The organism is Glycomyces algeriensis (assembly GCF_027622855.1).
In the GTDB taxonomy this organism is placed as follows: domain Bacteria; phylum Actinomycetota; class Actinomycetes; order Mycobacteriales; family Micromonosporaceae; genus Glycomyces; species Glycomyces algeriensis.
In genome coordinates this window covers 168,335-226,005 of sequence record NZ_JAPZVR010000001.1, presented here as the reverse complement: position 1 = coordinate 226,005, position 57,671 = coordinate 168,335, and the positions used below count along the sequence as shown (strand labels likewise).

Sequence of the window (57,671 nt, the reverse complement as noted above, 5' to 3'; positions counted from 1 at the left end):
CGCGCCAGGCGGCCGCTCGCGAGCTCCTCGGCGGTGAAGGCCGCGACGGGCCGCGAGAGCTGGTCGAAGGGCTGGAGGATCTCGTAGTCGGCGAGGATCTCGGCCCACGTGCCGACCCGGTCGCCGAGGAGCGCCGGGTGGGCGAGGCGGACCGCGGCGCCCTCGGGCAGGTCGAACGCGTCGTCGTCCGCGTCGCTGAAGGTGCCGTCCTCGGCGATGCGGAACGCGGTCGCGACGCCGTCGTGGACGCACAGCCAGACGAGGCGGCGGGCGAGGAGGCCGGTGAGGGCGTGTTCGACGTGGAAGCGGCGGAACTCCCCCGGTTCCCAGGTGCGGCCGGTGACCATGGCGGTCTCCAGGCGGGCGACCTGCTCGGCGGCGACGGTCTTGAGTTCCTTTCGGAGCGCCTGGAAGCGCTGGTAGGCGTCCTCGGCGATCACCGCGTCGTCCTTGACGCCGGGCTTGGGGAGGCTCTTGCGGACCTTCCCGTCCTCGTCGACGAGGTGGGGCTTCAGCTGCTCGTCGAAGCCGACGGTGAACTTGCGGGGCCCGTAGTCGATCACGCGCGCGCCCTCGTCGCCGAGCCCGAAGTCGGGGACGAGGCGGTCGGCGAGCTGGTCGCGGGAGAGGCCCAGTTCGCTTGCGACGCGGGCGATCTGGACGTCGGCCTCCTCGCGGAGGGCCGGGAACTTGACCTTCTCGGCGGTGGCCTGGATGGCCCGCAGGGCCTCCTCGGTCCCGATCGCACCGAGCACGCCGAGGCCGGCGACCGCGCGCTTGTGCTGGCCGTCCCCGGGCCATTCGCGCAGGCGCGGGGCGAGCTGCCACACCGTCTCGTCCTCCGCGAAATGGGCGAGCTGGGTGAGGGCCCACTGGTCCTTCGCGGGCGCGCCGACGGCGAGCCACTGCTCGAAGACGGCACGGCCGAAGCGGGCGAGCGAGGCCCGGTCGCAGGTCTCGGCGACGGTGTCGAGACCGGGGTAGGCGTAGTCGGGCGTCGCCAGTGCGAGGACGGTGATCAGGTGCCGCACCGAGTCCGCGGGCAGGGCGCGGTCGCCGCCTTTGAGGAGGACCTGCGGGAACATGGCGGGCACGGCCCAGGGGCCGGGCCTGGGGATCTTCACGCCGCGCGGTTCGAGCGGGTCGGCGCCGAAGAGCGCCGTGACGCCTGCGACCGCTTCGGGCCCATAGGGTTCGGCCGCCGCGAGAACGGCGGTGTCGCCGAGCCGCCGGGCCAGGTGGAACAGCGCGGCCTCGGCGTACTTGCGGCGGTCGCGGTCGGCGCCGAGCGCGTCCGGGACGAGCGCGGTGGCGGCGGACCGACCGTGGCGTTCGAACCATGCGGCGGCGGCGGCCCGCTCGGTCTTGCGCCGGGCGTACCGCTCGGCGACGAAGCGGGCGGCCTCGACGCTGAAGACCGACACCGGCAGATCCTCGACCTGCCAGCGCTTGGCGACGTTCAGCGCGCCTTCGATCGCGGCGGTGCCGAAGCGGGCGACGATCGCCTCGGAGTAGCCCGGGTACGACCGGTCGGCCGGGTCGGACCAGGCGGCGAGCATCGGCTCGGCGAGGTCGTCGGGTCCGTAGGCGGCGATCGTCCCGACCCGGTAGTCGACGGCGCTCCAGGCGCGGTCGCGCACGAGCCGGCGCCACTTCGCGACCTGCTCGGTGTCCGACTGGTAGTGCTCTCGGGCTTCACGCCATCGGTCGTCGCCATCTTGGTCCACAGTGGGCTCGCCGATGGGTTCGAGGTCGAGGACGGGGGGTTTCACCTTGCGGCGCTTGACGGTCCACGGCGGAGCGGTGAGCAGGGGCGGGAGGTCGGTGGGGACGGCGTCGGGGACGGTGCGCAGGGAGTCGGTGAGCGTACCGATAGCGTCGCGGACCTCGGCGGCGGCGCCGTCCAGAGGTCCGGCCCCGGCGGCGACGGCGGCAAGGCGGCCTCGTTCGGCCGGGGAGGCCGCACCGGCCGCCGCGGCGACGGCGCGCAGGAGGCTCGCGGGGTAACGGCGTGCGGTTTCGACGGCGGCGTCGAAGACGAACGGCTGGTCGAGTCGCGCGACGAGGAAGGCGGCGGCCTCGTCCCCCGGCAGCATTGCGATGGCCCTCAGGAGCTGCTTCTTGCCTTCGGCGTTGAGGTACCAGCGCGAATCGAGCGTGTTCCGCAGGATCGGGAGGCTCGCGGCGCCGATCGAGTCGACCAGGGCCGCAATGGGTTCCACGCCTAGCGTGTAGGCGTCCAGTTCCGTCACCTCGGCGGCCTCGAGGTGGGCGGGGTCGCTGACGGAGTGGAGGAGGACGCGGTCGGTCGCGCCGGAGGACCGGTACTGCTGGTACTCGGCGCAGATCTCGGCCGTCCAGTCGGTCTCGTCCGGGAGGAGCAGTGTGGCGGCGAAGCGCTTCGCGGGGTGGTCGCGGTGTTCGGCGGCGGCTGCGATGACCGCGGCGTACTCGTCGTCGGTGGCGGCGGCGAGCGTCGCGCGGATCTCGGCGATGACGCCGTTGTCCAAGTCGCGGTTGACGGTCCGGAACTCGTACCAGGACGCGGTCGTCAACGACAGGTGGCCGAGCGGGGGCCGGACGCCGTCGGTGTGCCAGCCGTGGATCTGGACGGCGTACCGCTCGATCGCGGTGGCAACAGCCCACGGGAGGCCGTGGGCCTGGTGCCAGGCCCGGAACTCGAGGAGGCTCCACCAGTCGGCGGTGTGCGGGCCGACGTAGCGCAGCAGCTCCCCGACCGCGGCGGCGCCGCGTGAGTCGGGTGCGCCGCCGATGAAGGCGTGGATCGACTCCTTGTAGCGCCGGTTCTTCTTCATGTGGAGGATGTCCGCGAGCAGCCCCGCATGGAGCTCGAACTGCTCGGCGAGCATGCCGGGCGCATCGGGATCGGGGGCAGCGGGCTTCCCGGACCGCTTCCCCCGGCGAGGGAGCAGCTTCGCGGCCCATGCCGCCGGCAGTTCAAGCTGGTCCGCTTGCGGCGCAGCGTGTGCAGTCATGCGTGTCCTTCAGAGGCGACCGAGTCGAGCGTCCCGAGACTAGAGCCCCGGTGCGACACCGTCGCTCTCGAACAACGCACAGTGACTTGCAGACGCCGAAAGCCCGGCCGGTTCCAGCACCCGTGCGTGGCAATCGTTCGCGCCGCGCGGTCCGCTCGGTTGTATTGATGTTCTTGACTTTCTGAATGTTACGGGTCACACTTGTGGTCGGCGCGGATGTTACCGATCAACTTGGTCGCTCGTCGAGCGCCGCCCCTGCTTCAGAAAGGCCGCGAACGATGCCGTCTCGCCGTACCCTCCTCACTACCGCGATGGCCTCCGCCGTCACCGCTGCCTTCGCCGTTCCGACTGCCGCGCAGGCGCAGTCGTACGCGGCTTACGCGATGGTGTATTTCAAGGAGTCGCCGAACCTGACCGACGACAGCTACGCGCTGCACCTCGCCGTCAGCGGCGACGGCCTCGAATGGACGCCGCTGAACCAGAACCAGCCCGTCGCCACGCCGACCCAGGGCATGCAGGGCCTGCGCGACCCGTTCGTGCTGCGCAAGCAGGACGGCACCTTCACCGTGCTCGCGACCGACCTCAAGGGACGGGTATTCAACCTCGACAACCAGTACATCCACGTGTGGGATTCCGCGGACCTGCGCAGCTTCACCGGCTACCGCCGCGTCAAGCTCCACGACATGGCGACCCACTCGTGGGCGCCCACCGCGTTCTGGGACCCGACGCGGAACCGCTACGCGGTCGTCTACTCGGCGAACAACGGCACGCGGGACGTCTTCATGGTCAACTACACGAGCGACTTCGTGAACATGGGCGCCGCCGAGGTCTTCTTCGACCCCGGATTCAACGTCCTCGACGGCGACGTCCTCACCCACAACGGCGCGTTCTACCTGGCGTACAAGAACATCGGCAACGGCAACCTGTACGTCGCCCGCTCGGCCACCGGCCAGCCGAACACCTTCACGACGCTGACCAGCGGCGTGCGCCAAGGCGACGCGATCGAAGCGCCGATCCTGGTGAAATCCAACGCGGGCAACACGTTCTGGCTCTGGGGCGACTCCTTCGGCCCCGCCAACGCCGTGTTCTACGCCTGGCGGTCCACCGACATCGGCGGCAACTCGTGGGCGGTGGTCGACCAGCGCACCTTCACCGCGCCCATCAGCAGCAAGCACGCCGGGATCATCCCCGTCACCGAGGCCGAACGCGCCGCGCTCGTCACCAGATGGGGCGCGCCGCAATGGAACCGGCTCAAGTCCTACAACTTCCCGGACCGGTACGTGCGCCACGCCGACAACATCGGCCGACTCGACCCGTTCCCGATGGAGCCCCCTGCCGACCAGCAGTGGCGCCTGCGCCCCGGCCTCGCCGACGCCGCCGCCGTCTCGTTCGAATCGGTGAACTACCCCGGCCGCTTCCTGCGCCACTCCGGCTACGCGATCCGCCTGGACCCCAACGACAACACCGCCCAGTTCGCGGCCGACGCCACCTTCACCCGCACCGCCGGCCTCGCCGACGCCGCCTGGGCGTCGTTCCGGTCCTACAACTTCCCCGACCGGTACCTGCGCCACGCGGGCTACGTTCTGCGGATCGACCCGCTCAACGGCTCCTCATCCGCATCGGACCGCCAGGACGCGACGTTCAGAGTCACTTTCTGACACCTTCAACGGCAAAGGGCCCCGGCGCGACCTCTCGCGCCGGGGCCCTCCTTCGCGGTGATGGCCGCACGCCCGTCAGGGCCGATGCGTCACATGCCGAAGGTCTGCCGCTGTCCGACCGGGTCCATGTGCACCCGGGTGAGCGTCAGGCTGGCGATCCGCCATGGGCCGTCTTCGGATTCGTAGGTCTCGTGGTAGTGCCCGAACCCGAGGACCCGGGATTCCCCGGGGTAGATGAGGAGGTCCTGCATCGCCCACACCCCGGTCGCCGTCGTCGCCGAAGTGACCTCGATTTCAGGGCTGTGCCCGTGGTGCACGGTCACCGCAGGGCTGAGCGTCAATTGGAGGAACGCGATGAAGGCCTCCGATCCCACGAAGACGGGGCCGCCCGAGCCGGTCGTGTCGACGACCACGTCGTCGGTCAGCTGCGCCTTGAGCAGGTCCCAGTCCTTGGTGTCGACCGCTCGGAAGTAGCGGGCCTTGACCTGCTTGATCTCGGCGACAGCCGCCATCGCGACCGCGGGCTCGACGCCCTCGGACGGAGACTCGGTGTCGGCGCTGGCCGATGTCGCCTGGTGCAGCCACAGCGCCGATGCCGCGCTGCCGCCGAGTACCAGACCTCCAGCGCCGAAGAGGAGGCGCCGACGTTTCGGCGCCGACCACCACCCGCGGGCGAGGCCGGCCCGGTGCGAGAGCGGCGCCTGCGGCCGGCCGACGGTTCCAGCCGGCTCCGCATCCGATGTCGCGGTGCGTGTCCCGCTCGCCTCCGGCAGGGCCCGCACGCCGGTGTGGCCGCCTCGCTGCGTCGCCGTCACGACTCGTCCACCTGCAGCCGTGTCGATGCGGAGGTGGTGATCAGCCAGCGGCCGTCCTGCAGTCCGTACGTGTCCTGGTGGTGCCCGAACGCCAAGAGGCGCTGGCCGTCCGGCCGGACCAGCAGGACCTGCATCGCCCAGGTGCCGACGGCGCTGTCCGCTGCGGTGAGCTCGATCTCGGGCATGTGCGCGTCGTGCACGGTCACCGTGCCGTCGTAGTCCTCTTGCAGGAGGGCCGTGTAATTCGATGCGCCGGTGGCCTGGTGGCCGCCCAGAGCGGTGTGGTCGACCTCGATGTCGTCGGCGAGGGTGGACTCGAACTCGGCCCACTCCTTGGTGTCGAGGGCGCGGAAGAAGCGGGCTTTGAGGGCTTCGATCGAGTTGATCGTGTGCAGAGTGGTCGGATCCATGTGCTGCTGCCACAGCCTTTCTGTCGGAGGTGGTGATGCGTTGTACGGACGGGTCAGGCGATGGCGAGTGCCGCGCGCCAGGTGCATCGCGCGGCGATGAGGGCGCGCCAGGAGCGCAGGGCCCTCGGGGTCTGGCCCACGGCGAGGACCCCGGTCAGGCGGTCCCCGCTGCGGTAGGCGACGAGGAGCCGGCGGGCCGGGACGTCGCCGTAGACGATGACCGCGTCGTCGTGTTCGCGCAGGTGGCCGTAGGCCTGGACCCGCACGTCGTACTGGTCGGACCAGAAGTACGGGACCGACGCGAACGGGGCGCGGTCGTCGGGCTCCAGCAGGTTGCGGGCGACGGCGACCGCTTGTTCCGACGCGTGCCTGCGGTGCTCGACCCGCATTTCCGTGCCGAACAGGGGGTTGTACCAGCGGGCGACGTCGCCCACGCCGTACACGTCGGGCGCGGCGGCGCAGAACTCGTCGCAGACGAGTCCGTTGTGGACTTTCAGATCCTCTGCGGTCAGCCACTCGGTGTTCGGTTCGGATCCGATCGCCAAGAGCACGTCGTCGCTTTCCACCGCGGTCCCGTCGGCGAGACGGACGCCGTCCGCCGTGACCTCGGTGACCGCGGCGTCAGTGCGGACCTCGACGCCGTGCCGGCGGTGGAGCTCGGCCAGGAACAGCCCGGCCGCCTCGCCGATCTCGTGCGCCAGCGGAGCCGTCGCCGACTCCAGCATCGTCACCTCGACACCGCGGGCGCGGGCGATCGCGGCGACCTCGGTGCCCACGAACCCGGCGCCGACGATCACCAGCCGCCGTCCCGGTGCCAGCCGTTCCCGCAGAGGCAGCGCGTCGGCCATCGTGCGCAGCACATGCACCCCGTCCCGGCGGTCGGGCAGGACCCGGGGGCGCGCGCCCGTGGCGACGACGAGGGCGTCGTACGCGACCGTGGAGCCGTCGCCCAGCATGACCTCGCGATCGGCGGTGCTGAGCGCCGTCGCGGGCGTACCCAGGCGCAACTCCAGGTCGAGCGTCTCGAGGTCGTCGGCCCCGAGCAGTGTCAGCCGGCCGGGTTCCCATGCTTCCGAGAGGAACTCCTTGGACAGCGGCGGCCGGTCGTACGGTGCGTCGGCTTCATCGCCGACGAGTGTGATGGCACCTGCGTACCCCTCGATCCGGAGCGCCACCGCGGTCGCCAGCCCACCAGCCGACGCACCGACGATCACGACCCGGTTCATGCTGCGGCCGAGCGGATGACGGCCGCCGGGGGCACTTCGCCCTCGTCCGGTCCGACCGCCGGGATCGCGACGCCGTCCTGCCGGTGTCGCTGTGCGGCTTCAGATGCGAACCACGCGCCGCGTTCTGCGGCTCCGTATTCGCACAGCCCGATGTCAGCCCTCATTGAACTCCCCACCTTGGTCGAATATTGCATTCAACTGCAAGTTCAACTTGCGGGCAAAGGCTAACATAACTTGCATTTGGCTGCATGTTGCTATCCTGGTCGGATGCCCAGTGAACCCGAGCGACCACTGCGCGCCGACGCGGCGCGCAACGCCGACCGCCTGGCGCGCACCGCGCGCGCGGTCTTCGCCGACCTCGGCCCCGATGCACCGCTCGAGGAGATCGCCAAGCGCGCAGGCGTGCGCATCCGGACGCTCTACAACCACTTCCCGACCAAAGAGGACCTGGTCCGGGCGGCATTGAGCCAGACCGTCACCGAGGACCTGACGCCCGCGATCGAGCGGGCACTGGCGGACGACGACCCGCTGCGCGGTCTCCTCGCACTGGTCGAGGCCGCCATGGGCCTGGCGAGCCGCGAACTCAACACGCTGGCCGCGGCACGCGGCGCCGCCGACCTGACCGCGGAGTTCTACCCCCCGTTCAGGGACGCGATGACACTGCTGACCCGACGGGCGCAGGACGCCGGCCGCATCCGCGCCGACCTGGTTCCCGAAGACCTGCTCCGGATCATGGCCATGCTCACCAGCACACTGTGGACGATGGACCCCGGCAGCGACGGCTGGTGCCGCTACCTCGCGATCCTGTTCCAAGGCCTGGCACCCGCCGGGGCCGAACCCCTGACGGCCCCGGTCGACCTGACGCTCCGACCGTCAACGGGCCCTTGGACATTGTGAGCCGGGGAATGCGGCGGCGATCCTTCCAGCGCGGAAAGGTCTCGCCGCCGCGGCGACGCTGCCGCTTACTGAAATGACCGCGTGGCACGCTCCCCGGCGGGCCGTTATCGGCCCCTGGATCACCGCTGCACGGTGAAGATCCTGGCGGCGGGCCCGGCCGGCAGCTCGACGACCGGCGTCTCGCCGTCGGTGCGGATCGTCCACTCCGGCAACGCGACCGGGTAGGCCTGCTTCAACTCCCGCCCGCGCAATCCTGGCAACGCGACCTCCGCGGCCTCACCGCGCGACCACAGCGCCAGCAGCGACTCGGATCCGAAGTCCAGCTGCAACGCGACCACGTCGTCCTCCCAGCCCGGAAGACCCAACGGCCACACCGGATGCGACTGGGCGATGCCGTGCCGCCAGTCCTTATGGAGCGCAACGGCCTCGCGCACCAGCGCGGACTGCTCCGCGCTCAACTCGTTGAGGAACCCTGAGAGGTAGAGCCGCCCCATGACGCCCGCCGTCATCGCGAACGCCGTCTCCTCCAAGGTCATCGACGCGGCCGGGTACGCCCAGTTCCCGGCCTGCTCGGGGAGGATGCTCGCGGGCGCGGCCGACGCGATCGGCGCGTACTTCCGGAAGTCCTGCTGGTCACTCGTGGACTGCAGATGCGACACCGAAAGGATGTTGTAGTCCATGCGCAGCGCGCCCGAACCGCAGTTCTCGAGCAGCACCCCCGGATGCCGGTCAAGCACGCCCAGCAGCCAGTCGCGGAGGGCCCGAGTGTGTCCGAGCAGCCCGGCCCCTGGCGCGTCGGCGTCCACTTCGGTCCCGGGGCCGATGTTCCGGTTGTAGTCGAGCTTGAAGAACTCGATCCCGAACTCGTCCACGAGCCGGTCCACCGTCCCGTCCAAGTGCGCGCGCGCCGCCGGATGCCGCAGGTCGAGCTGGAAGTTCCCCGCCACGATCACCCGATCGCCGAACCGCTGGAAGAACGCCTCCTCCGGCAACCGCTTCGCCATCGGCGACTCGACTCCGACCGCCTCCGGCTCGAGCCACAACCCGGGCCGCATGCCGTTGGCGCGGATGGCATCGATGACCGACGAGAGACCGCCGGTGAACCGCTCGGGAGCCTCGAGCCACTCGCCGGTGCTGGTCCACCAGCTGCCTTCGAGGGCGGCGTACCAGCCGGCGTCGATGCAGAAGTACTCCGCGCCCGACGCTGCCGCCGACTCGATGAGCGGCAGCAGCTTCTCCGTCGACGGCTCGCCCATGAGGGTGTTCATGTAGTCGTTGTATACCAACGGCAGCCGCGCGTCGACCGGCCGCAGTTCACGGATCGCACGCCGGTAGTCCGTGAGCGCCGCGAAGGCCGCGTCCCGGCCGCCATCGGCGATGCAGAGACCTGCCGGCACCGAGGTGAACTCCTCACCCGGCGCCAACCGCTGCGCGAACTGGTGATGCGTGTCGGTCGCGCCGTGCACGCCCACGGTCACGGTGCTCCCGCTCTGCGCCACCTCCCAGTGCCAGCCCGCGCTGGTCTCGACCTGCCACGCGATCGAAGGGACGGTCTCGGCCGCGAGCACGCCGGTCGGCAGGAACGAACCGGTCGACCAGCTCCCATGGCTGGTAAGCGAGAAGAGTCCACGCGGGTGCCGGCCGTCTCCCATCGCGGGATCGAGATCGGGCAGGTGCTCGGTCAGCGGGCGCTGCCGCCAGCGCCCCTCGGCCAGCCATTCGCTCTCGCCCCAAAGGAGGTCGTGCGCGCCGTCGGCGGGTACGGCCAGGAGCGCCGAGCTCACCGAGAGCAGTACGAGGCTCCGGTCGCCCGCGTTGCGCACGGTGTGCCGGATCTGGAGGCCCGGTCCTGCGGCGCGGAAAACGCTGAGCACCTCGATGCCGAACTCCGGGGTGCGCTGGCGGATCCGCAGCTCGGTCTCGTCCGATTCGTGGCCCGCGTAGCGGAGCCGCTGCCCGGGAGTCGAGTAGAGGAGGCCCTGGTCATTACGGTCGCGGTGCTCGACGCCGGCGGTGATGACCTCGACGATCGCCGAAGGTGCGGCCGCCGACGGCGCCTCTGGCGCGGCCGCGAGGCGCACGAGCCGCACGGGCCGGTCGTCCCGGTGGTCGAACTTCAGGTGGAGCCCGGGGAGAGTCCACTCGAAGGCCGGATCCTCGTCATGATGCAAAGGGGCTTGCGATGTCATTTACTACTCCGCTCTCGGTGGCGGTTCGTAACCCTACAAAGATATGATCTATGCCGTCAACCCTTGAGCGAAGACGAATGCAAATGCAAAGTTCTGGTGGCATTTCAACCGATCCGGCTCGGATCTCTCGCATCAAACCGACATTCAATCCCGAATTCATCCGATCTTTAGCATGAGAGCCACTACTGCCGCGCGGCCATGGCCGATCATGCGTCCTCGCTTTCGGCCTCGTGACGGCGCTCGCGCTGCGGGAGCGCCAGGACCATGGTGAGCCCGCCGCCGGGGGTGGCCTCGGCCGCCAGTGTGCCGCCCATGGATTCGGCGAGGCCGCGCGAGAGCGCGAGCCCGAGGCCGACGCCGGTGGTGTTGTCGCGGTCGCCGAGCCGTTGGAACGGGCGGAACATCGTGTCGCGGTCCTCGTCGGGCACGCCGGGGCCGCGGTCGACGATGCGCAGTTCGACCGCCGTCCCGCGCGCTTCCGCCTTCACCAGCGGCGGAAGGTTATCGGGGCTGTACCGGAGGGCGTTCGCGATGACGTTGACGAGGATCCGCTGCAGCAGACCGGGATCGGCCAGCACCTCAGGCAGGTCGACGGGGATGTCGAGCCGCACCCCGGACGCGGGCTCGCCGATCTCGTCGAGGGCGTAGGGCACGGCCTCGTCGAGGGCGAGCGGCACCGGGTTGGCGCCGAGTACGCCCGCTTCGAGGCGGCTCATGTCGAGGAGGTTGTCCACCAGGCTCGTCAGGCGGGCGAGCGACTGCTCGGCCGAGTCGAGGAGCTCCTGCCGCTCGGCGGGTGTGAACAGCTCCTCGTCGGATTTGAGGCTGGAGACGGCGACCCGCACCGACGCCAGGGGTGTGCGCAGGTCGTGCGAGACCGCCGCCAGGAGCGCGGTCCGCAGCTTGTCGGCGTCGGTCAGGCGCTGCACCGTGTCGGCTTGCCGCTCAAGGCGTTCGCGTTCCAGCGCCGCGGCGGCGTGCATGGCGAAGGCCTGCGCGATCCGGCGGTCCGCGGCTTCGAGTGTGTGGCCGTGAAGTGCGAGCGCGAGGTCGTCGCTGATGGGGAGGTCGTTGTCGGCGTCTCCGGGGCAGGTGCGGGCCGCCCCGGCGGAGGCGACGGGGAGCCAGGACTTGGCCTCGTGCCGCTCTTCGGGTCCCGCCCCTGGTTCGACACGCTCCAAAAGGGTCACTGATTCGAGGGTGAACGTCTCGCGGAGCTGTTCGAGGAGGTCGCCGAGGCCGCTGCCGCCGCGCAGGACGCTCCCCGCGAGCGTCGCGAGGGTCTGGGCTTCGGCGCCGGCCCGGGCGGCGAGCCGGGCGCGCGCGGCGGAGAGGTTGACGACGGCGGCGCCGCCGAGGGCCAGGGCCACGAAGATGCCCAAGGCGATCAGCTGCTCCTGGTCGTTGATCTTGAAGCTGTAGTAGGGCTCCGTGAAGAAGAAGTTGAGGAGGAAGAAGCCCAGCAGCGCTGCCAGCAGCGCCGGCCACATGCCACCGGTGAGGGTCAGGCCCATGACCGCGGTCAGGACGATGAGGATCATCGTGGTCAGCGAGAGCTCGTCGTGGAGCGGGGCCAACGCGGCTATCAGCGCGGGCATGCCCAGGACCGCCAGGAGGATGCCGAGCCTGCGACGGCCCGAGTCGATGAGGCCCCTGCCCGACCGCGAGCGCCGGACCTTGGCGACCTGCCCGTGCGTGACCAGGTGGACGTCGATCGGCCCGGATTTCGCCGTAGCCGTGACGCCGACGCCGCGCGAGAGCAGCTGCGCGAACCGGCCCCGCCGGGAGGCCCCGAGCACCAGCTGGGTCGCGTTCACCCCCCGCGCGAACGCAAGGAGCGCTTCGGGAATCGACTCGCCGACCACCTGGTGGTAGGTCCCGCCGAGGTCCTCGACGAGGCTGCGCTGCCTGGCCAGGTTGCGGACTGACTTTGCCGAGGCCAGTCCGTCGCCTGAGGCGACGTAGACGGCTTTGAGGTCCGCTCCCCCGGAGCGCGCGGCGATGCGGGCGGCGCGGCGGATGAGCGTGTCGCCCTCGTCGCCGCCCGACAGCGCCACGACCACGCGCTCTCTGGATTCCCAGGTGGCGGTGATGTGCTGGTCCTCGCGGTACCGCTCCAGCTGGTCCTCCACTTTGTCCGCCAGCCACAGCAGTGCGATCTCGCGCAGGGCGGTGAGGTTGCCGACCCGGAAGTAGTTGGACAGGGCCGCGTCCACCTTCTCGGGCGGGTAGACGTTGCCGTGAACCATCCTGCGGCGCAGCGCTTCCGGCGTGATGTCGGCGAGTTCGACCTGGTCGGCGCGGCGCACGACCTCGTCCGGGACGGTCTCGCGCTGCGGCACCCCGGTGATGGCCGCTACGACGTCGTTGAGGGATTCGAGGTGCTGGACGTTGACGGTGGAGATCACGTCGATGCCGACGTCGAGGAGCTCGTCGATGTCCTGCCAGCGCTTCTCGTTGCGTGAACCGGGCACGTTGGTGTGCGCGAGTTCGTCGACGAGCGCCACGGCCGGGGCGCGGGCGATGACCGCGTCGACGTCGAACTCGTCGAAGGCCGCGCCGCGGTATTCGACGGTGTGGCGCGGGACCGTCTCGAGGTCGCCGACGAGTTCGGCGGTGGCGGGGCGTCCGTGGGTCTCGACGAAGCCGATGACGACGTCGGTGCCGCGTTCGGCGCGGCGGTGCGACTCCTCGAGCGCGGCGAAGGTCTTGCCGACCCCGGGCGCGGCCCCGAGATAGATCCGCAGTTGACCTCGTGTCACAGCCATGAGGATCCTCGTTTCCGCTCGGGGCCGCTGCCTGGTCTGGCGATCACGTGAGGGGAAGTTCCTCGTCGAGCGCCAGGTTGAGTTCGACGACGTTGACCGCCGGTTCGCCCATGAAGCCGAGGAACCGGCCGGTGGTGTGCTCCTCGACCAGGTCTTCGATCTCGTCGGTGCTCGTGCCGCGCTCGGCGGCGATCCGGTCGGTCTGGAGTTCGGCGTAGGCGGGGCTGATGTGCGGGTCGAGCCCTGAGCCGGAGGCGGTGACCGCGTCGGCGGGGACCTGTGGGTCGGCGGGGGCGTCGCCCGCGATCGGCGTGATGATGGCGGCCGCGTGGTCGTCGCCGTATGCGGCGCATTCGACCTGCACGCCTTCGTACTCCTTCAGGAACGGGGTCTCGGTGGTGTCGCATTGCTCGTTGAGGCTCACGACGCGGGTGACGTCGCCGGTGGTGCCTTCGGAGTAGTAAACGCCGAGGACCGCGCCGATGCCGGTGTCGGTGCAGTACGGCCGGGAGCCGTCGACGCCTTCGCGTTCGCCGATCGCGAGGCTGCGTTCGCAGACCTGCGTGAGCAGGCTCTTGGCGGCGTTCGCGTCGCCGTCCCAGCCGAGTTCGGGGTCGGGGAGCGTGTCGACCACGTTCTCCGGGCCGAGGTTGGAGGCGCCGGAGGCCAGCGGGTCGTAGGCGCCGGTCTCGCCGGCGGCCATCGACGGGCGGGACTGGAAGTACTGGAGCAGCGCTTCTCCGTCCGCGTCGGTGAACTCCTGCCCGATGAGGGAGGAGCCGACGACGTTGCCGGCGTCGTCGTAGATCAGCGAGCCGTCGGCTTTGCCGGCGAGGCCGGGGATCTGGGCGACCGCGAGGACCGCCAGCGGGTAGAGGACGCCGGTGATCGCGGTGAGCACGAGGACGGCCCGGAGTGCGGCGAGGTGCTGGGAGATCCAGCGGGGCAGACGTGCCATTTATGCCATCCCTGGGATGAGCGCGACCACGAGGTCGATGAGTTTGATGCCGATGAACGGGGTGACGATCCCGCCGAGGCCGTACACCAGGAGGTTGCGGCGCAGGAGCGCCGAGGCCGATCCGGGCTTGTAAGCGACGCCCTTCAGCGCCAGCGGGACGAGCGCGATGATGATGATCGCGTTGAAGACGACCGCCGAGACGATCGCGGACTCGGGGCTGGCGAGGCGCATGATGTTGAGCGCGTCGAGCCCGGGGTAGATCACGGCGAAGATCGCCGGGATGATCGCGAAGTACTTGGCGATGTCGTTGGCGATCGAGAAGGTCGTCAACGCGCCTCGCGTCATCAAGAGCTGCTTGCCGATCGCGACGATCTCGATGAGCTTGGTCGGGTCCGAGTCGAGGTCGACCATGTTCCCGGCCTCTTTGGCGGCCGAGGTCCCGGTGTTCATGGCGACGCCGACGTCGGCCGCGGCGAGCGCGGGCGCGTCGTTGGTGCCGTCGCCGGTCATGGCGACCATGCGCCCGGATTCCTGCTCGCGCTTGATGAGCGCCATCTTGTCTTCGGGCTTGGCCTCGGCGAGGAAGTCGTCCACGCCCGCTTCGGCCGCGATGGCCGCCGCGGTGCGGGGGTTGTCGCCGGTGACCATGACGGTGCGGATGCCCATGGCGCGGAGCTTCGCGAAGCGCTCGGCCATGCCCTCTTTGACGATGTCCTTGAGGTAGACGACGCCGAGGACGCGGGCGGTCTCGCCGACCTGGTGCTCGGCGACGACCAGCGGGGTGCCGCCTTCGCGGGAGACCTGGTCGACCAGGTCGTGGACGCGCGGGTTCGGGTCGCCGCCTTCGGTCTTGACCCATTCGATGACCGCCGCGGCGGCGCCTTTGCGGATGCGGTGGACCGAGCCGTGCTCGGCGAGGTCCACACCGGACATGCGGGTCTGGGCGGTGAACTCGATCCATTCGGCGTCGTCGAGCTCGCCGGTGGCGCGTTCGCGCAGGCCGTAGGCTTCCTTGGCGTACACCACGATCGAGCGGCCCTCGGGCGTCTCGTCGGCCAGGCTGGAGAGCTGCGCGGCGTTCGCGAGCGTGGCGGCGGGGACGCCGGGAACGGCCAGGAACGAGGACGCGCGGCGGTTGCCGTAGGTGACGGTCCCGGTCTTGTCGAGCAGCAGCGTGTCCACATCGCCGGCGGCCTCGACGGCCCGGCCGGACATGGCGAGCACGTTGCGCTGCACGAGCCGGTCCATCCCGGCGATGCCGATGGCGCTCAAGAGCGCGCCGATGGTGGTCGGGATGAGGCACACGAGCAGCGAGACCATGACGATCCCGGTCACGCCGTCCTGGTTCAGGACCGCCGTGTCCTGTGCGGCCGCCATGTAGTCCTTGGAGAAGATCGCCACGGGCTGCATGGTGACCACGGCGAGCACGAAGATGATCGTCATGGCCGCGAGCAGGATGTTCAGAGCGATCTCGTTGGGGGTCTTGCGGCGCTCGGATCCTTCGACGAGGGCGATCATGCGGTCCAGGAAGGACTTGCCGGGTTCGGCGGTGATCCTGACGACGACCCAGTCCGAAAGGACCCGAGTGCCGCCCATGACCGCGCACCGGTCGCCGCCCGATTCGCGGATGACGGGCGCGGACTCGCCGGTGATCGCCGACTCGTCAACTGAGGCGATGCCGGTGACGACGTCACCGTCGCCCGGGATGACCTCGCCCGCGACCACGAGGACGTAGTCGCCGCGCCGGAGCTCCGGTGCGGGGACCTCGACCGTCTCCACCTTCGGCGAATCGATGGCCGGGTCCTGCTTCGCGAGTCTGCGGGCGGGCGTGTCGGTCTTGGCCTTGCGCAGCGAGTCGGCCTGGGCCTTGCCGCGGCCTTCGGCGATCGCCTCGGCCGCGTTCGCGAACAGGACGGTGAGCCACAGCCACACCGTGATGGTCCAGGCGAACACGCTCGGGTCGAGGGCGGCGAGCACCGTGGTGAAGGCGGCGCCGAGCTCGACGATGAACATGACCGGGTTGCGCCACATGAGGCGCGGATCGAGCTTGCGCAGCGCCGCGGGAGCGGACTTGACCCATTGACGCAGGTCGAGCAGTTCGTTCCGGGTCTTCGGCGCCACGGTCTTGAATGGCTTGGCTGCCATGCTTGACATGGTGGACGACTCCTATTGCAGGCCGTCGGCGATGGGGCCGAGGGCGAGGACGGGCAGGAACGTGAGCGCGACGAGAATGATGGTCACGCCGACGACCATGCCGACGAACAAGGGCTTGTGAGTGGGGAAGGTGCCCGCCGTGGCCGGGACCGGCTTTTGCTTCGCCAGCGAGCCTGCAAGGGCGAGCACGAGGATGATCGGCAGGAACCGGCCGAACAGCATGCACAGGCCCAGCGCGGTGTTGAACCACGGCGTGTTCGCCCCGAATCCGGCGAACGCCGAACCGTTGTTGTTCGACGCGGAAGCGAAGGCGTAGAGCATCTCCGAGAGGCCGTGCGGCCCGGCGTCCTGCATGGACTCGAGGTTCTCGGGGACGGCGATGGAGGCTGCCACCCCGATGAGGAGCAGCGCCGGGGTCACCAGGAAGTACAGGCTCGCGAGCTTGATCTCGCGGGCGCCGATCTTCTTGCCGAGGTACTCGGGGGTGCGCCCGACCATGAGCCCCGCGATGAACACGGTGATGGTCGCAAGGACCAGCATCCCGTAGAGGCCGGCGCCGACACCGCCTGGCGCGACTTCGCCGAGCATCATGTCGAGCATGAGCACGCCGCCGCCGAAGGAGGTGTACGAGTCGTGGAACGAGTTCACCGAACCGGTGGAGGTCAGCGTGGTCGCCGCCGCGAACAGCCCTGAGTCGGGGATGCCGAAGCGCACTTCCTTGCCCTCCATCGCGGCCGACACGGCCTGCGGCACGGTGCCGTTCGCCATGTTCTCGAAGCCGACCACGAGGCTCACCGAGGCGAGCGCGATGACCCCCATGACGGCGGCGATCGCGTAGCCCTGGCGGTTCTGGCCGACCAGGCGCCCGAAAGTGCGCGGCAGCGAGAACGGGATCACCAGCAGCAGGTAGATGATGACGAAGTTCGTCCAGCTGGTCGGGTTCTCGAACGGGTGGGCGGCGTTCGCGTTGAACGGGCCGCCGCCGTTCGTGCCCAGGTTCTTGATGGCCTCCTGGCTGGCGATGAGCCCGCCGGTGATGGTCTGGTCCCCGGTCGTGGTGGACGCCGACGTGAAGTCGGTGAGGTTCTGGACCACGCCGCCGCCGATGAGGACGATCGCGGCGACGAGGCTGATCGGCAGCAGCACCCACAAGACGATCCGCGTGAGGTCGACCCAGAAGTTCCCGAGCTTGTCGGTGGCCTTGCGGGCAAAGCCCCGGACCAGGACGATCGCGACGGCGATGCCGACCGCGGCGGACACGAAGTTCTGCACTGCGAGCCCGGAGGCCTGGACGAAGATGCCCATGGTCGCCTCACCGGAGTACGCCTGCCAGTTCGTGTTCGTGGTGAAACTGACCGCGGTGTTCCAGGCCAGGCCCGGCTCCACCCCGATGAACCCGTTGCTGAACGGCAGCGCGCTCTGAACGCGCTGGAAGAGGAAGAGGACCAAAATGCTGACCACGGAGAAGGCGAGCACGCTGCGGGCGTAGCCGGCCCAGTTCTGCTCGGTGCCGGGGCGCGCACCGATGACCCGGTAGATCCCGCGCTCCACCTTGCGGTGGTGCTCGCGGGTCACGACCCGGTACATGTAGTCGCCGAGCGGCTTGTAGCTCAAGGCGAGCGCCGCGAGCATCGCGGCGATGAAGACGACGCCGGCGGTGGTCTCGCTCATCAGAAGCGCTCCGGCTTCAGGAGTGCCCACACGAGGTAGACGGCGAGGACGACGGCGAGGACGAGGCCGACGGCGTTCTCAGCGCTCACAGCTTCTCCACCGCCTTCACGACCAGGGCGAGGACGATGAAACAGACCACCGTCAACGCCAGGTAGGCGAGATCGGGCATGGTTTCCTTCTTCTCGGTCAGGGGGACGCGGCGGGGCCGCCGCGTCGCCGGACCGCAAGGGCTCGCGGCCCGGCGAAACCGAGTGAACTGCGCGTTGCAGGGGTTGCCTAGAGGGCTTGACGCCATCCATACGGGGCCGCCGTGAACCCATACGCGGCGCTGACGACCGAGTGCGGCGGCCGTCGTGCCCGAAGTGCAGCGGTCAGTTTCAAGGAGCGACGGGCATGCCGATCGGGTTGCGGTCGGATGGACCGGTGAGCATCGCGCCGACGGCGCTCGCGGCCTGGGCGGCGATACCGGGGATGCTCGAGGTGATGAACGGGCCGCCTCCGGCGAGGTCGCCCACCACGTGCACCCGCGGGTCTGCCGGATCAAGGCCTCCGGAGGGATGGGGCGCGGCGAGCTCCTCGGCGATGAGCGACTCGATCAGACTGGCGGCGCCGCGGGGCACGGCCTGCGGCAGCGGGTTGACGGCGTTGACCACCACGTCGGCCACCGATTCGCCTGCATCGCCGTACGCATGGAACCCGCCGTCGACCGGCTTGACGCCCCGCAGCCCCGAGACGATCCCGAGTTGACCGGATTCGAAGAGCTGCAACAGGATCGCGGCGTTCACCGGGACCATCGGAGAGGCGACGCCAGTGATCAGGCGCCGGAGGCGGCGCAGCCGGTCGCGGTCCGGCTCGGGCAGCCGCCGCCAGGCGAACGGGCCGAGCATGTGCGCCGCCTCCTGGAGGAACCTGCGGCCGATCGCCGGATCGGCGACGGACCCGAGTTGCGCCCGCAGCCGTTCGGCCTGGTCTTCGGACTCGGCGGCGAGGAGGTCGGCGGCGAACCCCGCGAAGTCTTCACCGGCCGTGTCGAGTTCGGCCCGCAGCAGGGCGACGAGGTCGTCGAGCGCGACGGTGCCGTCCTCGCGCTCCAGCGCCGCCACCGCTCCCGCGGTGAGGTGCTGCGGACGCCGGTCGACCGGGCGCTGCCAGACGTGCGGGAGCATGCCGGTGCGCGAGAGCAGCGTGATCCGGCCCCGGTGCCCGTTCGCGGCCAGCGAGACCACAACGTCGACCGCGGTCAATCCGCTGCCGATCACTGCGACGGTGCTTCCGGGCGGGATCTCGCCGAGCGTGCGTTCCATCGGGTACGGGTCGGCGATGAAGCCCCGGGTTCCAGCGAGGCCGTAGTGGTCGTCCGGGACGCCGCCGCCGACGCAGAGGACCACTTGGTCGACGACGGCTCCGGCGCCGGTCTCGGCCGTGACCGACAGGCGCGCAGCGGTTCTGGCGACTCCGGTGACGCGCTCGGCGACGATGCGGACCTCCCGGCCCCGTTCGCGCAGCGTGGCTGTCGCGGCCTCGGCGGTGTCCTCGAGGTACCGGCCGTACAGGGCGCGAGGGACGAGCGGCCGCTCGAGCAGCGCGTCGAGGTGTGCCGCGCCGGCCCCGCCCAGCCACGATGCGAAGTGGCCGAAGTCGCCGTGGCGGATCGACATGATCGCGGGCGGGGCGTTGACCAGGACGGCGTCCAGATCCGGGCCGTACGGCCGTCCGCGCCAGCGGTGCGGGGACGGTTCGAAGACCGTGATCGAGCCGCGTCCTCTCGGATCGGCGGCCAGTGCGTCGAGGACGCCGACTGCGGCTGCGCCCGCGCCGATGATGGCGATGTCCATAAGGAGCCCTTCAGGTTCGGTTCGTCGCCGGAGGTGACCGGGACCCGCCCAGTCTCGCCGCCGCCGGCGCCGCGGACCATCCCGCGAGTGCGGGTGCCGCGCGCGGGTCGACCCCCTCAACCGGGGGATTGGCGGCCGCGCCCGCCCGGGGCAGACTGAAGCGCGATAGGACCACAGGAGGCACGCCGATGACCGACGCACGGTTCCTCGCCGACGTGACGGCGGAGGCGGAACGGGCGGACGACGCGCTCGCGCTGTTCACGCGGGCCTCGGCCCGGCTCCGCCGCCGACTGCGGTTCGACTCGGCCGTCTGGGCCGCCACCGACCCCGATTCGGGGCTGATCACCGCGCCGATGCTCGTGGAGGGCCTCGGGCCGAGCGAGCGCTGCGGCGAATACTGGAAGAGCGAGCTGCTGGAGGAGAACGTCGCGCCGTTCCGGGAGCTCGCGCGGGCGGTAGTGCCCGCGATCGGCCTGCGCGCGGCGACCGGCGACCTGCCCGCGCGCAGCGCCCGTTACCGGCGGCTGCTCGAGGGCCAGGGCGTCAGCGACGAGCTTCGCGCCGTCCTGCGGATCGGCGACCGGCCGTGGGCCGTGCTGAGCCTGTTCCGCAACGGAGAGGCGGCCCCGTTCGGCCCGGACGAGACCGCGCTGCTCGCCGAGTTGTCGCGACCCCTCGCCTTGCGGCTCAGGCGGTTCACCCGTCCACCCGAAGCCGGCGGCGCCGAGTCGCCGCCGCCCGGCCTGGTGCTCTTCGACGGCTCAGGCGAGGCCACGTCGATCAACGACGAGGCACGCCGCCACCTCGCGCTCCTGCCCGAGGGACCGTCCCTGCCCTCGCCGCTCGGCCTCCGGCTCCCCATATGGATCGCCGCCACCGCGATGCAGGCCCGCGCCGTCGCCGAAGGCCGCGACCGCGGCAGCGCGCGGATGCGCATCCGGACCGTCGAGGGCCGCTGGCTGACCTGCCACGCCTCCACGCTCACCGGCCCCGGCGGCAGCCCCGGTCCGGTCGCCCTCGTCATCGAACCCGCGCCCGCCGCCGACCTCGCAGCCCTCATCGCCGAGGCCTACGGACTCACCCCGCGCGAACTCGAGATCGCCGAACTCGTCGCCCGAGGCCGGAACACCACCGACATCGCCGCGGCTCTGCACATCTCCCCGCACACCGTCCGCGACCACCTCAAGGCCGTCTTCGCCAAGGCGGACGTGTCCACGCGCGGCGAACTCGTCGCCCGGATCCTCCGGCCCTGACGGCAGCGCCGGGAATCGACGTCGCCGGTGTCATCACCGGTCTCGCCCCGGTGTGGCGCTCATGACGACCGACGGGTTCGAGGCGGAGCCGGCTGCGGTTCAGTAGACGTCGCGGACGTAGCGTTTCTCTGCGGCGAGGCGTTTGACGTAGGCCGCAGCGGCGTCCTCGGTCATGCCGCCGTGGACGGAGGCGATCTCGCGCAAGGTCGCATCGACGTCCTTGGCCATCCGGGAGGCGTCGCCGCAGACGTAGAAGTGGGCGCCGTTCTCCAGCCAGGTCCACACGTGGTGGCCGTGCTCCCGCAGGCGGTCCTGGACGTAGACCTTGTCGCGCTGGTCGCGGGAGAACGCGGTGTCCAGTCGCCGCAGCGCCCCGTCGCTGCGGAGGGCGGCGAGTTCGGCCTCGTAGTAGAAGTCGGTGGATCGGCGCTGCTCGCCGAAGAACAGCCAGTTCGCGCCGCCGTGCCCGCGGGCGGCGCGGTCTTGCAGGAACCCGTAGAAGGGGGCGACGCCGGTGCCGGGGCCGACCATGATCATCGGCGTCTCGGGGTCGGCAGGGGGTTTGAAGTGCGGGGCGGCATGGATCTTCACGGGTACGGGAGTGCCGGGCTCGGCGTCGGCGAGGAACGACGAGCAGACTCCGCCCCGCCGGCGGCCGGTCGGGCTTTGGAAGCGGACGACCGAGACGGTGAGGCTGACGCGGGCGGGATCGGTGCGGGGACTGGAGGAGATCGAGTACTGGCGCGGCCGCAACGGTTTGAGGAGGTCGGCCCACTCCTGGGCGCTCGCCTCGGGACCGTGCTCGGCCAGGAGGTCGGCGGCCTGGCGGTTCCACGACCACTGGGCGAGTTCGCCCTGGTTGTCGGGGCGCAGCAGCTTGTGCAGGAGGCGATCGCCGGTGCGCTCGGCGCAGAACTTGAGCAGGTCGGGCGTGAGGCGGGCGATGTCGAGGTGCTCGGTGAGGGCATCGGCGAACGCGACCTTGCCGGGGCCGTCCAGGACCACCGGCGCGTCGGCCTCGGCTCCGGTGAGGTCGAGCCATTCCTCCACAAGCGCAGGAGGATTGACAGGGCGGATGCTCAGGGCGTCGCCGACGTTGTAGGACAGGGGCGTCTCGGACAGGTCGAACGTGAACTCCCGGACCTCCTTGCCCGCGCCTGGCAGGCTCAGGAGCCGGTTGCCGGTCAGCGGGGCGAGAACGTGCGCGGGCGCGGTGGCAGCCGGGGCGGGCTCGAGCTCGCGGACCTCCGCACCGCCGGATGCGGCGGTTTCGCCGAATGCGGCCAGGACCTGGTCGAGCCAGGCGCTTGCAGCGGTGTCGAAGTCGGGTTCGCAGTCGGCGCGAGGGGCGAGGCGGATGGCGCCGAGGGCTTCGAGTCGCTGATCGAGGCGGCGGCCGTGGCCGCAGAAGTCGTCGTAAGAGGAGTCGCCGAACGCCAGGACGGCGTAGCGGAGCCCTGCGAGCTGCTCGGTGGCGGCGAGGCCGTCCCAGAATCCGGTGCCGTTGTCGGGGGCGTCGCCGTCGCCGAAGGTGCTGGTGATGAGCAGGACGTCGCCTGAATCGAGCCCGGCAGGGTCGGCTTCGTCCATGCCCTGGAGGGTGACGTTGTGGCCGGCGGCGGTGAGATGCCGGGCGGCCTCGATCGCGAAGCCCTCGGCGTTCCCGGTCTGCGAGGCCCACAGCACCAGCACGTCCCGGCCCGGGACCGCTTCGGCCGCAACCGGTTCAGTCGTGGAGGCGCGGGAGGCCCATCCTGCGAGGAGGCCGTCGACCCACATCGCCTGCGCGGGCCGCAGCGGCGCCGAAGCGGGCAGGACCGGAACCCCGGCCGGACCGGCCTCGATGCCGGTGAGGAACCCCGAGAGATAGCGGCGCTCCCGCTCGTCCAGGTCGGGCCGGTCCGATGCGGTGAGGCCGAGTGCCGCCGCCAGCGATCCACCGGCCGGTGCGGCGATCTCGACCGCGGGCGTCTCGGCGGGTTCGGCCGCGGGCGGGGTGATGACGACGGCCTGGGCTGAGCGGGTCAAGGAGACCGCGCAGACCTTCAACTCGGGCTGGAAGGAGAGCGGGTCGACCGCGTCGGAGGTGACGGCGTTGACGCTCAGGTACTCGCCGAACAGGTCGTTCCAGTGGAACGGCGCGAAGCAGCAGCCCGGCTGGACCCGATCAGAGACGACGGCCGGGAGGACGGCTTTGCCGCGGCGGGACTCGATCGCGACCGCGTCGCCCTCGGCCAGGCCCAGGCGCTGGGCGTCCTCGGGGTGGATCTCGACGAACGGCCCCGGGTTGAGCTTGTTGAGCTTCGCCACCTTCCCCGTCTTGGTGAGGGTGTGCCACTGGTGCTGGAGGCGGCCGGTGTTGAGGACGAACGGGTAGTCGTCGTCCGGCATCTCGGCCGCGGGCAGGTGCGGGCGGGGGAAGAACTGCGCTTTCCCCGAAGGGGTCGGGAACGCAAGGCCCCGCTCGGCGTCGAGGTAGCGGATCGGGTTGCGGGCCGGGCCGCCCGGCGCGGCCGGCCACTGCACCGGGCCCTGGTCGCGCAGCCGGTCATAGGTGACCCCGCGCAGGTCGTACCCGGTCTTGGGGTTGTACGCGCCTTTGATCTCCTCGAAGACCTCTTCAGCACTGGCGTAGTCGAACCCGTTGTAGCCCATGGCGGTCGCGACCCGGGCGATGATCCGCCAGTCCGCTTCGGCCTCGCCGGGGGCGTCGGCGGCGGGTTGCGCGAGGGTGAGGTTGCGCTCGGAGTTGATGAGCATGCCCTCGGTCTCGGTCCACATGGCGCCGGGGAGGATCACGTCGGCGTAGGCGTTGGTCTCGGTGTCGGCGAAGACGTCCTGGGTGATGACGAACTCGGCCGACTCGAGCGCGTCGATGACGGTCTTGCGGTTGCCGACCGAGGCGACCGGGTTGGTGCACACGATCCAGCAGGCTTTGATCCGGCCCTCGGCCATGTCCTCGAACATGGCCACGGTGCCCGTCCCGGCGCCGTCGGCCCGGATCGTCCCCTCAGGCAGGTCCCACAGGTCCTCCATGAATGCCCGGTCCGCATCGACCAAGACCGAGCGCTGCCCCGGCAGGCCCGGTCCCATGTAGCCCATCTCCCTGCCGCCCATGGCGTTCGGCTGCCCGGTGAGGGAGAACGGGCCGGAGCCGGGCTTGCAGATCGCGCCGGTGGCGAGGTGGAGGTTGACGAGGGCGTTGGTGTTCCAGGTGCCGTGCGTCGACTGGTTCAGGCCCATGGTCCAGCACGACATCCACGCCCCGGCCTCCCCGATCAGGGCCGCCGCTGTCCGCAGGTCGGCCTCGGGGATGCCGGTCAGCTCGGCGACCACGTCAGGGGTGTAGTCGGCGAGGAAGGCCGGCATCGCCTCCCAGCCCTCCGTGTGGGCGGCGATGAAGTCCTCGTCGATGTCGCCGTTCTCGACCAGCAGATGCAGGATCCCGTTCAGCAGGGCGAGATCGGTTCCCGGGCGCACGGGCAGGAACAGGTCCGCCTTGTCGGCCGTGGCCGTCCGCCGCGGGTCGGCGACGATGAGCTTCGCCCCGGCCTTGACCCGCTCCATCATGCGCAGGAACAGGATCGGGTGGCAGTCGGCCATGTTCGAGCCGATCACGAAGAACACGTCCGCACTCTCGAAGTCCTCATAGGACCCGGGCGGGCCGTCCGCGCCCAGCGAGAGCTTGTACCCGGTGCCCGCGCTGGCCATGCACAACCGGGAGTTCGACTCGATCTGGTTGGTGCCGATGAAGCCCTTGGCGAGTTTGTTCGCCAGGTACTGGGCCTCCAGGCTCATCTGCCCCGAGACGTAGAACGCGAACGCGTCCGGCCCGTGCTCGTCGATGATGGCGCGCAGCCGCTGCGCGGTCGCCTCGATCGCCTCGTCCATTCCGGCCGGGACCGGAGCGGCCCCGCGCTCGGGCCGCACCAGGGCGGTCGCCAGGCGCCCGGGGGCGGCGAGCATGTCAGCGGTGGTGGCGCCCTTGGTGCACAGGCGCCCGAAGTTCGCCGGATGCGACTTGTCGCCCGAGGCCTTCAGGACCTTCCGGCCGCCGTCGGGCCCGCGCCCGATCTGCAGCACCATCCCGCACCCGACGCCGCAATAGGAGCAGACCGTACGCACCTGCGACGCCTCCGCACTTCCAGCCGCCATCGTGCTCCCTCCCCAGACCCGGACGGCCTACGGTAGGAAACGCGCGTGTCACTCCCGTGTCACTGGACGCGGCAGCGTGTTTCACTGCCCGCACACCACCAGGGGCGGTGCGTGAGGTCCGCGGAGAAGGACAGACCACGCTGTAGGACCGGGCTGCCGGGTGTCCTCGGCTAGCGTGGGGCGTGACCGCCGAGCACGCTCCGCCACGACCGGGAGGACCAGGACATGGGCTGGAAGGGCCGCATCGCTTCGTGGGGCCGCCACGAGGACCGATCCGACACGGGTGAACCGCGATCGCTCGAGCCCGAACCGGAGCGGGCGCCGCGCGCCACCGGCACCCACCCGAGTCGAGCGGTGGTCGACAACGCGGTCTACTGCGACGGCGAGCGCGTCGAACCCGCATCGCTGGAGCAGACCTACGAGCTGATCCGCGAACGCAGGGGCCTGGGCTGGATCGGGCTCTACCGGCCCGAGCCCGAGGACGTCGAGGCGATCGCCGAGGAGTTCGGGCTGCACCCGCTGGCGGTCGAGGACGCCCTCCACGCCCACCAGCGCCCCAAGCTCGAACGGTACGGCGACACGCTCTTCGTGGTCCTGCACCCCGCCCGCTACGTCGACTCCGAGGAGGTCGTCGAGATCGGCGAACTCCACCTGTTCATCGGCCCCGACTTCGTCGTCTCCATCCGGCACTCCGAGAGCCCCGACATGCGTTCGGTGCGGCGCCGCATGGAGGAGCACCCCGAACTGCTGCGGCTGGGCCCCGAGGCGGTCCTCTACGCGATCCTCGACCGGATCGTCGACGACTACGCCCCCGTCCTGCGCGGTGTCGCCACGGACATCGACCAGATCGAGACGCAGGTCTTCAACGGCGATGCGGAAGTCTCCCACCGGATCTACCAGCTCGGGCGCGAGGTGATCGAGTTCCGCCACGCCACGCAGCCCCTCGGCGAGGTCTTCCAGATGCTCCGATCGGGCTTCGAGAAGTACCACGTCGACATCGAACTGCAGCGGCTCCTGCGCGACGTCGAGGACCACACGGTGCGCATCACCGAACGGATCGACTCGTTCCGGGAGCTGCTCAACAACATGCTCTCCGCCAACGCCACCGTCGTCGCCCAGCGCCAGAACGAGGAGATGCGCCGGATGACCGAGACGAGCCTGGCGCAGAACGAGGAGATCAAGAGGATCTCGTCCTGGGCCGCGATCCTCTTCGCCCCCACCCTGGTCGGCACCGTCTACGGCATGAACTTCGACCACATGCCCGAACTCCACTGGCTCCTGGGCTACCCCTTCGCCATCGTCCTCATGGGCATGGTCTCCGTGACCCTCTACTTCGTGTTCAAAGCGAAGGACTGGCTCTAGACGGCGGCTTTCACCTTGGGCGGCAGGGACTGCAGGTTCACCGGGCTCCGTCCGCGGGGGCGCAGCATCCGTCGTCGCACGCGCCGGAACGGTCGGCGACCAGCGCGGCGGCCGGTGCGCAGCAGTTGTCGCCCTTCCAGGCTTCGATGCCTTCCTTGACGGCGACGCCGGCGATCACCAGCGCGGCGAGGGGGTCGGCCCATGTCCATCCGAAGAGGCTGTTGAGCGCGAGGCCGACGAGGAGGACCGCGGAGAGGTACGTGCACAGCAGGGTCTGCTTGGAGTCGGCGACGGCCGTCGCGGAACCGAGTTCGCGACCGGCGCGGCGCTGGGCGTAGGACAGGAACGGCATCACCGCGAGCGAGACGGCCGCGAGGATCAGGCCGACTGAAGAGTGGTCGGCGTCGTTCGCGCCGAAGAAGAGGGCGCGGACGGATTCGAAGGCGACGTAGGCGGCGAGGGCGAAGAACGAGAGCGCGATGATGCGCAGCGCCCGGTGCTCGCGGGCTTCGCGGACCTCGGGGTCGCGGGCGGAGAACTGCCAGGCGACCGCCAGCGCGGAGGCGACTTCGATGATCGAGTCGAGGCCGAAGCCGATGAGCGCGGTCGAGGAGGCGATCGATCCAGCGGTGAGGGCGATGGCGGCTTCGATCACGTTGTAGGCGATGGTGGCGGCGACCAGGAAGCGGATGATCCGGGTCAGCTGTGCGCGACGCTCAGGTGAAGGCCCGATGGGCTTGCGCGACAGCGAGATCGATTCGGCCACTAGCAGCATCCCTGCTCTTCGGTCGCGTCGCACGCGGCCGGATCGACCGCGAGGACCACGCCGAGGAGGTCGGCGAGCGCGTGGGCCAGCCGGGGGTCGGCGAGTTCGTACCGGGTCCGGCGACCTTCGGGGGCGGCCACGACCAGGCCGCAGCCGCGCAGGCACGTGAGGTGGTTCGACAGCGACTGGCGCGAGACGCCGAGCGTCGCGGCGAGGTCGGCGGGGTAGCCGGGGGCGTCGCGCAGCGCCAGCAGCAGGCGCGAGCGGGTGGGGTCGGACAGGGCATGGCCGAAGCGTGCCAAGACCTGTCCGTGGGTGAGCGTCTCCATGGCCTCGATAGTACATGGAATCGTGTATCCATCAAACGATGTACTGAAGATCTCGCTGCCATGCAACAGCGCTGGCGGCCGCATACCCCGCCTCGGCACTCGGCGGACGCCAGGTGTTCGGCACCTCCGTGCCGCGCCCCTGGTCCATCGGATCAGGGAGTCGCCGCGCGGGTAGCGGCGTGGAAGCGGGCGAGCATGAGAGCCGCGCAGGCGGCGAGCCCGCAGCCGAGTCCGATCCACAGCCCGATCAGGCCCCAGTCGAGGCCGAACGCGAAGAGCGCGGCGGCCGGGAGGCCCACGGCCCAGTAGCCGATGAGGGTGGCCCGGAAGCCCGCTCCGGCCTGGTCGATGCCTCTGAGCAGGCCGACGGCGATGTTCTGCGCGGCGTCGGCGAACTGGGTGACGGCGGCGGCGATGAGGACGGTGGCGGCGAGAGCGATCGTCGCCTCCGTGGCGTCGGCCGCGAGCGCCTGGACCAGCAGCGGACCGAAGGCGAAGTAGACGAGCCCGACGAGGACGAGCAAACCGGCCTGCTGGATCAAAGCCGTTGCCGCCCAGCGCCGGGGGCTGCTGCTCGGTCCGGCGGCGTCGTGGCTGACGAGGACCGAAGCGGCGTGGGAGGTGCCGACGGCGGTCTGGAACACGATGTACGTGATCTGGTTGACCACGTTGTACGCCGCGAGCGCGGTCGCCCCCAGTCCGCCGGCCAGGAGCGCGAGCACCGAGAACAGGCCCGCTTCCGAACCGTAGGTGAGCGCGGTCGGCACGCCCAGGCGCAGGATGCGGTGGGCGACCGAGCCGGTGCCAGGCCGCTGCGGCCCTGGGCGGAGTGCGGCGCGGACGACCGGGTCGCGGCGCATCAGCGCGAACAGCACGAGCGCTTGGGCGAGGTGCACCGCGGAGGTGGCGGCGCCGATGCCCGCCAGTCCGAGCGCGGGGAACGGGCCGATTCCGTGCAGCAGCGCGAAGTTCAGGGCGATGTTGAGCGCGACCGAGCCGAGCGTGACCCACAGGAGTTGGAGGTGGCGCTGCAGGCCCACGGTCGTCTGGCGCAGCACCTGGAACCACAGGCACGGGATCAGGCCCGGGGCCAGGGCGAACAGCATGTGCCGGGCGGCTTGCGCGACTTCGTGGGCCTGGCCCAGGGGCTCGAGCAGGAACCCGATGCCCACCAGTACGACGGCGCCGGCCGCGCCGGTGAGGGTGGCGATGAGCATGGCGGTCAAGGCGATCCGTCGAATCTCCCCGTCCGCGCGGCGCGCGGAGGCGGCCGCGATGAGGTTCGCGGTGCCGGTGAGCAGTCCGACGCCCATGGTGCGGACCTGGTTGAACAGCACGATCGCCAGCCCGCCGCCGGCGAGGGCGGTGGTGCCGAGGAAGCCCATCATCACCACATCGGTGGTGGACAGCGCGACCTGCGCGAGCTGCGTCGCCGCGAGGGGTGCGGCGAGCGCGGCCAGGGCGCGGTGGTCTGCTCGGGTGGGTCGTGGCACGCCCCGAAGGTTACGAGTCGCAGCCCGGTCACACCTTCCGACCCCCGTGCGGGTGTGCGACGCACGTGACGCAGGATATGACCGAAGGTGAGCCTTACCTAAGGAGTCTTGAATGGTTGCTGCGTCGCGACGCGTGTTGCTGGGTTCTTCGCTGGCGGCCGCCACGGTCACGGCCGTGGCCGCGTGCGGCGGCACCGACGACGAGGGCGGCGCGGGCGGCGCCCCGCGCGAGGGCGGGACGCTCCGCGTCGGCGCGCTCGGCAGTGTCGAGGCGCTGACCAAGGACCCGCACGGGCTCCTGTCGAACAACTCGGACTTCCTGATCATGTCCCTGGTCTACGACGCGCTCACCGTCCCCGGCGGCGGGACCGGCGTGGCCCCGCGCCTGGCCGAGTCCTGGTCCGTGGCCGACGACGCGAAGACCTGGACGTTCACCATCGCCGAAGGCGCGTCCTTCCACGACGGCACCCCGGTGATCGCCGCGGACGTGGTCGCCTCGATGAAGCGCATCATCGTCGACATGGACGCGGCCTTCAAGGTCCCCGTCCCGCCCGAGCAGATCACCGCGCTCGACGACCGCACCGTCCAGATGGTCACCGAGGACCCCAACTCCCAGCTGCCGCTGCTGCTGCGCCTGGTCACCTTCACCACCCGCGAGGGCGCGGACGCGACCGCGTTCAACGGGACCGGCCCGTTCAAACTCGAGGACTACACGGACGGCAACGCCCGCCTGGTCCGGTTCGACGGCTGGCACGGCCCCCGCCCGCTGCTCGACGCGATCGAGGTGACCCGGTTCGAGTCCACGGACGCGATGATGAACGCGCTGCAGGGCGGGCAGATCGACCTCGCCACGACCGCCGGTGCGGTCTCGGCGCGCCTCGCCGAGGAGTCCGGGGCGTTCACCGTCCACCGCCGCCCCAACGACGCGGCCCTGCCGATCGTCATGCGCGTGGCCGACGGCCCCTTCGCCGACGTGCGGGTGCGCACCGCGATGCGGCTCATCGCCGACCGCGACGCCCTCGTCCAGCAGGCGCTCTCGGGCTACGGGACGGTCGCCAACGACGTGCTCGGCACCGGCGACGCCTTCTACGACACCTCACTCCCCCAGCGCGCCCAGGACCTCGACACCGCCCGAAGCCTTCTCGCCGAGGCCGGGTTCGACCTCGACGCGACCTACACGCTGTACACCATCGACGAGGCCTTCGGCGAGGTCGCCGCCGCGACGCTCTTCGCCGAGCAGGCCGCGAAGGCCGGCGTCACGATCGAGGTCGTCGAGCAGGACGCGGGCACCTTCTACGACCAGACCTGGTGCAAGGCCGACCTGTACACGATGTTCTGGGGCACCAACGACTCCGTGGCGTTCTACGCCCAGAAGGTCCTCCAGTCCTCTTCGGAGACCAACGAGACCGGTTGGGCCAGTGAGGACTTCGACCGCGCCTACGGCGACCTGCTGGCCGCGACCGACCCGGCCGCGCAGGAGGACGCCTCGCACCGCATGCAGCGCCTCGAGTACGACGAGTCCGGTTACCTGCTGTGGGGCATGGCCGACGGCATCGACCTCCACACCCCGGCCGTGAACGGGCTCTCCACCGCGCCCGGGTTCGGCTGGGTCCTCCTCGAAGGCGCCTGGCTGGCCTCTTGATCCGGTTCCTGGCGGCCCTGGCGGTCAGGGCCGGACTCCTCCTCGTCGTGTTGGCCGCGGTGTACGCCGCGGCCGACGCGCTCCCCGGCGACCCGGTGCGACTCGCCATGGGCCCCACCGCCTCCCCCGCGGACGTCGAGGCGCGGCGCGAGAGCCTCGGCCTGGACCGGCCGCTGCCGGCCCGCTTCGCCGACTGGCTCTCCGGCCTCGTCCAAGGCGATCTGGGGACGACCGTGCGCGGCCAGCCGATCAACGACCTCCTGGGCGACCGGCTGGCCTCGACCCTCCTGCTGACCGGCCTCACCTTCGCTTTCGTGCTCGTCGTCGCCTTGGCATGGGCCGCATTGTGGTCCGCCCGCCCACGGGGCCGCTTCGGCCGGACCTCCGCCGTGGGCACCTCGATCCTGGTCGCCACCCCCGAGTTCGTGCTCGGCACGCTCCTGGTCCTGGTGTTCGCCCTCGTCCTCGGCCTGCTCCCGGCGACGACCGTGGTCGGTGCGGACGGGCGCCTGGCCACGCCGCTGATGCTGGTGCTCCCGGTCCTGGCCCTCGGGCTGCCGCACGCCGCCTGGCAGACCCGCGTCAACCGGGCCGCCATCGCCGAGGCCGCGGCGATGCCGCATGTGGAGCAGGCCCGTCTCGACGGCGTGCCCGAACGCCGGGTCGTCACCCGCCACGTCCTGCCCTTGGCCGCACCGACGATCGCCGCTTCGCTCGCGACCATGGTCGGCACCCTGCTGGCCGGTGCGGTCGTCGTCGAGACCCTCTTCAACTATCCCGGCGCGGGCCAGCTCGTCGCCGGATCGCTCGAGTCGCGCGACACGACGCTGCTGGTCTCGCTGACAGCGCTGTGCGGGCTCGTCGTCGTGGCCGCACTCGTCATCGCGGACGCGATCCGCCTGTGGGCGCTGCGGGGCCGCCGATGAAGCGCCGCCTCGTCCCGCTCGCGGCCTGGGTCGCGCTGGTCGCCCTCGCCCCGCTGCTCCCTATCACCGCTGGGGAAGGCGCCATGCCCTTCGCCGATCCCGGCGCCGGGCATCCGCTCGGCACGGACGCACTCGGCCGCGACGTGCTCGCCGGAGCGTTCGAAGGCGGGCTCCTCCTGCTCACCGTGGCCGCCGCGATCGCCCTCATCGTCACGACCCTCTCGGCGCTGCTGGGCTCGCTCGCGGCACTGCACCGGCGCGCCGGACGCGCCATCGACGCCGCCGCCGACGCGTTCATCCTCGTACCGCCGGTGATCGGCGTGCTCCTGGTCGTCCTCGCCTGGCCCGGCGGCGGCCTGCCCGCGCTGCTCGCCGCCACGGTGCTTTTCGGTGTCCCGTACTGCGCCAAGGTGATGCGCTCGGCGGCCTCCGCGGTCGCCGCGACCGGCTACGTCGAGGCCGCGCGCGCCTCCGGCGAGTCCACCGCCCGCGTCATCGCCGTCGAGATGCTCCCGAACCTCGCCCCCACCCTCGTCACCCAGCTCGGCCTGCGCTTCACCGAAGGGCTCTACGTCGTCAGCGCCGTCGCCTTCCTGCGTCTCCCCGGCGTCCTGGACGAGGGCAACTGGGCGGTCATGGTCCGCGACAACGCCCCGGGGATGCTCCTCAACCCCTGGGCCGTCGCCGCCCCCGCCGCCTGCCTGCTGATCACCGTGATCCTCGTCCACACCGGACTGGGCGCCCGAAGGGAAGAGCCGTGACGGTCACCGCCGAAGCCTTCAGCGTCCGACTCGGCGACCGCACGCTGCTGCCCGCCGTCGACCTCACCGCAGCAGCCGGGCAGCTCACCGTCATCGCCGCGACCTCGGGCGGCGGCAAGACCACGCTGCTGCGCGCGCTCCTGGGCGCGGTTCCCCAGGGCGCCACCGTCTCCGGCACGCTCAGTGTGGTCGGATCCGACCCGCTGCGCCTCGACGGCGGGCTGCGCACATGGCGCCGCACGTCCATCGCCTACGCCAGCCAGGACCCCGGAGCTGCCCTGTCACCGATCATGAGCGTGCGCCGCCTCGTCCGAGGGGCCGACCCCGCCGCGGACCCGGTCGAACTCCTCGAGCGGCTCGGTCTCAATGCGGCGCTCCTGAACCGGCGCATCGGCGAACTCTCCGGCGGCCAAGCCCGGCGGGTCGCCCTCGCCTGCGCCGCAGCCAGAGCGACACCCGTGCTGCTGCTGGACGAACCGACCGCCGGCCTCGACGCCGAGGCCCGCGCCCGCGTCACGGACCTGCTCGCCGAACTGCGCGACGCCGGCCGGACCCTTCTAGTCGCCACCCACGACCCGGCCACCGCCCAGGTCGCCGACCAGACTGTCCAGCTCGGCACCCCGCTGACGACGCGCCCGCAACGCACCGCCGGCGAACATACCGACCAACCGGTCCTGGCACTGCGAGATCTGAGCGCCGCCCACCGATCCCGTGGCGCAACACCGGTCATCAGCGGATTTGACCTCGACCTCTACCGAGGCGAGATCACCGCCCTCGTCGGCGAATCCGGCAGCGGCAAGACCACCATCGCCCGCACCCTCGCCGGCGTCCACCCTTACGCCACCGGCAGCCTGCAACTCGACGGCGCAGCAGTCCCCCTGACCGGCAAGCGCCGCCGCGGACACTGCACGCAGATCCAGTACGTCGCCCAAGACCCGCGCTCGGCGCTCAACCCCGCCCGCACCGTCGAGCAGACGCTCACCCGCGCCGTCCGCCTCCACCGAGGCACCGGCGCCGCCGAAGCCCGCAAGATCGCCGCGGCGCTCCTGTCCGATGTCGACCTCCCCGAATCCGTGCTCACCGCTCGACCCGCCACGCTCTCCGGCGGCCAACGCCAACGGATCGCGATCGCCCGCGCCCTCGCAGCCGAACCCGGCGTCCTCATCGCAGACGAGATCACCTCGGCCCTCGACCACGCCAGCGCCGACCGCGTCCTCGACACCCTCACCGCGCTCGCCGCCGACCGCGGCCTCTCCATTTTGCTGATCAGCCACGACCTGTCCCTGGTCGCCCAGTGCGCCAACCGCGTCATCGACCTCGACATCTACAGCTGAGACCGACCCGCGCGCCGGGCCGCCGACGTCAGGCCCGGGATCTCACTCGGGGTCGGCCTGGTCGCCGAGCGCGATCAGGATCGTTCGCAAGGCGTCGATGGCGACTCGGGCCGTGTCGGCCGGTACGGCTTCGAGCAGTGCGGCCTGAGCTCGGCTGGCCGCCTGGACGGCCGCCTCGGCAGACTGCACGCCTTGCGGTGTGAGGATCACCCAGGAGCTCCGGGCATCGGAGGGGTCCGGCTCCCGGTCGATCAGGCCTGCGGCGGCGAGGCCCCGCAGCAGGTTGCTGGTCCCGCCCGAGGACAGCAGGAGGCGCTGCGACAACGCGGAGGGGCGCAGCCGATAGGGCTTGCCCGAGGCCCGCAGCACGGCCAGGATCTCGTACTCCGCCTTGGTCAAGCCCAGGCGGGCCAGCTCGGTCTCGACCCGCTCGCCGAGCAGCGCTGACAACCGCGCCGCCCGCTTGCCGAGCTCCAGTTCCAGCCCGACAACTCCGGGCAGCTCGTTGCGCCATGCTTCGACGATGACATCGACGGTATCCCTGCTCACCAGGCCATCGTACCCGAGACTTGCGCCGAGAAAGCTTTCACGATACCTTTCCTAAAAGCTTTCCATGGAGGTAAATCATGCGTACGCTGCTCCGCAACGGTCACGTCATCCCCGGCGACGGCAGCCCCGAGCTGCCCGGCACCGATGTGCTCACTGAAGACGGCGTCATCACCGCCATCGGAAAGGACCTGCCGCACGCCGCCGGCACCCGGATCGACGCGAGCGGGATGGTGGTGATGCCCGGGCTCGTGGACGCGCACCGCCACGTCTGGCAGGCGCCGCTGCGCGGGATCGGCGCCGACATGACCCTGCCGGACTACTTCCGCACAGTGCTCGGACGCGCCCTGTCCGCCTATCGCCCCGAGGACGCGCGACTTGCCGTCATGCTCGGAGCGGCCGAAGCGCTCAATGCGGGCATCGCCGCCGTCTTCGACTGGAACAACACAACCCTCACGCCTGAGCACACCGATGCGGTGCTGGAGGGCTACGCCGCCAGCGGTTTGCGAGCCGTGGTCGGCCACACGGCCCCCGCCGGCGAGACCGACCTGAAACGACTGGCCGCCATGGACGGCCTGATCACCGGCGGCCTGGCGATCATGGGACCGCAGTACGGGTCGTGGGAGGACGGCGTTCGCGACATCGCCATGGCCCGCGAGCTCGGTCTGCCGGTGTCGATGCACGCCAGTGGCGGACCGGATTCCCCGTTCCCGCGGATGCACGAGGCGGGCCTGCTCGGGCCCGACCTCAACCTCGTCCACATGAACGCCATGACACCGGCCGAAGCGCGAATGCTGGCCGATGCCGGCGTGGCCGTCACGGTCACCCCGGTCGTGGAGGCGACCATGGGCCACGGCGCCTCGGCCTTCGGCACGTTCCTCGACGCGGGAGGGCACGCGGCACTCGGCACCGATGTCGTCGTCAATGCGCCCGCCGACCTGTTCGAGCCGATGCGCGACACACTCCGATTCGAGCGGATGCGCTCGAGCACCATGTATTCTGCAGCGCAGGTGCTTTCGAACGCGACCGTCCACGGTGCCCGGTCGATCGGCCTCGGCGGTCGGACGGGCTCGATCACCGTGGGCAAGAGAGCCGACATCATCCTGATCGACGGCCTCAGCCACCCGAGCGGCGGCGGCGTGGTCACCGCAGTGACGGCGGCCGACGTCCACACTGTCATCGTCGACGGCCACGTCGTCAAACGCGACGGCCGCCTCCTCAACCTCGACCTCGCCGCACTCCGCACCGCCGGCCTCGAACTCGCCCACCGAGCGCTCGCCTGACCGAACCGCAGCACTACCAACGCATACGAAGAGCGGCCATCGGCGATGGCCGCTCTTCGTATGCCGTGAGAGCGCGGCATCCTTGCCGCATGCCGCCCTCCGTCTGCGGCGTTCAGGCGATCTTGGGGGTGGCGCGGGCGCCGTAGGAGAGGTAGCCGCGCCCGTCGGGCCGCTTCGTGAAGGCCACGGGCAGGTACCAGCCCTGCTCGCCGGGGCGCCGGGTGGCCCAGACGTCGTCGCCGAGGGAGGCGAGTTCGAGGTCGAAGGGCGGGGAGGTGCCTTCCAGGCTGTCGACGAACTCCACTCGTAGACCTGGGGTCCGCCGACGGCGTTGTTGGTGAGCAGGGCGATGGCGACGCCTTTGGCGGGGACGGCGCGCAGGTAGCCGAGCAGGTAGACCGCGGATCCGTCGTGGCCGATGGCCTGGCCGCCCTTCCAGTCGAACAGGCCCCAGCCCAGGCCCCAGTGGGTGCCGAGGAGCTTGTCGGGGACCTCGGTCTCGGTCTGCTGCATGGCGACTACCGCGCCGGTGTCGATGACCTTCGTGCCGTCGGGAGCGTAGCCGCCGTCCAGGTGCATCTTGGTGAAGCGCACGACGTCGGCCGCGGTGGCCGAGACCCCGCCCGCGGGCCAGGCCGAGCGCGGGGCCCAGGCCCAGGTCGGGGCCGGCACGGGCGCCTCGCCCTGTTCGCCGTAGTGGCCCATGGCATTGGGGAAGCGCAGCACGTCTTCGGGCAGGAGCATCGAGTGCGTGAGGCCGAGCGGGTCGAACAGGCGGGCCTTGAGGGCCTGGTCGTAGGGCAGTCCGGTGACGATCTCGGCGATGCGGCCCAGGATCATGTAGGCGGGGTTGGAGTAGGAGAACATCTCCCCCGGCGGCAGGGCCTGGCCGGTCTTCTCGGCGGCGACTTCCACGTAGCGCTCGAGGGCGTCGTCGCCGCGGCCGGTGTCGAACACGCCGTCGGCTTCGAGGCCGCTGGTGTGGTTGAGCAGCTGGCGGACCGTGATCTCCTTGGCGGACTCGCCGACGGCGAAGCCGTCGATGACGTCGGCGACCTTCGCTTCGAGGTCGAGTTCGCCGGTGCCGACCAGGTGCATGATGAGCGACGCGGTGTAGACCTTGGTGAGCGAGCCGATCTGGAAGGTCGCGTCGGAGGTGACGGGGACGCCGGTGTCCTGGTGGAGGACGCCGGAGGCGATCTCGTGGATCTGACCCTTGTGGAGCAGGGCCAGGCTCGCGCCGGGGACGTGGTGCTCGGCGATGAGCTCGTCGAGCCGGGTCTGCCAGCGCTTGATGTCGATGGTCATGTCGGTCTCCTGGTTTCGATCCGCCGCCCGTCTCCCGGGCGGCTCCGCTTGTTCGGTCTGGATCAAAAGCTACGTTGCGTTCAAGGTTCGCACAACATCGAAAATCGAGTCGACAGTCGTTGCAGCACATCAACACGGCTATTTCATTGCACTGCCATTGCCACTGAATGCAACGAGCGGACCGGTCGTTGCGTTCTGTACGCGACGGAGGGCATACTTGCCGGTGTCGCACTGCACGAGAGGAGGCCCGGATGGCAGCCGGCCGTTTGACCTATCAGGACCGCCGGCGCATCGCCGCCGGCCTCGCCCAGGACCTCAGCTACGCCGAGATCGCCCGCCGCCTCGACCGCCCCACCTCCACGGTGACCCGCGAGGTCATGCGCGGCGGCGGCCCGCGCGAATACCGGGCCGAGAAGGCCCACCGCATCGCGAAGGCGCGCGTGCCGAATGCGGGCTCGCGGCCGATCCCCGCTCCCGACTCGGACGGACGCGATCCGGAGGCGTTGCGGGAGGCCGAGACCCGCCTGGCGACACTGCTCGTCCAGACCGGGCTGCCGACCATGCCCGCCGGAGTGCTGGCGTGCCTCTACACCACCGATTCGGGAGCGGTGACCGCTGCCGAGCTCGTCTCCCGGCTCCGCGTCAGCGCCGCCTCGGTCTCGACCGCAGTGCGCTATCTCGAAGAGCAGCAGCTCATCACCCGGGAGAAGGGCCAGGGCCGCAAGGAGCGGTACCGGATCGACGAGGACGTCTGGTACCGCGCGATGATCGCCAGCGCGAACACCAACAACCTCTTGGCCGACGCCTCGCGCGAGGCCGCCGACCTCCTCGGCGCCGGAACGCCCGCCGCCGAACGGCTCGACGGGATGGCGCGGTTCCTGCGCCAGGTCGGCGAGGACCTGATCCGCTCAGCCGAGCACTGGCGACCGCGATCGGCCCTCCCGGCTGAGCACGGCGAACGCCTCGACTAGGCGAGTCGCCCGGTGGCGTGTCGGCGTCGTAGTCGAGCGGCACCCCGGCCGGTCCGGCCTCTGCGCGCGGTTTCCGTGGAAGCGGTGTCCGGCCGATCAAGTATCGTGAGGCCTGCCGACCACCGCCCACAACACGCCTGCACTGGAGGCCACATTGCGTTCCTTCGGGGCCGCCACACGAATGCCGACCCTGGCCGTGGTGCTCAGCCTCATCCGCGAACGCGGCGCCGTCAGCCGGGTCGAACTGGCCGGAGCCACCGGGTTCACACAGGCGACCATGACTCGCGCCGTCCGCAAGCTCGAGGACCTCGACCTGGTCCACGAAGTCGGCACCGTCCCCTCGAACCAAGGGAAACCACGACGCCTCGTCGGGATCAAAGCCGACGCCCGCTACATGATCGGCCTCCAGTTCGACGCGTATTCCGGGACGGGCGTGGTGGTCGACCTGGCCGGCGGCGTCGTGGCGCAGCGGGACCTGATCGCGCCCGGGCTGCGGCCCCCCGAGACGGTGATCGCCGAACTCGCCGAGGCCGTTCGCCTGCTCCTGAAGGACGCCGCCGTTCCGCGCGACCGAGTGCTCGGGGTCGGCCTGGCCACCTACGGGCCGCAGGACCGGAAGGCCGGCGTCCTGCTCACGCCGCAGCCGACCCCGGACTGGCAGGGACACCCACTCGCCGTGTCGCTCTCGAAAGCGACGGGAATCCCCGTGGCCGTGGAGAACGACGCGACCGCTGCGGGCATCGGCATCCAGACGCTGAGCGGCGCAGCGTCGAGTTTCGTCGTCGTGTACATGTGCGGAGGCATCGGCGCGGGCCTCATCCTCGACGGTCAGCCCTACAGGGGTGTCACCTCGAACGGCCTCGAGCTCGGGCACATCTCCGTCGATGCCCTCGGGCCCCAGTGCACCTGCGGCAACCGCGGCTGCCTCGACACTGCAGCGGGCCCGACCGCGGTCATGGAGCAGGCCCTGGCCGATCCGCTGCTCGCCGGACGTATCGAGAGCGGCGCCGGCCCGCTCGCAGCAATCCTGTCCATAGGCCGCGCCGCCCTCGACGGCGATGCAGCCGCAGCCGACCTCATCGACGCTTCGGCGCAGAAGCTCGCCATCGCCACCGTCACGCTCGTGAACCTCTTCGACATCGGCAGAGTCGTCCTTGCCGGCAGGGCGTTCGCCGACCTCGGACCGACCTACCGCGACACGCTCCAAGCCATCCTCGACCAGGCGGTCTTCATGCGCCACGTCCATGCCACCCGGGTCGAACTCGCCCCCGACGTCACACAGGCGGCCGCCATCGGCGCGGCCACCGTGGTCCTCCGCAACCTCCTCGAATCCCCTGACGCTCCTTGACATGCGGCTCGGCAGCATCCTCGGATGCCGCCGAGCCACCACGGTCCTTCGCGATCAGACCGCCTGGCGGGCGAAGCGCTGGTTGGTACCGCCGTTGTAGGTGTACTGGGAGATGCGGGCACCGTCCGCTGTGGACCGCTCGTAGACGTCCATGGCCAGGCCCGACTGCCGGTTGACCAAACTGACGACCCCGCCGCCGTGATCGGTGATGCGCCAGTGCTGGCTCGCGGCGCCCGAATCGGCCTGCTGCGTGATGTTCGCACCGTTCTCGTTGCCCGCCACCTGGAGCACAAGCCCCGAATGCCGGGCCTTGATCTTGAAGTGGCCCTCCCCGGCGTCGATGAACTGGAACTGCTGGTTGGTGCCGCCGGTGCCCGCCCACTGGTGGAGCAGCGCCCCGGCGCTCGTAGAGATCCCGTCGATGTCGGCGTACTTGCCGGAGTGCTGCGCGACCAGGCGGTACGTGCCGGGCTCGGACGGCGTGGTGCCGCCGAGCGAGGCTTCCCACCTCGCACCCGAACCGGTGGCGTCCGCCGGGAGCCGGTCCCGGGCCGCGGTGTCGCCGTAGAGGCTCCAGCGCAGCCAGTCGATCCAGGTCCTCATGGCCACAGCGCTGGTGGCGCCCCAGGCGGTGCCGCCGTGGTCCGCGCCGACGAAGGTGAGAAACGCCTTGGGCGAGGGCAGTTCGGAGTAGGCCTGCCGGGCTGAGGAGAGCGGGCACACCTGGTCCCGGTCGCCGTGGATGAACAGCACATTGGCGTTGACCGTGCCGCCGGGGTTGCCCATGTCCACGCAGGCGACGGGGACCGCGGCCTTGATGCGGGAGTCGGGCCAGGCGCTGAGCAGCCCGTGGGTGGTCATGCCGCCCATGGAGTAGCCGGAGACGCCGACGGCGGTGGTGTTGATGTGGCCGGCCAGCGGGTCGCTGCCGCCGTTCAGGGCGATGGTGCGGGTGAGGACCTCCGAGACGTCCCGCGACAGGTTGCCGTTGTACGCCTCGCTGATGCTCGCGCTGGTGAACACGGGGGCGGGGACGATGAAGCCGGCCGCGGCCAGCGGACGGATGTGCCCCATACCGGCCTGCGGACTCCCGCCGCTGCCGTGCGTGTACTCGCAGATGGGGAAGACGCCGTTGGCGACGGGCGCGTTGGTGATCGGGTTGCCGCCGGGGGTGCCGGTGGCGGGGTAGTACACGTGGGTGGTGATCCGGCGCGAGCCGCGCGTCCAGCTGTACTGGCGCACACCGACGGCGAACGGGGTGGACGGCGCGCTGGCGGCGAGTGCCGGCCCGGCGCCGAGGAGGGACGCGCCCACTCCGACCGCTCCGGCCGCGCTCAGGCTCAGCAGTGCTCTTCGGTTCAAGGACATGAAGGCTCCTTCATGGAGGACGTGAGGGAAGTGACGACGAAAGCGCCGTCCATGCAGCGGGCCGAGTTCAGGGAGTGCGGCCGCAGCTCCCGGACTTGACCGACCAAATAGTACTAAAAACGTTTTCAGCGAAGTCGATAATATCGATACAATTCCATATAGTCAAGAACTTCGATGCCTTGATCCGGGCGCTCGGCCCATCGCCTGCGCGACCGCTAAGGACAGAGCAGCCCTGCGGCGGAGTACGGAGCCAGGCTGAGCAGCGCGGCAGCGCCGTCGGGGGTCGGAGCCAGATCGATTCGGGTGCAATCCAATCCCGGTGCACCCGGCAGCGCGTTGCAGAGGTCGCCGGTGGTGGCGGTGACGCCGGGGAGCTCGACCCGGCAGCTGGACGGCTCGGGACCGTCATTGACGACCACTACGCCCTCCCGGCCGTCAGTGTTGACGAAGGCAAGGGCGGCAAGTGGATCGGGCGCGGTGACCGCGCAGGTGCGGAAGGGCCCCGCCCCCAGTCCCATGGCGACGCTGAAGAGCGCGAACGCGCGGGACTGCGGCCACAGGACCGCATGGTCGCCGTGCCAGTCGTAGACGGCCTGGGCGATCACGAGGCCGGGGGCGTTCTGGTCGGGGTCGAGCGGGACGTTGCCGGGGAGGGCGGACATGAAGGCCGCACCGGCCAGCCGCGGTTCGTTGGCGAGGTCGATGAGGGTCCGCGCGGCGAAGGCGACGGCGCGTTCGCCCTTGACCTCCGGGGCGGTGGTGTCGCCGAAGTAGTCGTGGTTCCACTCGTTGAGGTATACCGGGAGTCGTTGCCGCCCAGTGGATTCGAGCAGCTCGTCGAGTGCGGCGAGTTCGAGCCGGCGCCCGGGGTAGGGGTCGTAGGCGTGGTAGGAGACGAACCGGAGGTCGGCCGGCGTCACGCGCGGATCCCGCAGGATCGTGCCGAGCGAACCGAACTCGCCGCCGCGCCGGTCCTCGCCGGGGCCGCCGACGATGAGGTCCGGGTTCGCCTCCCTCACCGCGTGTGCAGTGTGGACGTACAGGTCGGCGGCCGCGGCCTCCTGGCTGGTGTAAGCGGTGCCTTCGAGGTCGATCATCACCGGTGTCATCGGCTCGTTGAGCACATCCACGGAGTCGATCCGGTCGCCGAAGCGCTCGATCACAGTGCCGACGACGTGCCGCCAGGCCTCCCAGTCCGCAGGAATTCCACTGGCGGTCCCGTTGTGGGACAACCAGTTCGGGATCTGCAGCAGGTTGAGCTGCGTGCGGATGCCGTGCCTCCTGGCGTGATCGAGCCAGCCCAGCGGCCGCCAGTCCCAGTTGCCGCTCTCGCGGATGCCGCCGGTGTTCGCGCGCCAGTCCTCGAGGGTCGCGCCGGGAAAGGGCTCGTCGAAGAGCCGGTTGACGTGCAGGGTCCCCCGCTGGAACCGGATGCCCGCGGCCTGCAGGAGCGGGTAGACCTGCGCGGCATGGTCCTTGCTCGGTTCGTTGGAGAGCCCGAACAGGTCGGGGCTCGCATGGGGGTTGATCGTCTCGGTGAAGTCGGCGATGACGCGCGCCGGCGGCGCGGAGGGTGTGGCGTCCATGATGGTCTCGTCCGGGTCAGGCGGATTCGCGGATGATCAGTTCGGTGGGCAGCACGCGCGTGGTGGCCTCGGTGCCGTCGATGGCCTGCAGCACTTCGCGGACCATGGCCTGGGCGACCGCCGCCACGGGCTGGTGGACGGTGGTGAGGGCCGGAGCGCTGCGGGTGGCGACCGCGGAGTCGTCGAAGCCGGCGACGGCGATGTCGCCGGGCACCTCCAGCCCGCGGGCGCGGAGGGCGTCGATGGCGCCGGCGGCGAGCAGGTCGGAGGTGGCGAAGACGCTGTCGATGCCGAGGTCGCCGTCGAGCAGTGCGGCCATGGCGGCGTACCCGTCGGCCTGCGAGTACTGCGAGGCCGGTTGGAGGTGGGCGAGGTCGCGGCCGAGTCCGCGCGTGAACGCCTCAATGCGCTGCTGCGGGCCGAGGGTGTCGGGGTAGGCGGCGATCGCGGCGGTGCGCCGGTAGCCCTGGTCGCGGAAGTGGCGGCCGAGCGCTTCGCAGCCGGGGGCGTCGTCGGTGCGGACGAGGGCGAGCCGGCGCGCTTCGGCGAAGGGGTTGCCGCAGACGACCACGGGCAGTGCCCGGGACTCGAGCAGGTCGAGCAGCGGGTCGTGGCCGCTCTCGGCGGGGCTGACGAACATGACGCCGTCGACGTGGCCGGCGCGGATGAACGCCGCGACGCGGTCGCGCTCGGCGGCGTCCGCGGCGGTGAGGAAGACCAGGGAGTAGTTCGCCGCGGCGAGTTCGCGGCTCGCCTCCTGGAGGATCAGGGCGTAGTTCGGGTCCTCGAACAGCGCGGTGGGCGCGGCGCCGAGGACGAGGGCGACGCTGCTGGTGCGCTGCATGACCAGTGCCCGGGCGCGGGCGTTCGCGGTGAACCCGGTCTTGCGGACCGCGTCCATGACCTTCTCGCGGGTGGCGGGGCTGACCCAGTTGCGGTCGTTGAGGACCCGGGAGACCGTGCCGATGGACACGCCCGCGACGTCGGCCACGTCCTGGATGGTGATGCCTTCGCGGCGGCGGCGCGGGCGCGGCCGCGAGTACTCCTGGTCGGCCATGTCGCTCCTGTCGGTGTGCGGCGCGGTGGCGTGCCGCGATGCCGGTCCGAGGTTCGGTCCGAGCCTATTCTGCGCCATGCCCGGCCCCGCCGTGGTCGGTGTGCGTTCGCTCGACCTCGACCGGTCGTCCGGGATGGTCCGGGACCTCGACGACCGCGCCGGGCGGCGCGGCGTAGCGCAGGTGCCGGACGCCGTCCTGGTCGCGGCTCCATGCGACCTCGTATCGGCCGTACGGGGATTCGTAGGCCAGGGTCGCGGACTCGACCTCGGGGAGGTCGAGCGGGTCGATGACGACGTGCCGCCAGCCGATGTGGTCCGGATGCGGGCGCAGTCCGGCGACGCGGCCGAGGATCCAGGCGTCGATCGCGCCGAGCATGAAGTGGTTCTGCGAGACCACGCCCGCTTGGCCGTCGGCGCCCTGCCACGACTCGGTCAGGGCGGTCGCGCCGGCGGCGAGCTGGAGGCCGTAGCCGGGGACGTCCTCGCGCTGCATGATCTCGAGCAGCAGCGCGCCGTCGCCGTGGTCGGTGAGCGCGTCGATCAAGGCCGGAAGGGCGATCTCACCGACGGTGAACGCCCCGCCCGCTTCGATCGATTTCCGCAGGCGCACATAGACATCGGTGCGCTCGCCGGGGTCGAGGACGGGCGCGCTCAGCGCCAGGGCCCAGCTCGCCTGCGAGCCCGAGCCCCATACGCCCGCGTCGTCGCGGTAGCGGTCGCGCCAGGCGTTCCAGATCTCCCGGGCGAGTTTCGCGTACCGCTCGTGCGCGCCGTGGTCACCGAGCACCGCCGCAGCGTTCGCGGCGGTCTCGGCCGCCCGGGCGTAGCCCCAGGTGGCGGTCATGCCCACGGGCGTCGAGTCGTCGAGGGCGACCCAGTCCCCCAGCCCGTGGTCGAGCAGCTGCCCGCGGGACCGGCCGCGGAGATGGTCGAGGTAGCGGACGGCGGCGGGCCAGGCGGCCGCGAGCGCGGTGGCGTCGCCGTAGTGGCGGTATAGCAGCCAGGGGACTTCGAGGATCGCCCGGCCCCAGTTCGGGTCGTCGCGGAACGCGGTGGAATCGCCGCAGTGGGCGTCGAAGTCGAACACCACGTGCTCGGGGGCGATGCTGGGGATGAGGCCGGAGGCGGTCTGCGAGGCGGCCATGTGGTGGACCGCGTCCTGCAAGTGGGCCTTGACGTCGTAGCCGCGCGCCAGCGCGTCGAAGCAGAAATGGAGCTGCTCGAGCCAGCCGAGCTTCTCGCGGTGCGGGCAGTCGGTGAAGACGCTGTACATATTGGACTGCACCGCGCGGTCGATGACGGTGTGGAGGCGGTCGAGGAAGGGGTGGGAGGTCGTGAAGGCCTGCACCGGTTCGTTGGCGACGCGCATGATCTCGAAGTCGATCGCGGCGTCGGCCGGGGCGCCGCCCACCTCGAGATAGCGGGCGCCGTGGTAGACGAAGGAGGGCGTCCACTCGCGCTGCTGAGGGCCGAGCCGCGCGTAGTCCCAGATGGGCGCACCGGTCGTGGACTGGTCGACACCCCCGGGGGCGGTGTCGAGGAGTTCGGCGGGCGCGATGGTCAGCGGCCCTTCGGCGGGGCCGGTGAGAAGGAGTCGCGGTCGTCCTGCGGTGTTGACGCCGATGTCGAAGACGCGGCAGTCCTCATCGTCCCTGATCCGCTCGGCCGTCACGGTCTCGGTCACCTGCACCGGTGGCGCCCAGCGCCAGGTGTGGCCCGTGCCCGCGGTGAGGGCCACCGGACCCCAGTCGCCGGCGGCGAAGGCGTCGAACGATTCGCCGCCGTACCAGTGGGCGGCAGTGGTGGTGCCGAGTCGCGCTTCCCAGTCGGGGCCGGTGGTGACGGCCTCGACGCGGCCGTCCAGGTGGTAGAGGTGGAGTGCGGCGCGCGTCCACAGTGGCTCACCGGTGCGCCGGTACTTGGTGTACCGGTCCGGCTCGTCCGGGAGGAACGCCATACCGGAGCCGAGTGCGAGCGTGATCGTATGCGCGCCTTCGGTAAGAGCGGCGGTGACGTCCCACGAGACGGCGGCCGTCGGCCCGTCGGGCGGGGCGTACCCGGGCTCGAGCAGGCCGGTGATCACCGGTGCGCCGTCGACGAGCGGGACGACGACGCCGTTGCCGGTGAACGCGAGCCGGGCGCGCACGACCGTGGCGGCGACCGCGACGGTCCGCCGCAGTTCCGGCAGCGGCCGCCATGCCGTCGGCTCGAGCCAGGCCGGGTGAGTGATCGCGACCGCGTCGGCCAGGTCCCATATCGGGGCTTCGACCATTGCGGGGCTCGACCAGGAGACACCCTCGTCAGTACACGCGCCGACCTGCCAGAAGGCGATCTCGCCGGGACCCAGATCGGGACCAGGCCAGGGGGCCGAGGGAGTATCGGTCTCGGTCACGGGCGCCCCCGAAAGTCCGGCGGCCGTGTCGGCCCGGCGAATCGCGAACCGTCGCAAGGGCGGGCGGGGCTCGCCGCCGACACGCCATGACAGGACGGGCCGGGGGGTCGGCGCGGCGACCGGGTCGGCGTGCCCGGCCGCCTTGAGCGCGTAGGCGTAAGGGCCGGTCACGGTTGTCCTCCGAGGCGGTGCCGGCGCGCGGCGACAGAGCGGGCCCGCGCGCTGATGAGGCCTTGTTCCTCAGTGCCGTTGAGCCGTTCGCGCGCATCGGGGTGGAGCCAGATCGGCGCCTGCGGGTGGAGCGGCAGGACGTGGACGGTGAGCTCGGTGGTCCCGGCGGGGATCGCGATCGTCCACGGTGTGCCGTCCCAGAACCGGTCGGACACCAGGACGCCGTCGGCCTCGATCACGGCGACGTCCCCGATCCAGTCGATCGTCAGCTCGAAGCCGCTGTCCTGCAACGTGGCGGGGACGGCGATGTCGTAGCGGGCCCCTTCCGCGACCACCCGCTCAAGCGACGGAGCGGAGGCCCGGCCGTTCGCGGAACCGTAGTCGACCAGCGGTTCGGAGGCCGGACGAGACGCCTCGGCAGGGAGGTCGACGGACGCGGCGGCCGGGCCGGGCTCGGGCACGAGTGTGCGGAACCGCAGGCGCTCGGTGTCGAATCGGGCGGCGGGTCCGCCATTGCGGACCCACGTGAGCACTCCTGCGTCGTCCACGTCCAGTTCGTCGGCACTCGTGTAGAGCTCGCCGTCGATCACCCAAACGTCCTCGGCGACCGCGGCAGGCAGGACGACGACCGCGTCCTCGCCGTGTTCGAAGGTCCACACCCGATCCGGATCCACCTCGGACACGGTCCCCTCGACAGCGGTCCGCGCGTTGATGCCGGGAACCGCCGCGAGGACCGCAATGCGCCCGCCACCGGGACGGTCCAGGAGCGTCAGCAGGTTCGCCGTCGCCCAGTCGAGACGCGTCCGTCCGATCTGGAGGCCGAAGGGGAACCGCGCGATGGTCCCGGCGGGGATCGTGACGGGCTCGTCGGGGAAGGCGAGGGTGCCGCCGGGCAGCGCGATCGCGAAGGCGACCGGGGCGCTCGGGCCCAGCGCCTCGTGCGGCTGGCGGCGGTTGACGAACACGAAGCCGCACTCGCCGTCGGAGCGGACCGCCCACCGCAGCGTCTCGGTGTCGAAGACGTCGGCGGGCACGCGGTCGGGCAGCGTGGAGGGCATCTGCACGAGCTGGTCGCCTACGGCCGCAAGGAAGGCGTGCTGCTGGCGCAGCAGGGCGTGCGTGCGGGTCAGCTGCCCGGCGGCGCCGATCGGGGCGTGGAAGTCGTAGTCGATCTGCGGCAGGTCGTTCGGGTAGCCCGTCGCGTGGGACTCCTGCAGGTCGAGGCCGGGATTGAGTCCGCCCGCGAACATGTAGTACCCCTGCCAGGCCGATCCGTTGCCCAGCTTGACGTTGGCGACCGCGGCGATGTCCTCGGCCTCCAGTACGGGCCGGCGGTGGTAGGCGGTGGCCATGCCTCCGCCCAGTTCGCAGGTCACCGGCGGGAACACGGCCGAGGGCGAGCGCGACTCCGGACCGGTCTCGGTGGCGAGGGCCCGCAGGTCGGCGCCGATGCCCGGGTCGTCCCACACGTGCCGGAAGAAGAAGTGCTCGCGGAACGTCACGTCCCACGGGGCGCCGGCGTCGACCCAGAAGCCGTCCGCGTAGCCGCCGTACATGGGGACGACCTCGTCCTCGGGCAGCGCTGCGCCGCCCCAGGCGGTGGCCATCCAGAGTGGAGCCCGCATGCCGGCTGCGACCGCCGTGCGCTTCAACGTCGCGATGTGGCCGGGCTGGTCGTAGAGCTCGTTCTCGACCTGGATGCCGATGACCGGACTTCCCGGCTCGAAGTGCGCGGAGAGGTGGTCGGCGAGCGCGGCGAACCAGGGCTCGACGAGCGCGAGGTAGGCCGGGTCGTCGGTCCGGTGGCGGACGCCGGCCTCCTGGACCCAGTCGGGGAAGCCGCCGTTGCGCACCTCTCCGTGGCACCACGGCCCGATCCGCAGCACCACTTCGAGGCCGGTCTCGGCGCACAGGTCCACGAACGCGCTGATGTCGCGGCCGCCCTCGAACGACGGGGGCGCTTCGCGCTCGGGCTGGTGGTGGTTCCAGAAGACGTAGGTCGCGACGGTGTTCACCCCGCCATTGCGCATGGCCCGGAGCCGGCGCCGCCAGGCCTCCCGCGGCACCCGGCTGTAGTGGAGCTCGCCGGAGACGGGGAACCAGGGCTCGCCCTTCCGGGTCAGGTACTGGCTGGTCAGGCCGATCCGGTGGTCGGACGGGGCCATCGGCGAGACGGCCGGCGGGAGCGTCCAGGGACGGTGTGTCGCGGTCACTGCGGCATCGTGTCGGCTCACAGGTTGCCCATCTTCTCGAGCGCGCGGCGGGGTCCGCATGCGGGAATCCCATCCTAAAAACGTTTTTTGATTTTTGCAAGCAAAGAATTGACAGCGCCGTCCGCGCAGCTCTATCGTCGGAACTCGAACCACTTGAAACGTTTTTAGTCGCACCAGGAGCTGGTGCCGCCAGCAAAGGAGCTGCCGTGTCCCCCGACCTCACGCCATCGAGGCGGGTCCTGCCATGACCTCCTCGACGCGGACGGCGCCAACGGCGACCAGGCCCGCCATGATGCCGATCAAGAGCAGGAGCGCCAAGCCGGTGCGCACCGCAGGCATCAAACCGCCGGTGTGGTTCCTCGCCCCTGCAGTGCTGCTCTACCTCGCGATCGTGCTGATCCCCAACGGTCAAGGGCTGTTCTTCTCGTTCACCGACTGGGACGGCCTCGGCAGCACATGGGCGCCGGTCGGGATCGACAACTACCGGGCGGTCCTGTCCGACCCGAACTCGCTCCAGGCCATCCTCAACACCTTCATGCTGACGCTCATCGTCACCATCGGCCAGAACGTCATAGGCCTCCTGCTCGCCCTGGGCGTCAACAGCCGGGTCAAGAGCCGCCACCTGCTCCGCCTCGTGTTCTTCCTGCCGGTCGTGCTGACGCCGATCGTCGCCGGATACCTGTGGAAGTACCTGCTCACCCCCAACGGCACGCTCAACGGCCTCCTCGAATCGACCGGCCTCGGCGCCTGGCGCCAGAACTGGCTCGGCGACCCCGAGATCGTCCTCTACTCGATCTGCGCGGCCGTCATCTGGCAGGGCGCGGGCTACTCGATGGTCATCTATCTGGCCGGGCTGCAGGCCGTCCCGGCAGAGGCCCTCGAAGCGGCGGCCATCGACGGCGCGGGGGCCGCCCGGCGCACCTGGTCGATCACCCTGCCGCTCATCAACGGCGCCATCGTCGTCAACCTCCTGCTGTGCGTCATCGGCAACCTCAAGCAGTTCGACACGGTCTTCTCCATGAGCGAGGGCGGCCCCTCCGGCGCCAGCGAGACCATGGCGACCATCGTCTACAAGACCGCCTTCACCTACCTCGAATACCCGAACGCCCTCGCCCAAGGCGCGATCCTCACCCTGCTCGTCGGCGTGATCGGCTTCGTCCAGTTCCGCCTCACCCAGCGGAAGGCCCTCGCATGAACCGCTACACCTGGCGCACGTGCTGCCTCGAAATCGCACTGCTCGCGGTCGCCTTCGTGTTCATGGTGCCGATGTTCGTCCTCGTCGCAGTCGCCCTGCGCCACCCGGACGGCGTCCAAGGCTTCCTCGGCTTCACCTGGCCGCTGGACTTCTCGAACCTGGGCGACGCGTGGGTCGAGTCCGCCATGGGCCCGAGCATCATCAACAGCACCTGGATCACCGGCGTCTCCGTCGCGCTCATCATCGCGTTGGCGTCGACCGCCGCCTACACCCTCACCCGCCGCACCCAGCACTGGACGAAGGGCCTGTTCTACCTCTTCCTCGCCGGATTCCTCTTCCCCGGGCAACTCGCGATGCTGCCGCTGTACCTGGCGTTCGCCAAGCTCGGGATGGTGGGCAATCCGCTCGCGGTCGTGCTCATCAACGTCGGCGGATTCATGCCGTTCGCGATCTTCCTCTACTCCGTGTTCCTGCGGGACCTGCCGAAGGAGTACGAGGAGTCGGCCACGATCGACGGCGCCATGCCGATGCGGATGTTCTGGTCGGTGGTCTTCCCACTGCTGCGGCCGGTCACCGGCACCGTCGGCATCCTCACCGCCCTGGCGATCTGGAACGACTTCTTCACGCCCCTGCTGTACCTCACCGGCGGCGACAGCCGGACCGCGCCGCTGTCGGTCTTCACCTTCGTCAGCCTCTACGGAGCGGACTGGCCGATGGTCTTCTCCGCCCTGATCACCTCGGTGGTCCCGATCCTCATCGCCTACGTCCTGATGCAGCGCTTCATCATGCGGGGCTTCGCCTCCGGACTCAAAGGATGAGCCACCGCCCACCGCCCACCGCCCAACCCATTCGGAAGGAACCATCATGCTGTCAACGAAGACACGCCGCCGCACCGGAGCGGCCGCGCTCGCGGCGGCCCTCACCGCCACGGCCCTCGCGGGCTGCTCCACCGGCGGCGGGAGCGACGACGCGAACGTCCTCACCGTGGCGACCAACGGCGGCGACGCCATGAAGGCGGTCATCGCCGCCTTCGAAGAGGCCAATCCCGGCGTCACGGTCGAAGTCCGCGACTCCCCCGAGAACTACCAGCAGGTGACCGCCACTCAGCTCACCGGCGGCACCGCACCGGACGTCATCCAGGTCTTCCCCGGCACCGGCAACAACGTCAGCGTCAAGATCGCCGGCGACAAGGGCTTCCTCCTCGACGTCTCCGACGCCGACTGGGCCGACACCGTCCCAGAGTCCTCACGCGACCTGCTCACCACCGACGACGGTGCGCTGGTGGCGGTCCCGATGACGTTCTCCTCGATCGGCGGCATCTACAACCAGGGCGCCCTCGACGAACTGGGGCTGACCGCACCCGCCACCTGGACCGAGGTGCTGCAGTTCTGCACCGACGCAGCCGAAGCCGGCAAGGTCGCCTACGGGCTCGGCCTCTCCGACACCTGGACCACGCAGCTCATCCCGTACGCGCTCACCGCCACCCTGGTCTACGCCGAGGATCCCGACTTCGCGCAGCACCAGGTCGAGGGGACCGCGACGTTCGCCGACTCCCCGTGGCAGACCGCACTGGAGCAGTACGTCGAGATGAACGACGCCGGCTGCTTCAACGAGTCGCCCAACGGCACTCCTTATTCGGAAGTGCAGGACGCCGTGCGCAGCGGCGACACCCTCGCAACGGTCAGCGTCGCCGCCGAGAACTCGACGATCGCCGCAGGCGGACCCGAGGGCCTCGAACTCACCTATGCGGCCTTCCCCGCCACCGACGACCCGGCGGACACCTTCCTGTCGGCGACGACCGGCCCCTCGTTCGCCGTCAACGCCGCGACCGACAAGACCGACCTCGCCAAGGAGTTCCTCGCCTTCCTCGCCGAACCCGAGACGCAGATCGCCTACGCCGACCGGTACGGCGACACCGCCGCCCTCCCGGGCGACATGGCGCAGGACAGCGCGGTAGCCCAGCTCGTCACCGGTTACGTCAACGAAGGAAGGGTCGCTTCCTGGCCCGACCAGCTCTGGCCCAGCACCACCGTCCAACCCGCGCTCTTCGACGGGGTGCAGGCCGTCTTCAGCGGCCAGAGCACCCCCGCGGACGTCCTCGCGACAATGGACCAGGCCTTCCACGAGTGACTCCCGGCCGCAAGAGCCGTCCGTTGCGGATCCTCCAGAGTTGATCTATCGACACGTATCACTTTATGTAGTAAATTTATCAACTCAAGTAAGTAGGGCCGCCGCCGACGGGGCCTCGCCCCCAGCGGATCCCGTGCCCTGCCGCCTCTCACCGACACTGGAGAACATCATGCAAACCGTCCTGCCCGAAGCCCGGCAACGATGGCGACGCCTGGTCCTGGCGTTCCTCGTCGCCCTCGCGGCGGTCGCCGCAAGCCTCGCCCTCAATCCCGGTACCGCGTCCGCCGCCACGGCGACGCTCACCAGCGCCGCCTCCGGTCGCTGCCTCGACGTCGCGGGCGGCAGCACCACCCCCGGCGCCGCCGTCGTCATCCGGGACTGCTCCGGGGCGGCCAGCCAGCAATGGGAGTTCACGACCGCCGGTGAACTGCGCACCCTCGGCGGCACCCGCTGCCTCGACGCGTACAACAACCAGACCGCCGCCGGAACCCGGCTGGTGACCTGGAACTGCAACGGCGGCGCCAACCAGCAGTTCAACCGCAACAGCAACGGCAGCATCACCGGCGAGCAGTCGGGCCTCTGCGTCGACGTCGTCGGCGCCGCCACCGCCAACGGCACCGCGACCCAGCTCTGGCAGTGCAACGGCCAGGCCAACCAGCGGTGGTCCAACGGCGGCGGCAGCCAGCAGTGCACCGTCCAGCCGAACAACCCCAACGCCACGCAGCAGGCCCGGAACCTGCTGTGCTTCATCCAGAGCCAGTACGGCAACCACATCATCTCCGGGCAGCAGGAGTCCACCTGGATCGGCGGCCCCGAGTACGAGATGAACTACATCTACAACAACACCGGCAAGCACCCGGCCATCCGCGGCCTCGACCGCGGCGACTCCCCCGACTTCTCCCAGCGGGCCATCGACTGGTGGAACGCCGGCGGCATCCCCATGATCGGCTACCACATGGGCGCCCCGACCTTCCCCGACGGCTACGACGGCAGCCTGCAGACCGTCTCCATCAACCGCGTCCTCACCCCGGGGACGAACGAGAACCGCTCCTTCCACGAGCGGCTGGACGGCGCCGCCGCCGAACTCCAGCAGCTCGAGGACGCCGGCGTCGCGGCACTCTGGCGGCCCTTCCACGAGGCCGGCGGCACCTGGTTCTGGTGGAGCAAAGAAGGCGGGCAGCAGTACAACCGCCTGTGGCGCTATATGTACGACTACTACACCCACACCAAGGGCCTGAACAACCTGATCTGGCTGCACCCCTTCAACGGCGCCCCTGACGCCGCCTTCTACCCAGGTGACGCCTACGTCGACTTCTCAGGCGCCGACACCTACGCGGGCAACGGGAACTACGACCCGCTGAACGCGATGTACAACCGGATGCGCGGCATCGTCGGCAACACCATGCCGATCGCCCTGCACGAGAACGGCCCCATCCCCGACCCCGCCCGGCTCCAGTCCACCGACACCCGCTGGGTCCTCTTCAACACCTGGCACGGTGAGCACCTCACCGTCAGCAACTCCGTCGCGCACCTGCGCAACGTCTACAGCAGCAACTACGTCATCACCCGCGACGAGGTCCCCGACCTCGGCTGAGCACCACCGCAGAACAGTGGCCGGGAGGATCACCTCCCGGCCACTGGCGTCTGCGCTCGACGGCGCAAATAACTCGAGGTCGAGTTATATCTCAAAAGTGAGCGGCGGGCGGTCGTCCGTTCATGCCGCAGCGCTTGCGTGGCGTTCAGCCGTCGAACACACCTCACGCACCCGGAGGCCTTCACCTGTCACAGGCTCACGCGGCAGGAGCCACCGTGCCCGGCTCCAGCCGGCGTGTCGGGTCAGGCGGCGACGTCGTCGGTCTTGCGCGCCCAGGCGCGATGCTTGCCGATCGCGTCCGCGAAGGCGTCGAAGAAGCCCGAGGGCAGGTCGCCGCCGTGCGCGGTCGTGGTCACGACGCCCTTGTCCTCCACCGGATCGGCGCCCTCGGCGTAGCCCGCGCCGATCCGGGCGGCGCGCAGCACGTCGAGCCCCGCGCCGAACCCGGCGATCGCCTTGCCGTGTTTGAAAGCCTCGGTCACGAAGTGGAGGGCCCGGCCGTCACGCGTGAGCGCGGCGGCGCTGTCGGCCCCGCAGGGAACGGCGACCGCGTCGTACAGGACCGAGGCGACCGTCGGCAGCGCCTTGTCGACGTCCACGGTGCCGCCGTCGTCACTGCGGACCGTCCCGTCCGTGAGGCCCACGACCTCCGGGATCGCGCCCCGAGCGCGCAGGTCCTCCACGAGGCGGGTGACGCCGGCCCCGTCGACGCCGTCGGCGGCGAGGACCGCGACCTTGCGTGTGGCGACGCCGGTGACCGGGTCGCTCAGCTGCGAGAGCGCCGGCGATGTGCGGCCGTGGTTGGGCCGGCCGGCCTCGGTCGGCGCGGGCACGCCGATGCCCGCGGCCACCCGCGCCGCCAGATCCAGGTCGACGTAGCGCAGCTGGTCGACGACGCGGGCGCGGATGTCGCGGTCGTTCACCTTGCCGAGCTCGAAGCGGAACGCGGCCACGATGTGCTCGGCCTCGACCTCGGTCATGGAGTTCCAGAACAGCGTCGGCTGGCTGTAGAAGTCCTTGAAGCTCTCCGAGCGCTTGCGGATCTTGGTTCCCTCGACCTTCTCGGTGTAGTGCGTGAACGCGCCGGGGCAGCCGGGCATCGGGGCGTTCGCGCTGATCGAGTTCTTGTTGTACGAGGTCGCCGAGGTGTGGATCCGGTGCTGGCCGTAGCCGTCGCGCTGGTCGTTGTGGACCTCGGCCACGGGCCGATTGACCGGGATCTGCGAGAAGTTCGAGCCGCCCAGCCGGATGAGCTGGGTGTCGAGGTAGGAGAAGTTGCGGGCCTGGAGCAGCGGGTCGTTCGTGAAGTCGATGCCGGGCACCACGTTCGCGGTGTGGAAGGCGACCTGCTCGGTCTCGGCGAAGAAGTTGTCCGGGTTGCGGGTGAGGGTCATCTTCCCGACCGGACGCACCGGCACCTGCTCCTCAGGTATGAGCTTGGTGGCGTCGAGGAGGTCGAAGTCGAACGCGAACTCGTCCTCCTCGGGCACGAGCTGCACGCCCAGCTCCCACTCGGGGAAGTTCCCGGACTCGATCGCGTCCCACAGGTCGCGGCGGTTGAAGTCGGGGTCGGCCCCGGCGACCTTCTGCACCTCGTCCCACACCAGCGAGTGCGTGCCGAGCGCGGGCTTCCAGTGGAACTTGACGAAGGTGCCGCGCCCGTTCGCGTCGACGAGGCGGAACGTGTGCACGCCGAAGCCCTGCATCATCCGGTAGGAGCGCGGCAGGGCCCGGTCGGACATGAGCCACATGATCGCGTGGAGCGTCTCGGGCTGGAGCGACACGAAGTCCCACAGCGTGTCGTGCGCGGAGGCGGCCTGCGGGATCTCGTTCTTCGGCTCGGGCTTGACGGCGTGGACGAAGTCGGGGAACTTCGCCCCGTCCTGGATGAAGAAGACGGGGAAGTTGTTGCCCACCAGGTCGTAATTGCCCTCGCCGGTGTAGAACTTGACGGCGAACCCGCGCACGTCGCGGACGGTGTCGGACGAACCGCGCGAGCCGGCGACCGTGGAGAAGCGCAGGAAGACCGGCGTGGTCTCGGCCGGGTCGGTCAGGAACCGGGCGGTCGTGTACTCGGCCAGCCAGTCGTCGTAGGGCTGGAAGACACCGTAGGCGCCGGCGCCGCGGGCGTGGACGACGCGCTCGGGGATGCGCTCGTGGTCGAAGTGGGTGATCTTCTCCCTGACGTGGAAGTCCTCCATCAGAGTGGGGCCGCGCTCCCCCGCGGCGAGCGAATCGTCGGTGTGGTCGACACGGACGCCCTGCTGCGTGGTCAGCGCCTGATCGTCGTCCACGACCCGATCACGGTCGAGCTGCTGGTCCTTGCGGTCGCGTGCGCCATCGTGCCCCATGGCGGGCCCTCTCCCTCGTTGCGGTCCGAGACGGGGCAATACCCCCCTGCCATAGTCGGCCAAACGAAGCCCGCCCGGGCGGTTTCGCCAAGGCCGCCCGTGCACTCGCAGCAACCGTCAGTCGGGGCCGCGTGAGGCGAGGCGGGGGCGGATGGCGAACTCGGGCCGAGGTTACGCGTGTCCTATTGCGATTCCCCGCTGTGCCTTCGCGCTTGTTCCGCGGCGGCTTCGTCCAAGAGGTGCGCGCCGCGTTCGGTCATCTGCGGCCGCCTCGCCTCGCAGGATCGCCATTTCAGCGGCGGCGATCCACAGCGGCGCAGCGAGAACGTGAACGGTGAACCAGATTCTCGAAGCCCTCAGGCGTTCGAGGGCGTTGCGCCGCTGCAGTTTCCCGTCGGCGAAGGCCGCGAACCGACCATCCGAACCCCGGTCACCGCTCGACAGCGGTCCGCGTCCGCGGAGCCTGCGCGTCCAGGCGTATCATCGATGCATGCCTGTGCAAGCGTTTGCCGATCGGTCCCCGCTGAGCGGCTCGCAAGCCGCGCGTTCTGTGTTCCGCCTGCTCATGCGCCGCCCTGGGCGCATGCTCCTGGCCGTCACCGCGTTCACCGTCAAAGAGATTCCATTGTGGTTCCTGCCGGTGGTGACCGCCGCGATCATCGACCTCGTCGTCACCGAGGGTTCGGTGACGGCGGTCCTGGGATGGCTCGCCCTCGCGGTGGTGCTGCTGGTGCAGAACTACCCCAACCACATCCTCTACACGCGCAACTTCATGACGGTGGTGCGCGATACGGGCGCCGACCTCCGCAACGCCCTGGCCGCCCGGCTGCAGAGCCTGTCGATCGGCTACCACACTCGGATGAGCTCCTCGATCGTGCAGAACAAGCTCGTCCGGGACGTCGAGAACGTCGAACTCATGCTCCAGCAGATCACCCACCCGCTGCTGTCGGCGACCATGGTGCTCATCGGCGCCGTCACCATGACCGCCATTACCGTCCCCCAGTTCCTGCCCGTCTACGCCCTCGCCGTACCCATCGCGATCGGGCTGCGCGCCGGCCTGCGCCGCCGGTCCCAGGTCCGCAACGAGAAGTTCCGGCGGGAGATGGAGTCGCTGGCGGCGAGGGTCGGGGAAATGGCCTCGCTCATGCCGGTCACCCGGGCGCACGGACTCGAGCAGACCGCGGTCTCGCGGGTCGCCAGCAGTGCCGCGAACGTGCGGCACGCCGGCCTGCACCTGGACATGCTCAACGGCCACGTGGCCTCGATCTCGTGGGTCACCATGCAGCTGCTCGGCGTGGGCTGCCTCGTACTCGCGGCGACCTTCGCGCTCACCGGAATCCTCCCGATCACCGCCGGCGAAGTGGTGCTGCTGTCGACCTACTTCGCACTGCTGACACAGGGGCTCACCCAGCTGATGATGCTGATCCCGGTCGGCGCGCGCGGACTGGAATCGGTCCGCTCGATCGCCGAGGTCCTGGAGGAGCCGGACGTCGAACAGAACGCGGGCAAGCAGGAGGTGGACGCCCTGGACGGCCGCCTCGTCCTCGAGAACGTCTCGCACCGGTACCCCGAAGCCGAGACCGATGCGGTGCAAGAGGTCTCGCTCGATATCGAGCCCGGGACGACGGTCGCCTTCGTCGGGCCCTCCGGTTCCGGCAAGTCCACACTGCTCAACCTCGTGCTGGGATTCGTGCGCCCCGCCTCAGGCCGCATCCTGCTCGACGGCGTCGACATGCAGCGGCTCGACCTGCGCACGGCACGCCGCTTCATCTCGGTGGTGCCGCAGGAGTCGGTCCTGTTCGAGGGCACCATCCGGGAGAACGTGGCCTACGGCCTGCGGGACGCCGACGAGGAGCGGATCGTGCTCGCACTGCGCGACGCCAACGCCTGGCAGTTCGTGGAGGAACTCCCCGACGGCCTCGACACCGTGGTCGGCGAGCGCGGGGCGCGCCTGTCGGGCGGGCAGCGCCAGCGGCTCGCGATCGCGCGCGCACTCGTGCGCAATCCGCGCATCCTCCTCCTCGACGAGGCGACCTCAGCCCTCGACCCGGCGGCCGAGGAGCTGGTCAAAGAGGCGCTCAACCGGCTCATGCGGGACCGCACCTCGCTGGTCGTCGCGCACCGGCTGTCCACCATCCGCCAAGCCGACCGCATCGTCGTCCTCGACCAGGGCCGGATCGTCGAGCAGGGCACGCATGAGGAACTGCTCGAAGCCTCGGGTCGGTACGCCGAAATGCACCTGACCCAGACCGATCTGCACTGAGCGGGCTCTGCGAGGCCTGGCAGTACCTGCGCGCTTGACACAGACCTGATGCCGCACAAGGAGATCCGTGCGTGGAATCCAGAGCCTACAGTGGTCTCATGCCCTTCTCCAGCTCTCGGCCGGTCGCGATCAGCATCGACTTCGGCACTTCCAACACCGTCGCCACCGTCCGGCGCGCTGATGGCCGGGTCGGCCAGCAGCTGTTCGACGGCGCGCCGCAGCTGCCCTCCGCGGTGTTCCTCGGCGAGGACGGCCCCGTCGTCGGCACTGACGCCGTCCACTCCGGACGGCGCCGTC

41 protein-coding genes and 1 pseudogene (2 of these 42 running past the window's edge) are annotated in these 57,671 nt (G+C 70.5%); 17 read left to right on the top strand and 25 right to left on the bottom strand.

The features are described 5' to 3' along the window. A protein-coding gene (locus tag O2L52_RS00870; RefSeq protein WP_270113395.1) for a DUF4132 domain-containing protein crosses the window boundary here: on the bottom strand, positions 1-2,996 show its 5' portion. It extends 337 nt beyond the left edge of the window; only the first 2,996 of its 3,333 coding nucleotides appear in the window; it begins with the start codon at positions 2,994-2,996; its stop codon lies off the left edge, out of view. Positions 2,997-3,274: 278 nt separating this feature from the next. On the opposite strand from O2L52_RS00870, the gene O2L52_RS00865 reads away from it, so the two are divergent. Then, on the top strand, positions 3,275-4,654 hold the full coding sequence (locus tag O2L52_RS00865) for a glycoside hydrolase family 43 protein (RefSeq protein WP_270113394.1): 1,380 nt from the start codon (positions 3,275-3,277) through the stop codon (positions 4,652-4,654). A gap of 89 nt (positions 4,655-4,743) precedes the next feature. On the opposite strand, the gene O2L52_RS00860 is transcribed toward O2L52_RS00865, so the two are convergent. The 4 genes from O2L52_RS00860 to O2L52_RS00845 are packed head-to-tail and all read right to left on the bottom strand — an operon-like array spanning position 4,744 to position 7,269. Continuing rightward, positions 4,744-5,469 carry a nuclear transport factor 2 family protein gene (locus O2L52_RS00860; RefSeq protein WP_270113393.1) on the bottom strand — a complete coding sequence of 242 codons (726 nt, stop codon included), beginning with the start codon at positions 5,467-5,469 and terminating at the stop codon, positions 4,744-4,746. Continuing rightward, positions 5,466-5,879 carry a nuclear transport factor 2 family protein gene (locus tag O2L52_RS00855; RefSeq protein WP_270113392.1) on the bottom strand — a complete coding sequence of 138 codons (414 nt, stop codon included), beginning with the start codon at positions 5,877-5,879 and terminating at the stop codon, positions 5,466-5,468. Before O2L52_RS00855 ends, O2L52_RS00860 begins: the two co-directional genes overlap by 4 nt. A gap of 53 nt (positions 5,880-5,932) precedes the next feature. Continuing rightward, positions 5,933-7,105 carry an NAD(P)/FAD-dependent oxidoreductase gene (locus O2L52_RS00850; protein ID WP_270113391.1) on the bottom strand — a complete coding sequence of 391 codons (1,173 nt, stop codon included), beginning with the start codon at positions 7,103-7,105 and terminating at the stop codon, positions 5,933-5,935. Next, a complete protein-coding gene (locus tag O2L52_RS00845) occupies positions 7,102-7,269 on the bottom strand; it encodes a hypothetical protein (protein ID WP_270113390.1) in 168 nt (55 codons plus the stop codon). The genes O2L52_RS00850 and O2L52_RS00845 overlap by 4 nt, the downstream gene beginning before the upstream one ends. Positions 7,270-7,372: 103 nt before the next feature. On the opposite strand from O2L52_RS00845, the gene O2L52_RS00840 reads away from it, so the two are divergent. Further along, positions 7,373-8,002: a TetR/AcrR family transcriptional regulator gene (locus tag O2L52_RS00840; RefSeq protein WP_270113389.1), complete on the top strand. Its 630-nt coding sequence runs from the start codon at positions 7,373-7,375 to the stop codon at positions 8,000-8,002. A 119-nt stretch (positions 8,003-8,121) separates the two neighbouring features. Here the strand turns inward: O2L52_RS00840 and O2L52_RS00835 are convergent, their stop codons facing one another. The 7 genes from O2L52_RS00835 to O2L52_RS00805 form a co-directional block, all read right to left on the bottom strand. Beyond that, positions 8,122-10,191: a glycoside hydrolase family 36 protein gene (locus tag O2L52_RS00835; protein ID WP_270113388.1), complete on the bottom strand. Its 2,070-nt coding sequence runs from the start codon at positions 10,189-10,191 to the stop codon at positions 8,122-8,124. Between the two features lie 206 nt (positions 10,192-10,397). Continuing rightward, a complete protein-coding gene (locus tag O2L52_RS00830) occupies positions 10,398-12,953 on the bottom strand; it encodes a sensor histidine kinase (RefSeq protein WP_344474476.1) in 2,556 nt (851 codons plus the stop codon). A 49-nt stretch (positions 12,954-13,002) separates the two neighbouring features. Continuing rightward, the gene (locus O2L52_RS00825; RefSeq protein ID WP_270113386.1) at positions 13,003-13,917 is read right to left on the bottom strand and encodes a potassium-transporting ATPase subunit C; all 915 of its coding nucleotides are present in this window, start codon (positions 13,915-13,917) and stop codon (positions 13,003-13,005) included. Further along, complete coding sequence (kdpB, locus tag O2L52_RS00820) at positions 13,918-16,071, bottom strand: potassium-transporting ATPase subunit KdpB (RefSeq protein ID WP_344474270.1); 2,154 nt, start codon at positions 16,069-16,071, stop codon at positions 13,918-13,920. Positions 16,072-16,083: 12 nt separating this feature from the next. After that, positions 16,084-17,742, bottom strand: a complete 1,659-nt coding sequence (gene kdpA, locus O2L52_RS00815) for a potassium-transporting ATPase subunit KdpA (protein ID WP_270113384.1) — start codon at positions 17,740-17,742, stop codon at positions 16,084-16,086. Next, positions 17,742-17,831, bottom strand: coding sequence for a K(+)-transporting ATPase subunit F (gene kdpF, locus O2L52_RS00810; RefSeq protein WP_270113383.1), 90 nt, complete (start codon positions 17,829-17,831; stop codon positions 17,742-17,744). Before kdpF ends, kdpA begins: the two co-directional genes overlap by 1 nt. Positions 17,832-18,119: 288 nt before the next feature. Continuing rightward, positions 18,120-19,577, bottom strand: a complete 1,458-nt coding sequence (locus O2L52_RS00805) for an FAD/NAD(P)-binding protein (protein ID WP_270113382.1) — start codon at positions 19,575-19,577, stop codon at positions 18,120-18,122. A 188-nt stretch (positions 19,578-19,765) separates the two neighbouring features. Between O2L52_RS00805 and O2L52_RS00800 the strand changes: the two genes are divergently transcribed. Beyond that, positions 19,766-20,830, top strand: coding sequence for a helix-turn-helix domain-containing protein (locus tag O2L52_RS00800; RefSeq protein ID WP_270113381.1), 1,065 nt, complete (start codon positions 19,766-19,768; stop codon positions 20,828-20,830). Positions 20,831-20,929: 99 nt separating this feature from the next. On the opposite strand, the gene O2L52_RS00795 is transcribed toward O2L52_RS00800, so the two are convergent. Next, positions 20,930-24,985 carry a bifunctional nitrate reductase/sulfite reductase flavoprotein subunit alpha gene (locus O2L52_RS00795; RefSeq protein ID WP_270113380.1) on the bottom strand — a complete coding sequence of 1,352 codons (4,056 nt, stop codon included), beginning with the start codon at positions 24,983-24,985 and terminating at the stop codon, positions 20,930-20,932. Between the two features lie 225 nt (positions 24,986-25,210). On the opposite strand from O2L52_RS00795, the gene O2L52_RS00790 reads away from it, so the two are divergent. Beyond that, complete coding sequence (locus O2L52_RS00790) at positions 25,211-26,347, top strand: magnesium and cobalt transport protein CorA (RefSeq protein ID WP_270113379.1); 1,137 nt, start codon at positions 25,211-25,213, stop codon at positions 26,345-26,347. 37 nt (positions 26,348-26,384) lie between these two features. On the opposite strand, the gene O2L52_RS00785 is transcribed toward O2L52_RS00790, so the two are convergent. The 3 genes from O2L52_RS00785 to O2L52_RS00775 form a co-directional block, all read right to left on the bottom strand. After that, complete coding sequence (locus O2L52_RS00785; protein WP_344474279.1) at positions 26,385-27,122, bottom strand: cation diffusion facilitator family transporter; 738 nt, start codon at positions 27,120-27,122, stop codon at positions 26,385-26,387. Beyond that, a complete protein-coding gene (locus tag O2L52_RS00780; protein ID WP_270113377.1) occupies positions 27,113-27,442 on the bottom strand; it encodes an ArsR/SmtB family transcription factor in 330 nt (109 codons plus the stop codon). The genes O2L52_RS00785 and O2L52_RS00780 overlap by 10 nt, the downstream gene beginning before the upstream one ends. 152 nt (positions 27,443-27,594) lie before the next feature. Then, positions 27,595-28,935: an MATE family efflux transporter gene (locus tag O2L52_RS00775; RefSeq protein ID WP_270113376.1), complete on the bottom strand. Its 1,341-nt coding sequence runs from the start codon at positions 28,933-28,935 to the stop codon at positions 27,595-27,597. Between the two features lie 112 nt (positions 28,936-29,047). On the opposite strand from O2L52_RS00775, the gene O2L52_RS00770 reads away from it, so the two are divergent. From O2L52_RS00770 to O2L52_RS00755, 4 genes are read left to right on the top strand one after another with little or no spacing between them, the layout of a single operon-like run. Continuing rightward, on the top strand, positions 29,048-30,577 hold the full coding sequence (locus O2L52_RS00770) for an ABC transporter substrate-binding protein (RefSeq protein WP_270113375.1): 1,530 nt from the start codon (positions 29,048-29,050) through the stop codon (positions 30,575-30,577). Continuing rightward, positions 30,574-31,503 (top strand): ABC transporter permease, encoded by a 930-nt coding sequence (locus O2L52_RS00765; protein WP_270113374.1) that lies wholly within the window; start codon positions 30,574-30,576, stop codon positions 31,501-31,503. The genes O2L52_RS00770 and O2L52_RS00765 overlap by 4 nt, the downstream gene beginning before the upstream one ends. After that, positions 31,500-32,264: an ABC transporter permease gene (locus tag O2L52_RS00760; RefSeq protein WP_270113373.1), complete on the top strand. Its 765-nt coding sequence runs from the start codon at positions 31,500-31,502 to the stop codon at positions 32,262-32,264. Before O2L52_RS00765 ends, O2L52_RS00760 begins: the two co-directional genes overlap by 4 nt. Beyond that, positions 32,261-33,598, top strand: a complete 1,338-nt coding sequence (locus O2L52_RS00755) for an ABC transporter ATP-binding protein (protein WP_270113372.1) — start codon at positions 32,261-32,263, stop codon at positions 33,596-33,598. Before O2L52_RS00760 ends, O2L52_RS00755 begins: the two co-directional genes overlap by 4 nt. 42 nt (positions 33,599-33,640) lie before the next feature. Here the strand turns inward: O2L52_RS00755 and O2L52_RS00750 are convergent, their stop codons facing one another. Then, a complete protein-coding gene (locus tag O2L52_RS00750) occupies positions 33,641-34,147 on the bottom strand; it encodes a MarR family winged helix-turn-helix transcriptional regulator (RefSeq protein WP_270113371.1) in 507 nt (168 codons plus the stop codon). Positions 34,148-34,224: 77 nt separating this feature from the next. Between O2L52_RS00750 and O2L52_RS00745 the strand changes: the two genes are divergently transcribed. Further along, on the top strand, positions 34,225-35,427 hold the full coding sequence (locus tag O2L52_RS00745; RefSeq protein WP_270113370.1) for an amidohydrolase family protein: 1,203 nt from the start codon (positions 34,225-34,227) through the stop codon (positions 35,425-35,427). Positions 35,428-35,539: 112 nt separating this feature from the next. Here O2L52_RS00745 and O2L52_RS00740 read toward each other — a convergent pair whose 3' ends face one another. Further along, a complete protein-coding gene (locus tag O2L52_RS00740) occupies positions 35,540-35,731 on the bottom strand; it encodes a hypothetical protein (RefSeq protein WP_270113369.1) in 192 nt (63 codons plus the stop codon). Between the two features lie 77 nt (positions 35,732-35,808). Continuing rightward, positions 35,809-36,735 (bottom strand): annotated as a pseudogene (locus O2L52_RS25370) (serine hydrolase domain-containing protein); the annotation flags it as partial. 251 nt (positions 36,736-36,986) lie between these two features. On the opposite strand from O2L52_RS25370, the gene O2L52_RS00730 reads away from it, so the two are divergent. Further along, on the top strand, positions 36,987-37,706 hold the full coding sequence (locus tag O2L52_RS00730) for a GbsR/MarR family transcriptional regulator (protein WP_270113367.1): 720 nt from the start codon (positions 36,987-36,989) through the stop codon (positions 37,704-37,706). Positions 37,707-37,887: 181 nt separating this feature from the next. Continuing rightward, positions 37,888-39,054, top strand: a complete 1,167-nt coding sequence (locus O2L52_RS00725) for an ROK family transcriptional regulator (RefSeq protein WP_270113366.1) — start codon at positions 37,888-37,890, stop codon at positions 39,052-39,054. A 54-nt stretch (positions 39,055-39,108) separates the two neighbouring features. On the opposite strand, the gene O2L52_RS00720 is transcribed toward O2L52_RS00725, so the two are convergent. The 5 genes from O2L52_RS00720 to O2L52_RS00700 all read right to left on the bottom strand — a co-directional run bounded on the left by O2L52_RS00720 (position 39,109) and on the right by O2L52_RS00700 (position 47,841). Continuing rightward, entirely contained in the window at positions 39,109-40,422 is a 1,314-nt protein-coding gene (locus O2L52_RS00720) for an RICIN domain-containing protein (RefSeq protein ID WP_270113365.1), read from the bottom strand. A 215-nt stretch (positions 40,423-40,637) separates the two neighbouring features. Continuing rightward, on the bottom strand, positions 40,638-42,008 hold the full coding sequence (locus tag O2L52_RS00715) for a glycoside hydrolase family protein (RefSeq protein ID WP_270113364.1): 1,371 nt from the start codon (positions 42,006-42,008) through the stop codon (positions 40,638-40,640). A 16-nt stretch (positions 42,009-42,024) separates the two neighbouring features. Then, positions 42,025-43,143, bottom strand: coding sequence for a LacI family DNA-binding transcriptional regulator (locus O2L52_RS00710; protein WP_270113363.1), 1,119 nt, complete (start codon positions 43,141-43,143; stop codon positions 42,025-42,027). Next, positions 43,130-45,628 (bottom strand): family 78 glycoside hydrolase catalytic domain, encoded by a 2,499-nt coding sequence (locus O2L52_RS00705; RefSeq protein ID WP_270113362.1) that lies wholly within the window; start codon positions 45,626-45,628, stop codon positions 43,130-43,132. The genes O2L52_RS00710 and O2L52_RS00705 overlap by 14 nt, the downstream gene beginning before the upstream one ends. Next, positions 45,625-47,841, bottom strand: a complete 2,217-nt coding sequence (locus O2L52_RS00700; RefSeq protein ID WP_270113360.1) for a beta-galactosidase — start codon at positions 47,839-47,841, stop codon at positions 45,625-45,627. Before O2L52_RS00700 ends, O2L52_RS00705 begins: the two co-directional genes overlap by 4 nt. A gap of 322 nt (positions 47,842-48,163) precedes the next feature. Here O2L52_RS00700 and O2L52_RS00695 point away from each other — a divergent pair, with 322 nt between their 5' ends. From O2L52_RS00695 to O2L52_RS00680, 4 genes are all read left to right on the top strand, one after another. Next, a complete protein-coding gene (locus tag O2L52_RS00695) occupies positions 48,164-49,036 on the top strand; it encodes a carbohydrate ABC transporter permease (RefSeq protein WP_270113359.1) in 873 nt (290 codons plus the stop codon). Beyond that, a complete protein-coding gene (locus tag O2L52_RS00690; RefSeq protein ID WP_270113358.1) occupies positions 49,033-49,854 on the top strand; it encodes a carbohydrate ABC transporter permease in 822 nt (273 codons plus the stop codon). Before O2L52_RS00695 ends, O2L52_RS00690 begins: the two co-directional genes overlap by 4 nt. Before the next feature lie 46 nt (positions 49,855-49,900). After that, positions 49,901-51,166 carry an ABC transporter substrate-binding protein gene (locus tag O2L52_RS00685; protein WP_270113357.1) on the top strand — a complete coding sequence of 422 codons (1,266 nt, stop codon included), beginning with the start codon at positions 49,901-49,903 and terminating at the stop codon, positions 51,164-51,166. Positions 51,167-51,335: 169 nt separating this feature from the next. Further along, positions 51,336-52,760, top strand: a complete 1,425-nt coding sequence (locus O2L52_RS00680) for a glycosyl hydrolase (RefSeq protein WP_270113356.1) — start codon at positions 51,336-51,338, stop codon at positions 52,758-52,760. Positions 52,761-53,002: 242 nt separating this feature from the next. Here O2L52_RS00680 and O2L52_RS00675 read toward each other — a convergent pair whose 3' ends face one another. After that, complete coding sequence (locus tag O2L52_RS00675; protein ID WP_270113355.1) at positions 53,003-55,111, bottom strand: catalase; 2,109 nt, start codon at positions 55,109-55,111, stop codon at positions 53,003-53,005. A 490-nt stretch (positions 55,112-55,601) separates the two neighbouring features. On the opposite strand from O2L52_RS00675, the gene O2L52_RS00670 reads away from it, so the two are divergent. Beyond that, positions 55,602-57,374, top strand: coding sequence for an ABC transporter ATP-binding protein (locus tag O2L52_RS00670; protein ID WP_270113354.1), 1,773 nt, complete (start codon positions 55,602-55,604; stop codon positions 57,372-57,374). A gap of 71 nt (positions 57,375-57,445) precedes the next feature. After that, positions 57,446-57,671: the start of an Hsp70 family protein gene (locus O2L52_RS00665; RefSeq protein ID WP_270113353.1), read on the top strand. 2,060 nt of this gene lie beyond the right edge of the window; the window shows 226 of its 2,286 coding nt (coding positions 1-226); its start codon is at positions 57,446-57,448; its stop codon lies beyond the right edge, outside the window.

Coding starts and splice junctions, on each gene's coding strand:
- O2L52_RS00865 (WP_270113394.1), top strand. CDS start 3,275: ATGCCGTCTCGCCGTACCCTCCTCACTACCGCGATGGCCTCCGCCGTC.
- O2L52_RS00855 (WP_270113392.1), bottom strand. CDS start 5,879: ATGGATCCGACCACTCTGCACACGATCAACTCGATCGAAGCCCTCAAA.
- O2L52_RS00850 (WP_270113391.1), bottom strand. CDS start 7,105: ATGAACCGGGTCGTGATCGTCGGTGCGTCGGCTGGTGGGCTGGCGACC.
- O2L52_RS00845 (WP_270113390.1), bottom strand. CDS start 7,269: ATGAGGGCTGACATCGGGCTGTGCGAATACGGAGCCGCAGAACGCGGC.
- O2L52_RS00840 (WP_270113389.1), top strand. CDS start 7,373: ATGCCCAGTGAACCCGAGCGACCACTGCGCGCCGACGCGGCGCGCAAC.
- O2L52_RS00835 (WP_270113388.1), bottom strand. CDS start 10,191: ATGACATCGCAAGCCCCTTTGCATCATGACGAGGATCCGGCCTTCGAG.
- O2L52_RS00825 (WP_270113386.1), bottom strand. CDS start 13,917: ATGGCACGTCTGCCCCGCTGGATCTCCCAGCACCTCGCCGCACTCCGG.
- kdpB (WP_344474270.1), bottom strand. CDS start 16,071: ATGTCAAGCATGGCAGCCAAGCCATTCAAGACCGTGGCGCCGAAGACC.
- kdpA (WP_270113384.1), bottom strand. CDS start 17,742: ATGAGCGAGACCACCGCCGGCGTCGTCTTCATCGCCGCGATGCTCGCG.
- O2L52_RS00805 (WP_270113382.1), bottom strand. CDS start 19,577: ATGGACATCGCCATCATCGGCGCGGGCGCAGCCGCAGTCGGCGTCCTC.
- O2L52_RS00800 (WP_270113381.1), top strand. CDS start 19,766: ATGACCGACGCACGGTTCCTCGCCGACGTGACGGCGGAGGCGGAACGG.
- O2L52_RS00795 (WP_270113380.1), bottom strand. CDS start 24,985: ATGGCGGCTGGAAGTGCGGAGGCGTCGCAGGTGCGTACGGTCTGCTCC.
- O2L52_RS00790 (WP_270113379.1), top strand. CDS start 25,211: ATGGGCTGGAAGGGCCGCATCGCTTCGTGGGGCCGCCACGAGGACCGA.
- O2L52_RS00785 (WP_344474279.1), bottom strand. CDS start 27,122: ATGCTGCTAGTGGCCGAATCGATCTCGCTGTCGCGCAAGCCCATCGGG.
- O2L52_RS00780 (WP_270113377.1), bottom strand. CDS start 27,442: ATGGAGACGCTCACCCACGGACAGGTCTTGGCACGCTTCGGCCATGCC.
- O2L52_RS00770 (WP_270113375.1), top strand. CDS start 29,048: ATGGTTGCTGCGTCGCGACGCGTGTTGCTGGGTTCTTCGCTGGCGGCC.
- O2L52_RS00760 (WP_270113373.1), top strand. CDS start 31,500: ATGAAGCGCCGCCTCGTCCCGCTCGCGGCCTGGGTCGCGCTGGTCGCC.
- O2L52_RS00745 (WP_270113370.1), top strand. CDS start 34,225: ATGCGTACGCTGCTCCGCAACGGTCACGTCATCCCCGGCGACGGCAGC.
- O2L52_RS00730 (WP_270113367.1), top strand. CDS start 36,987: ATGGCAGCCGGCCGTTTGACCTATCAGGACCGCCGGCGCATCGCCGCC.
- O2L52_RS00725 (WP_270113366.1), top strand. CDS start 37,888: ATGCCGACCCTGGCCGTGGTGCTCAGCCTCATCCGCGAACGCGGCGCC.
- O2L52_RS00720 (WP_270113365.1), bottom strand. CDS start 40,422: ATGTCCTTGAACCGAAGAGCACTGCTGAGCCTGAGCGCGGCCGGAGCG.
- O2L52_RS00715 (WP_270113364.1), bottom strand. CDS start 42,008: ATGGACGCCACACCCTCCGCGCCGCCGGCGCGCGTCATCGCCGACTTC.
- O2L52_RS00710 (WP_270113363.1), bottom strand. CDS start 43,143: ATGGCGCAGAATAGGCTCGGACCGAACCTCGGACCGGCATCGCGGCAC.
- O2L52_RS00690 (WP_270113358.1), top strand. CDS start 49,033: ATGAACCGCTACACCTGGCGCACGTGCTGCCTCGAAATCGCACTGCTC.
- O2L52_RS00685 (WP_270113357.1), top strand. CDS start 49,901: ATGCTGTCAACGAAGACACGCCGCCGCACCGGAGCGGCCGCGCTCGCG.
- O2L52_RS00680 (WP_270113356.1), top strand. CDS start 51,336: ATGCAAACCGTCCTGCCCGAAGCCCGGCAACGATGGCGACGCCTGGTC.
- O2L52_RS00675 (WP_270113355.1), bottom strand. CDS start 55,111: ATGGGGCACGATGGCGCACGCGACCGCAAGGACCAGCAGCTCGACCGT.
- O2L52_RS00670 (WP_270113354.1), top strand. CDS start 55,602: ATGCCTGTGCAAGCGTTTGCCGATCGGTCCCCGCTGAGCGGCTCGCAA.